Below are 57,671 nucleotides of genomic sequence, written 5' to 3' on the forward strand. Positions count from 1 at the left end.
TTTTAGAGCTTTCAATTTTATTGTTTTTTTCAGCTTCTTTTATAATTTCAAGAGCTTGATTTTTACTTTTAGGAGCTTTAATGGCAACTCTAAATTGTCCGTTTTCATTTTTGCCTTTAAATGTAAGCTCATCGCTTTTCTTATCTAAAAAAACAGTTTTAATATCACTGTACTTAAAGGGCAGATAACCTATTACAATTCCTTCTTCATAGCTTCCTATGACTATTCGCCACATATCCCTTCCGTATCTAAAGGAGTTGTTATTATCCACTGAGTATACATTTGTATTTTCATTTTCCGATTTTGAAGGAAAGGCACCGCACATTAAATTTATAATAAATGTCATTAATATAATACTTAAAGTAAATAAACTGGCAAACTTATTTAAAAAATAATTATCTCTAATATAAAGAGTCTGTATAAAGTAGCAGTTAATAAAAACTAAAAATAAAATATACACTGCAATATTTACTATAAAGGTGGATTTGTTTATATTTAAACCCTTTAGCTTAAACATTTGTCTATAGTTGCTCCAAATTTCCATAATAGTGGAAATAAAGAGATAGTTACTTAAAATCCATAAAAAAGTATACATATATGTATTTTCCAATACTGCCGATTCACCTAGAACAAATTGAAACCACAGTGGAATCAATGCTGAAATAAGTACTGTAAATGCAAATTTAATGTTATTTTTACCCATACTAATACCTCCTATGAGATTATAGCACATATTTTATATTTGAAATAGTTTAGAAATTTTTTTGGAGGGTATTATAATAATAGAACTTGTGAATGTGAGATTAATTGTAGACAAAGACAAAAAGAATTAAAGGTGATTCCAATGAAAATGGTATTTAGGCTGTAACTTCTGTTATAAAGGAAAGGTGATACCGTTGAAAATTGAAATGAGCTGTAACACTGTAGAGTAAAGTTAAGGTGATTCCGATGAAAATACAGAATTTTGGCCTCTTAGATAAAGAGGCACAGGTTAAGAAATCATAGGAAAATTAGATTGTGAAGAGTAGTTAAATGCTAAAGGTTAAAACGCTTATGTTTTATAGTTTGAATATGATTTAATTACAATTAAATATAAATTAATCATAGACTAACTTTTAAAGTTAGTCTTTTTGATTGCAAAACATTAGAGTTTAAAGCTTGATTTATATTAAAGGCATAAATTAGATTTAAAAATAAAAGCACTGTAAGATTGCAATGTTTTTATGTAATATAAACTTAATATTAAAAATTAAAATAATTATTGACAGCACTATGACAATATTTTAAACTGTATATATAGCGTATGTACACTTTAAAATGGGATGAAAAGCCTAATTAAAGATGATATAATGTTAAAGTAATCGTTAAATTAAGGAGGTTATTATGAAAAAAAGATTATTAGCCGTGATTATGGCTGCTGCTATGATGTTTTCATTAGTGGGATGTACTCCTAATATGAAAGCTTATATGGCAGAAACAGAAAAAGTGGCTGAGTGGAAAGGCTCAGAGTTCACTGGTAAGATGAGTATGGAAATGGAAGTTGCAATTGACGAAGAAGGAAATACTGAGAAAATTGCTATTCCTATGGAAATGAAGGGTAAAGCTGAAGGACAAGATAAAGTTGAAATGGACATGGTAATGGACATGAAGGCTATTAAGGCAATGGTTCCTGCAGAGGAAGCAGAAGCTGCTAATACTATTCCTGATACTATAAACTTTAAAATGTTTGCTGATGCAGATGGAAAAGCTTACTTAAAGAAAGATACTTTTGTTAACTTACTAGGTGAAGCTGCTCCGGAAGAATTAAAAAATATTAAAGAAGAGTATATAGCTCTTGATGCTATGTCAACAATGAACTTTAATATAGCTGGAGAAGAAAACGAAGCAATTGCAAATTTATTCTCTAAAGAAACTATGGATTACTTAAACAGCGAAGAAGCTGATGCTGAAGCTGAAAAAATTATGGAAGCTATGTTTAAAGACTTTAAGCCAACTGTTGATATGAAAGTTGATGGAAGAACTTACAGTTATGAAATCAACTCTGATCAAATGGTTACAGAATTTAAGGGTGTAATGGCTGCTTTAAAAGCAAACTGGGCTAATACATCAACTCTAATGGCTCCTATGTTAGAAAAAATGGGAATGGAAATTGATAAAGCTGAATTAGATAATGCCTTTGCTGAATTTGATCAAGCTGAATTTGATGCAAGTCTTGATGAAGTAAAAGAAGCTATTAAAGGTTCAAAATTCGGTTTCACTTCTACTTTTGAAGATGATAAAGTAGTTGAAAAAGTAGATATGGTATTGAATTTCGCAGACATGTTTAAAATTACTATGAACGTGGAATCAACTACTGATAAAGATGAAACTATAAAGATTACTATGCCTACATCTGTTAAGACTGTTACTATGGAAGAGTGGATGAATATGTTCATGACTGTAGATACAGAAGTTACTCCAGGTGAAACTGTAGTATTAATCAGATACAATGGTGAATTTATGGAATTTGAAGATCAACAACCGGTTGTAAAAGAAAACAGAACTTTAGTACCATTTAGAGGTCTTTTAGAAAAAATGGGCGCTGAAGTAGAGTGGGATGCTGTAAACAGAACTGTTAGAGCTAACAAAGACGGTGTTGGAATGGTATTTGAAGTTGGTAACAAAACTGCTCTAGTTGGAGAAAACAGAGTGGACATGGATGTACCTGCTCAAATTATCAACAACAGAACTATGATTCCTATTAGATTTGTATCTGAAAACTTAGGATTTAAAGTTGAATTTGACAATTCTGTTCCGGGAGTTTATTTAATAGATATTTATAATATCACTGAAGCAGAACTTGAAGCAAAAATAAACGAAGAAGTTGAAGTAGAGGCAGAAGTTGAAGCTGAAACAAAAGTAGAAACTGAAGCTCAGACAGAGACAGAAGTAAAAGTTGAAACAGAAGATAAGACTGATGCAGAAGTAAAAACTACTACAGAAACTGAAAAAGCTGCTTAAATTAAAAGCTATAGTGAAACTGAAAAAGTTTTACTATAGCCTTTTTTTAGTTTTTATTAAAAAAGTTTATAATTTCTTCAATATATTCCTCAAAAATGTCTGTCATAAGGGAATGTCCCGCATTTTTAAAAATTTTTAAAGAGGTGTTATCGCCCAATTCTTTAGCTGATTTTTCAATTATATAGGGTTTGACTATTAAGTCCTTAAGACCGTGGAGCATTAAAATGGGTGTTTTGATTTCCTTGATTTTACCATTACTTACAATGTCAAAATTTTTTATAGCCTGTCCTATTTCTTTTAAATTTCTCTGTTTTAATGCAGCCTCTATATTTCGATTGAATTCTTCTTCATCTACTTCCTTTACATTGTATACGAACTGTCTATAGAGCTTTTCAAGGGAATTTTTTCTCCCTTCAAAAGTGTCAAAGCTAAAAAGTTTAGTATAGAGCCCGTTCATATTGTCCAAGGCAAAGACCATATTTTCATGTAATACGTTGTTTAGTCCCTTAAAATAGGATCTATTTAAATTCCACAAATTATATTCCGTATAGTTTATGGGATTTATTCCTCTTATACCTATGGAACTTAGTAGAATAACAGCTTTTATTTTAGATTTTACTTTTGGATTTGCCATTAATTCAAGAGCAACTCCTCCTCCTGCCGACCATCCTACAATATTGAGATCTTTTAGCTCCATTTCATTTATAAAAGCTTCCACATCTAAGGAAAGCTCATAAAAGGAATTTATTTTATTGTTGTAGCTTGAATCTCCAAAGCCCCTTAAATCTAAAGCATAGACTTCAAAGTACTTAGATAGTTCTTCAATTGTTTTATAGTAAAATACGGAGCTGGACATATTTCCGTGAATTAATAAAATTTTATTTCCAGAGCCTTCTTTTAAATAGGCGATTTCCTCTCCCGTTGAAACTTTTATTTTTTTAACTTTAAATACTTTCATCTTACATTCCTTCTTTAATTAAGAACCTAATTTTTATTTATAATGTTTTTAAATTTATCGCTGGTTATTCTATAAATAGTCCAGTCCTCCATAGGTATTGCGCCCATTGATTTATAGAATTCAATACTAGGACTATTCCAATCTAAACAAGTAAGCTCCAATCTTCCGCAATTTCTTTCCATTGCAATTTTTGCTAGATGTTTAAAAATTTCTTTACCATATCCGTTTCCTCTATATTCAGGTTTTATATAAATATCTTCCAGATAAAGTCCGGCTTTTCCAACAAAGGTTGAAAAATTGTGGAAAAATAGTACAAAGCCAATTTCCTTTTTATTTAGAACAGGGAAAAATATTTCAGCTCTTTTCTTTTCAAATAGCCATTCTTTTAATAATTCCTCTGTTGCCACAACGTCATCAAGAAGTTTTTCATATTCAGCCAGTTCTTTAATAAAATTTAAAATTAATGGAACATCCTCCACTGTTGCATCTCTAAAATCTAATTTAGAATTGTTCATTTTAAAGCACCTCTCACATAAAAAAATTATTTGTTCCATTTTAACACGTATAAAAAATAAAGTCATATTAATCGAATTTCCATTATGATAAAAATACTCCACAAAAAAATGTGTTCTAAAAGTTGTGGATAATGTTAATAACTTTGGGGATAAAGTAAAATAGCAGACTTTGTTAATTATTTATTGGGGATAAGGCAAAAAGCTATACAAAGGCTATTTCAAGCCGTTATCAATTAGACTATCAACAATTTATGCTATATCTTTGTAAATACAGGCTGTTGAGAATGTGGATAAGTTTGTTGATAATCCTTAATATCAATAAAAGAGAAAATTGATAATCAATCTTCTCTTTCCAGCCATTGTTCATAAAGTTTTTCAAGTTCAAGGGATGTCTGTTCTCTTTTTAAAGATAGTTTATTTACTTTATCTAGATCTTCATAGATATTGGGATCAGATAATTGATTATCTATTTTGGATATTTCTCCCTCTAAATTTCCAATTGCATCTTCCAATTTTTGATTTTCAAGTTTAAGTTCTCTGGTCTGTCTTCTCTCTTCTCTTTCTTTTTTCTTAATGTTGTCTAATTGAGTTTTAGATATATAGGAGTCTTCCAAGTCAGGTGTTACTGAGGTTTTTTCCAAGTAGTAATCATAGTTTCCCAAATATTCATTAAGGGAGGTTTTGCTCATTTCCAAAATTTTGTTACAGGTATTGTTTAAAAAGTATCTGTCGTGGGAGATTGACAGTACAGTTCCGTCATATAATTTTAGAGCTTCTTCTAAAATTTCTTTTGAATCAATGTCCAAGTGGTTTGTAGGCTCATCTAAAAGGAGCAGGTTTGCTCCCTTTAACATAATTTTTAAAAGAGAAACTCTTCCCTTTTCACCTCCGGACAGATCTTCTATAAGTTTAAAAATATCATCGCCAATAAAGAGAAATTTAGCAAGATAACTTCTAATTTCATAGTGTGTTAATTTAGGAAATTCATCCCAAATTTCATCTATTACAGTTTTGGAAGAAGTTAGGGATTCCATTTCTTGGTCAAAGTAGGCAATATTTACATTTGAACCGAAAGTGACAGTTCCTGATGATGGTGTCAGTTCATTTGTAAGTATTTTAAATAAAGTGCTTTTTCCCACGCCGTTGGGCCCAATTAATCCCACTTTATCCAGTTTATAAATATTAAAGGAGATATTTTCAAAAATCACATCAGTATTAAAAGATTTGCTTAAGTCCGAGACCTTTAAGACTTCAAGGCCTGATTCAAAATTGGGAGTAAAACGAATTTGCGCTGTTTTTATGTCCTTTGGTGGTGGCATTCTCTTCATTTTATCCAATAATTTCTGACGGGATTTCCCCTGTCTTATAAATCTTTCGCGTCCAAGTCCAAGATATCTTTCAATAATCTGTTCCTGTCTTTTAATTTCCTTTTGTTGGTCTTCGTATTGTTTTTTTAAAATTTCCAGTTGTTTTTTTCGCTGCTTGGAATATTCACTATAATCACCTTTAAAAACAGTAAGTTGATGGTGTTCTAAAAGAGCGATTTTATTTACCACATTATTTAAAAAATACCTATCATGGGAAATTATAATAATAGCACCTTTAAAATCCTTTAAATACTTTTCAAGCCAAGTTATAGCTTCAATATCCAGGTGGTTTGTCGGTTCGTCTAAAAGGAGTAAGTCAGGATCGGTTAGGAGTAATTTGGCCAGAGCAAGTCTTGATTTTTGACCTCCGGAGAGCTCAAAGACCTTTTTCTCAAAATCAGTACTGCTAAATCCAAGCCCGATTAAAGTTCCCTTAATTCTTGAGGGATACTGGTATCCATTTAATTCGTGAAATTTTTCCTGAATCCTTCCATATCTGTTCATAGCATTATTAAATTGAGGGTTGTCAGGATTGGAAATTTCAATTTCCAAAGTTCTTATTTCCTCTTCCATTTTAATAAGGTCTGAAAAAATCTCCTCACATTCCTCATATACTGTCTTTTCGCTATTACTATGAAGTTGTTGTTTTAAATAGCCTATTCTTAAATCCTTGGGTTTGAAAATAGTTCCGGAATCTTTTGAAATTTCTTCTGTAATAATGTTAAATAAAGTGGTTTTCCCACTTCCGTTAACTCCTATTAAACCTATTTTATCTCCATTTTCAACTATTAGGCTCACATCTTCCAATATGGTATCTGTGATATAAGTTTTGTTAATATTTGATATGCTTAGTAACATAATCCACCTCGAAAACTCATTGTATCAAATTTTACAAATGATTAAAAGACTGATATAATATCTACAGAAAAATGGGGGTGTGGAATGTCAAGCAAAGTTAATAAAGTATCTGAAGCGGTTATTAAAAGGCTACCAATATACCACAGATCTTTAACTGATGTCATTGAGAATGGAGTGGAGAGGATATCTTCTTCTGAGCTCAGTGAATTAACTGGTTTTACTGCTTCGCAAATAAGGCAGGATTTAAATAACTTTGGAGGATTTGGACAACAGGGATATGGCTATAAGGCTGTGGATTTAAGGGCTCAAATAGATAAGATTCTGGGAATGGACCATACATACAACACAATTATAATCGGAGCCGGAAGATTGGGGTCTGCCATTGCAAATTATAGCGAATTTAGAGAGAATGGATTTAATATCCAAGCTCTGTTCGATGTGGATCCTGAAAAAATAGGAAAGGAAATAGATAGTTTTCCCGTTATTTCAGGAGATAGATTAGAGGAGTACATTGAAACTTTTAATATTGACGTTGCTATAGTAACAGTTCCAAGGGAATATGCAACGGATGTGATAGATAGACTTATAAAATGTAATATTAAGGGAATTTGGAATTTTGCCCCTATAGTAATAAGTGCTCCGGAAAATGTAGTGATTGAAAATATAAGATTAAATGATTCATTATTGAGTTTGTCTTATCATTTAAAGGAAAAGTTTTTTAAAGAAGTAGAGTAAGGTACAGAGGTCTGTACCTTTTTTAATAATTGTTTTAGAGGTAATTATGAAAGTAATAGCTAAAGAAAATAAAATTGTATTGGAAGATTTGGATTATTTTAATCCCGAACATATTTTTAAGTGTGGTCAGGCCTTTAGATGGAAAGAGGAAGAGGACGGTTCCTATACTAATGTTGCCTATAACAAAATAATAAATGTAAAGGGAACGGGAGATGTAACTATTAATAGCTCTCTTGATGATTTTGAAAATATATGGAGAGATTATTTTGATTTAAACAGAGATTATAAATCTATAAGAAAGGAACTTTCCTTTGATGAAACCTTGAGAAAGGCCTTGGACTATGGAAAAGGTATTAGAATTTTAAATCAGGAGCCCTTTGAAACTATTATTACCTTTATAATTTCAGCTAATAATCAAATTCCAAGAATTAAGAAGTCAATTGAATTGATTTCTAAAATGTACGGCTCAAGCTTGGGAAGTTATATGGGCGAAGAATATTATAGTTTCCCCGGAAGCGAAGAGCTGTCCAAGGCAAAGGCGGAAGACCTTAGAGAATTTGCGCGTGTGGGTTTTAGAGATAAAAGGATAGTGGAAACGTCAAAATTAATAAGTGAAGGTTTTATAGATATTGACTCCCTCTATGAGATTCCCATAGAAGATGCCAGAAAGGAACTTATGAAATTACCCGGAGTAGGACCAAAGGTGGCAGACTGTGTGTTGTTATTTGCCTTTAAACGTTCAGAGTCCTTTCCCGTAGATGTTTGGATTAAAAGGGTAATGGAGGAACTTTATCTAAAAGAGGAGACTAAAAAGGATTTAATAGGTAGCGAAGGTAGAAGAATATTCGGAAAAAATGCAGGATTTGCACAACAATATTTATTTTACTATGGTCGTGAAAATAAGTTAGGGAGGTAGTGTATGAGAGCTGTTTTAGTTAATGCAATTGGCATAATTATAGGTTCTGCAATGGGATTGCTCTTTGGAAACACACTGAATAAAAAGTATCAGGATATTATAATGACTGTAATAGGTCTTTGTATCCTTTACATAGGTATGGACTCCGCCTTTCAGACAGATAATATGTTGATATTGATAATTTCCTCAATTATTGGAACTATTGTGGGAACTTGGTTAAATATAGATGCAAAATTAAATAATTTGGGAAATATTTTGAAAAAGCCCTTTAAAAAATTGAACAATGAAAACTTTGTAGACGGTTTTATAACTTCCACTTTAATATTTGCAGTAGGGGCGATGACTATTATAGGCTCAATTGAAGCGGGACTTTTAAAAAAATATGACGTACTATATACTAAGTCCATTATTGACTTTATAACGTCCATAGTACTGGCTTCAAGTTTGGGAGTTGGGGTGTTTTTTTCAGCGCTGAGCGTTTCAGTAATAGAGGGTTCGGTGGTATTAGTGGCAATGATTTCCAAAGATCTATTTTCAGATGTTTTAATATCAAATATTTCAGGAGTGGGAGGAATTTTAATAATTGCCTTGGGGTTGAAGATTTTAAATATTAAAGATATACCGGTGGCAAATATGTTGCCGGCAGTAATTATACCTATATTTTTTGAAGTTGCCGCCAATTTAATTTTATAATTGGCGGTTTTTTAAATTAAAGGTAAAAAAAGGTAAAAAATATTAAAATGCTATTGCAATATTTATTTTTTTGTATTACTATAATACTATACTTAGCACTTAAGAATGAAGAGTGCTAAAATATTTTGATATTGAGTAAATTTAATATAGGAGGTTCAAAATGAATTTAAAACCATTAGAAGACAAGCTTGTAATTAAGAAAGTTGAAAAGGAAGAAACTACAAAATCCGGAATAGTACTTCCAAGTTCAGCTAAGGAAGAATCAAATATTGCGGAAATAATAGCAATAGGTAAGGGCATCTTAGATGATGAAAAGAGAAAAGATGAAGTCCAAGTTGGAGATAAAATCGTATTCTCTAAATATTCTGGTTCAGAACTTGAAATAGAAGATGAAAAATTTACTATAATTAAATATTCAGACATACTGGCTGTTATTAAGTAATAAGGAGAGATGAAAAAATGGCAAAGGAAATTAAATTTTCAGATGATGCAAGAAAAGGACTAATAGATGGTATTAATACTTTGGCAAATACTGTTAAAGTAACACTTGGACCTAAGGGAAGAAATGTAATTTTAGATAAGGAATACGGCTCACCGCTAATTACAAATGACGGTGTTACAATTGCAAGAGAAATTGAATGTGAAGATAAATTTGAAAATATGGGAGCTCAACTTTTAAAGGAAGTTGCAACTAAGACTAATGACGTGGCGGGAGATGGAACTACTACAGCTACTCTTTTAGCTCAGTCAATAATTTTAGAAGGTATGAAGAACTTAGCTGCAGGGGCTAATCCTATGATATTACAAAAGGGAATTAAAAAAGCCGTAGATGAAACTGTTGAAGAGATTAAAAACTTTTCAAAACCTGTAGAAACTAAGGAATCCATTGCACAAGTTGCTGCTATTTCAGCTTCTGATGATGAAATAGGAAAGTTAATTGCAGAAGCTATGGAAAAAGTTGGAAAAGACGGTGTAATAACTGTTGAAGAATCTAAATCTATGGGAACCAGTCTTGATGTAGTGGAAGGTATGCAATTTGACAGAGGATACTTATCTCCATACATGGTAACTGATAATGAAAAAATGGTTGCAGAATTGGAAAATCCATATATTTTAATTACTGATAAGAAGATTACAAATATTCAAGACCTGCTACCTCTATTGGAACAAGTACTTCAAGCTTCAAGACCTCTTTTAGTAATTGCTGAGGATATTGAAGGCGAAGCTTTGGCAACATTGGTTTTAAATAAGTTAAGAGGAACTATAAATGTAGTTGGAATTAAAGCACCTGGCTATGGAGACAGAAGAAAGGAAATGCTTGAAGATATTGCTATTTTAACAGGCGGTCAAGTAATTTCATCTGATTTAGGACAGGAAATTAAAGATGCAACTGTTGAAATGTTAGGTTCAGCTTCAAAGGTAAGAGTGGAAAAAGAACTTACTGTAATAGTAAACGGTGCAGGAAGTAAAGAAGATTTAGAAGCTAGAGTGGCTCAAATTAAAATGCAAGTGGAAGAAACAGATTCCGAATTTGATAGAGAAAAATTACAGGAGAGACTTGCTAAATTAGTAGGCGGTGTAGCTGTAATTCAAGTAGGAGCGGCTACAGAAGTTGAATTGAAAGAGAGAAAACTTAGAATTGAAGATGCTCTTTCAGCTACTAGAGCAGCAGTAGAAGAAGGAATAGTTCCGGGAGGAGGAACTGTTTTAGTAGATTGTATAAAGGCTATTGAAAAACTTTCCGAAAAATTTGAAGGCGATGAAAAGACAGGAGTTAACATAATATTAAAGGCATTGGAAGCTCCGTTACGTCAAATTGCTGAAAATGCGGGAATGGAAGGTTCCGTAATAGTTGAACAAGTTAAGGGCTTAAAGGCGGGAGAAGGCTTTGATGCACTTAATGGAGATTACAAGGATATGATTGATGCAGGAATTGTGGACCCTACAAAGGTTACAAGATCAGCACTTCAAAATGCATCAAGTGTTGCGGCAATGGTTCTTACTACAGAAGCGGCAGTTGCTGTAATACCTGAAGAAACACCTCAAATGCCTATGAATCCTGGAATGGGCATGATGTAATAAATAAAAATAAAAGTGTAGGTTTTTTAAAATCTACACTTTTTTTAGTTTACAACTTTAATTTTTAAACAAACATCTTTTAAAATTTTAAAAGGTGTTTATATTTTAAAAGTCTTTTACTTCCAAGTAGTTAAGGGCAATAGTTGAAAGAGCCATCATTCCATAGTAAAGGACTTTTTCATCAGGATTGAATTTTGCATTATGAAGACCGTACTGAGTACTTGGATCGTCGTTGGAGCAACCCACTACTAAAAATGTAGAAGGAACAAGTTCCGAATAGCGTGAAAAATCTTCGCCGGCAAGTTTAAAAGTTTCGCTTTGAACCAGACCTTTATCAAAAATATCACTAACCCAATTGGCCGCAAGTAAGGTATGTTTTTCATCGTTTAAAACAGGTATGGAAATTCCCCAATAATCTATTTCATATTGGACATTAAAAAGCTTTGCAATAGTTTCGGTCATTTCATAAAGCCTTTTTTTAATCAATTCCTTATCCTCTTTATAATGAGTTCTAATAGTTCCCATTATTTCACATTCGTCGGGAATAATGGCCGGTGCCTCACCTGCATTAAAGGCGCAAATTTGAAGTACATTTGGATTTATGGGAGATATTTCCTTGGTAATTGAATTAAGGGCTTCATAAAGTCTGACTCCTGCAACTATTGGGTCAATGGACTTATAGGGTACGCTTCCATGTCCGCCATTTCCAATAAGTTTAATTTTAAAGAAACGAGGATAAGATGTGATTGGACCGGTTTCTATAGAGGCAGTCCCTATTTTTAAAGAAGGCTCTATATGCATTCCAATGGCATAATCCACCTTTGGATCTTCAAGTACGCCATCATTTATCATGGAAAGGGCGCCACCGGAACCCTCTTCAGCCGGTTGAAAACAAAGTTTTACATTTCCGTGCATTTCATCTTTAAATTCATTTAGAGCTGTGGCAACTGCTATTAAATTTGCAGTATGTATGTCGTGGCCACAAGCGTGCATTACGTTATGAACTTTTGAGGCAAAACTTAAATTAGTAAGTTCCTCAACAGGAAGGGCATCCATATCTCCCCTTATCATAATAGTAGGTCCCTCATATGCACCTTCAATTAATCCTACTACTCCGTAGCCGCCAACCTTGGATTTATAGTTAATACCTAAATTATCCAGTTTTTTCATAACAAATTCCGAAGTGTTTTTTTCTTTTTTTGAAAGCTCCGGATTTGCATGGAGGTACCTTCTGTTTTTTATAGTTTCTTCCATTATACTTTCAGCAATACTTTTTAATTTTTTATTTTCCACTTTATCACATCCTTTTTAGATATTATAACTAAATGAGAGGATATTTCAACACTTTAATTAATTAAAAAAAACTTTAATGGGTATTTATAATTTATATTTATGTAAAGGAGGAAGAGTATGACAAAAGAAACAAAAAAGAATGTAGACAGTATGGGTGGCTTTTTAGGCTGGATTGAGAGAGTTGGAAATAAAATTCCCCATCCCTTTATACTATTTTTATTTTTATTAATAGTAATAGCAGTGGTATCCTTCCTAGTTAAAGGAGCTACTACAATTAACCCGGCAACAGGAGAAGAGGTAGTTATTAAAAACATCCTATCAGGCGAGGGAATTTCCTATGCGCTAAAGAGCATGGTTACAAATTTCACATCCTTTGCACCATTGGGACTGGTACTTTCAATGACTTTAGGAATAGGTCTGGCTGAGGAAGTGGGACTTATGAGTGCATTTATGAGAAAGACAATTTTAGGTGTAAATGAAAAATTTGTAGTTCCTGTAATAATGATTATAGGTATTTGCGGAAACCTTGCTTCCGATGCGGCAATTATAATAGTTCCAACATTAGCTGCTATAATATTCCTATACATAGGAAAGAATCCTTTGGCGGGTATTGCCTTGGGTTATGCTGCCACAACTGCCGGATTTTCAGCAAATCTTGTAGTAGCGGGTACTGATGCGCTCTTACAGGGAATTACCAATGAGGCATCATCAATAGTAAATGGGCCTCAAATAGAAGTTACAGCAAACTGGTATATTATGATAGCCTCTACTTTTGTATTGGCAGTTGTTGGTACAATAGTAAACAACAAAATAATAGAACCCAGACTTGGAAAGTATGAGGGAGAAGCAATTGTAGAGAAGAATGAAATAACTTCAGAGGAAAATAAGGGCTTAAAAGCAGCGGGTATTTCACTGCTTTTATATGTGGCAATAATAGTAGCAGTTTGTATTCCTGAAAATTCCTTTATGAGAAATCCTGAAACGGGTTCTCTTACTTCAGGTTCAACGTTAATGGCCGGAATTATACCTTTAATTTTATTCCTATTTTTAATAATCTCCATAGCTTATGGGAAAGCTTCAGGAGTTATAAAAGACGCCTTTAGAGAAGTTCCGAAAATAATGGAAACTTCAATAGCAAAAATGAGTGCCTTTATAGTATTGGCCTTTGTAATTGGACAATTTATAGCTTGGTTTAATTGGACCAGCATTGGAGAATTTATAGCTATTGAATTGGCTAACTTCCTTGAAGAGGGAGGTTTTACAGGCGGACCTTTATTTGTATTTTATATTTTAATTGTGGCATTTATAAATTTATTTATTGGTTCAGGTTCAGCAAAATGGGCGCTTTTAGCACCTATATTTGTACCTATGATGACCTTGCTGGGATATCATCCTGCTTGGACGCAGTTTTTATATAGGGTTGGAGATTCGGCAACTAATATAATCTCTCCACTGTTCCCATATTTCCCAATAATCTTAAGTTTTATGAAGGAATATGATGAAGAGGCGGGAGCGGGTACGTTGATTTCCACTATGATTCCCTATTCAATATCAATGTTAATTGTCTGGATAATATTTGCGCTTATTTGGTATTACTTCATACCTATACCAATAGGTGTGGGCGGACAAATTATGCTTTAAAAAAATCCCCTTAAAGGGGATTTTTTAATACCAAATGCCCGGAATAGGTATATCTTCTTTTTCTTCCTGAATTAAATCTTCCATCCAGTATGGAATTCCCTTTTCAGGTTCTTCCTTAACTTGAAGTTGCCATTTTTCATCTGTAAGACGTTCATCGGATAGGAATTCGCGATAGGAGAAAATTCCTCCTCTTCCAAGATAAAGCTTACCGTCAATTGGGTAGACTACGTATATTTCATAGGCAGGTCCCACACCAACAGATAGGAAAGTATTTGGAGGAACATCTGCTTCATTTTGAGGCACCTTCATTAAGTCGGAAACTATGGCCATACTTCTATCGGTTTCATCTAACAGGTCCCAGTAAGTAGACTGGTCATTTACAAAACGTAGTGAAATTCCCTCCATTGCTCCTCCAATATAGTGCAACATTGAATTTTCTTCTTCAGTAAGAGCTTCATTGTTTAACTCTTTTTCAGAAATTGCAATTAAAGGATCAATAATGTAAACTTTAAAGTCGCTTAAATAATTTTTAGTAGTTTCATCTAACATTTCTCTGGCTTCTAAATTTTCAATTGTATATTCTACAAGCCAAGATAATTTTTCATAGATGGCAATGTTGGGTTCAACGTAGGATTTAGGAATTTCTTCTACATAGCCTCCGCCCATTTCAGCCATGGTTTGCTTTCCGTAAAGTACGGTATCATGTTTTAATTCCGCCCAAGAGCCAAGAGCTGAGTTTAGGTCTTTTTTCTCCCAAGCTTCATTTTGCATAAACATTGGATAGCCCTTTCCGAATTCTCTAGCATATTCCTTTAAAGTCCAAAGCCATCCTCTGTAAAGGTTGCTCTTCCAATCTTCATCTTTCATATTCGCTACAATGGCCTGATTTTCCTTTAGTTTCTCCTCATAGGAAGGCCAAATCTTGTTGTAAGGATCCTCCCATTGCATTTTAATGGCGGTATCGTCACCAAAAGTAGCCATAATATCCAGACCTGAATAAATAGGTCGTCTTGATGCTTGAGTTTCCGTAGTAACTTCTATAAGTCTTTGCATAAGAGCACTATCAAGTACTGCTCTTTGAGGCATAAATCTATAGGAGTAACCCTTTGAATCGGCAATTGAAGGTTTCGGGAACATCTCCAGATTTCCATATACTCTTTGAATTTTTTCACTGTCCAGTATGGTATTTAAATCCGGAGTTTTGCCATAGACGCCGTAAAGTAAAACGCCATACTCTTTTATTCCAAGGTCATCGGCAGATTCTACAAGGAAATTAACAGGCTCATAGACGTCACTCCAAAGCTCGTAGTTTTCTTTACTTTTATATACTGTATCTGTCATCAGTAAAGCCATGCCGATTAAATCATCTCTAACACCCTTTTCATCTTCAACAAAGAAACCGGCTTGTCCGTAGTACATAACGGTTTTAAAATATTTTTTCAAGGAGTCGCTTTTAGTATAGTGTCCCCTTGGAGTAAATTGGCTGTAGTCTATTTCCGTATTTAAGATGTCAGAACTTATTCCATTGGCTTTCATAATCTTGTTATATTCTTCAAGGGCCATCTTCTCAGCCTCCGGAGGAATAACAGGTAGGGACTTATCTAAAATTTTCATAGCAGTGGCAAAATAAGCCACGTTTCTCAGGGACAACTCCTTAACTTCTTTGTCGGAAAGGGAATTATATTGGTATAATGAGTCCTCCAGCATTTGAGCCGTTAAACTTTCCAACTTTGGAAGTAAAGTGCTTTCTTCCAGACGCTTTAAAAAATTATCGTAAAACAAATGGTACATATGCATTATTGAATCTGAAGTTATAAAGCTGGGCAGATTTTTATATTCATTGTCCTCATAAATTCTAAAAATTTGTTCCTTAAGTTCATTTTCGCCCAGTTCCGGATTTGTATCTCCTATTGGAGCAATAAAAAATCCGTAGTTTGAAAGCGCCTCTTTTTGGCTAGCGGTAAAATTACCGAAACTTGCAAGATTTTCCACATTTGAAAGATCTTTATTAACCTCATATTCAGGTACTTTAGGTTCAACACTTTTAGGATTATAGGGAATGTCAACAACTTCTGTATATTCCTCTAAAAATGCCAGCTCCTCAGTACTAATAGGCTCTTCATTTTTTTCAATTTCTTTTTTATTACAACTTATTAAAAGCAAAGAAACCAGTATTAAACTTAAGAGCAAGTATACTTTTTTCATAATCAACCTCCTATTTTTAAAATTCCTTCTTCTAAAAAAACTTCTTTTTCACCGGTACAGAGCTTGGAGTTAATAATTTGAAAATTATCCAAGTTCTTATATTCCCTTGAAGAGTATTCTACCTTAAAACCAAATCCCGACCACTTATAAGCGCTTAAAACTTTTCCCCTTTGTGTATATTCTATACTCATAACCTCACAAGTGCCGTCTTTATCTATATCATAGAGTATATAGTCCTCAAGGGGCCTTGCAAAACGAGAGGCACGATACCTGGGTATTAATTTGCCGCTGTCAAAATCCAAATTATAAAAGAAACATCTCTTTGCCATAATATTATGGTGGGGCGAAGTTTTTTCCACCCCAATAGCCAGCTCCATTACACCGTCGCCTGTTACGTCACCCAGTGAAACTTTCCAAGGCTTAATCTGCGAAAGGTCCCTTTTAAAAAGGGTATGGGAATTTTTTAAAGGGCTTAAAATTTCCAAAGTACTTCCCCTATTGCTAAAAAATTTTTTATTTATTAGGGCTATATCTAAAAAGCCATCTCCATTAATATCTCCCGCCGCTCCTGTTAAAAATTGTCCTTTCCTATAAATAGGGGTTTTATCTTTAATGGTTATGGAGTACTTTCCCGGATACTGAATTATCTTTACATCATCAAAAATAACTGTCTTGGGAATTAAAAAATATAACAGTAAAATTAAAGGTAGTGTAAAGATAAGAATATATTTTTTAATAATATCACCGCTTATTTTAAAGAAGTATTTCAATAGTATTTATAAAGGCATTAAGTCCAAAGAACAAGACATCTTCATCGTAGTCAAAAGCTACGTTGTGGTGAGGGGCCTTTAAATTTGTTCCCAAGAGAAAATGAATGGAGCGACCACCCTGTGTTTCAGTTTTCTTAAGCATATAGCTTACATCTTCAGAGCCGCCTAAATTCGGTCTTAGATCAATTTTAAAACCTCTTTTTTCAAGTTCTCTTCCCATAAAATCCACAAAGTCGGGATGAATAGTTTCAAAATTTATGGCTTCACCAACTTTATTAAGCTCATAGTCCACTTCAAAGGTTTCTGCAGTTCCTTTTGCAACGCTTGGCACTCTCTTGGAAAGGTCTTGTAAAATTTCCTCACTGCTTCCTCTGGTTTCAATTTGCATATAGCTTTCACCGGGAACTATGTTTCTGCTACTTCCCGCCTTTAAGATACCTACATTTACCCTTGAAGTGCCCTTTCCGTACTGGGGAAGTGAATGGAGCGAAAGTGTGGCGGAGGCTGCAGCCAATAGAGCATTTCGACCGTCTTCCGGATTGGCACCCGCATGGGCGGTAATGCCCTTATAGGTTAAATCAAATTTGGAAGTGGCTAAAAAGCCTTGGGTTCCTACACCTAGGGTTTTGCTTTCTTCATTCATTCCTATATGGGAAGCTACCATGTAATCCAAACCCTTAGTAGCACCCGCTTCAGTCATGGATTTCCCGCCTCTTACTCCCTCTTCGGCAGGTTGAAATATTATTCTAAAGCTACCTGATAGATTTTCCAAGTTGTCCACTATCCAATGACATAGGACAAGACCCATGGCAATGTGTCCGTCATGGCCACAGGCGTGAGCAGTGGAATCATCTTGAGAGCGAAAGCCCAGTTTGTTGGGCAGGTGTTCCGGATTGTCGGTTTCGTGAAGTCCCAAAGCGTCAATGTCAAATCTAAAGCCCATGTGTTTGCCGGGTTTTGAACTTTTAATATCTACAATACATCCCGTATAGCCTTGGAGTATTTCAGAAGTATCAAAGTTTAAATTATCTGTATTTATCTTTTCAGCATGTTCTTTAATAATTTCTTCTGAAGGTAGTCCCATTCTGTTTTCAGAGTGAATTTCCCTACCGTAGCGTGGATTTAAGCCGAGCATTTTTAAATATTTAATTATGTTAATAGTGGTTTGCATTTCCAGCCAACCCACCTCGGCAATTTGTCTGAAATTTCTGCGCAAGGCAATTAATTCATTTTTGTATTTTTCCATATTTCACCTCAAATAAAAAGAGAGAGTTGCCCCTCTCTTTAAAATTATTTTTCTACTGAAGCTTTATAAATTCCCTCTATGGATTCATCTAACATCTTGTTAAATTCCTCTTCACTTTGGTTGGCATTTAAACCTTCAGTTAAAGCTCTGGAGAAACTTGCAATTAAGTTTTCATTTTGAGCAAGTAATTCATTTGATTTTTCTCTTGTATAACCACCTGAAAGGGCAACGATTCTTATAACTTGTGGAAATTCAAAGAGGTCTGAATATAAATTTGCCTTTGTAGGAATTGTAAATTTAAACATTACATAGCAATCCTTAGGAAGTTTTTCCAGCTGTTTTACAACTTCTCTTTTAACTATGTCTTCAATTTCCGCCTTGTTTTCAGCGTTAATATCCACTTCAGGTTCAATTATAGGAACGAATCCCGCCTCTGCAATTTTTTTACCGTATTCAAATTGTTGCTCTATAATTTCAACAATGCCTTCTTCATTTAATTCTTTTATAACTGATCTCATTTTAGTTCCGAAGATATTTCGCTCTTTGGCATTTTTTAAAAGTTCATCTAATTCCTTCATAGGTTTCATAAGTTGAACGCCTTTGTTAAGTTCAGCTAACCCCTCATCAACTTTTACAAAGGGAACTATACCTTTTTTCTCCCACAGGTAATCGGCCGTATACATATCATCAATTTTTGAGTTCATTGTAACTTTAAACAGAATTGCTCCGAGAATTCTATCATCTGTAAAAGCAGGGCTTTTTATAATTCTCTTTCTCATTTCATGTACAAGGTTAAACATCTCTTCGTCGTTTTTATAGCTGTCTTCAGAAATTCCGTAAAGTTTTAAGGCCTTTGGAGTTGAACCGCCGCTTTGATCAAGAGCAGCTATAAATCCCTTTGCGTTTTTAATTCTTTCAAATTGTTTAGTATTCATTTAATACCTCCATTATAATACGATATCTTCCCATTTAGTATATCATAAAAGAGTTATTACTAATAGTGTAATTAAGTAGTTAACGGTAGCTATATTATGAAGTATAATAGTATTAATCTTAAGAATTTAAAGGAGTATATATGAATTATTACGCAGTTAAAAAGGGAAAGGCACCGGGCATATATAACACATGGGATGAATGTAAGGAACAGGTAAGCGGTTATAGCGGCGCCATATATAAGAAGTTTTCCGATTTAGATGAAGCTAAGGCTTTTATAGAAGAAAGTATAGATAGGGCAGAAGAAGAGCGAAGAAGGTGCGGAGATGATGAAATTATAGCCTATGTAGACGGGTCTTATGACGATTCAAATAAAAGTTTTTCCTATGGAGCTATTTTATTTGACGGAGGAGAAATTTATGAAACTCATTCAAAGAGGTTTTATAATAATGAGGATGCAACTATGAGAAATGTCTCCGGCGAAATAGAAGGTGCAATGTATGCTATGAAAAGAGCCGTTGAATTGGGTAAAAAGGTGCTGTATCTTCATTATGACTATTTTGGAATTGAAAATTGGGCTTTGGGAAATTGGAAGGCAAATAAAGAGGGTACTATTAAATATAGAGATTTTTATAGGGAGATATCCAAAAATTTAAAAGTGATATTTATAAAAGTAAAGGCTCACAGCGGAGTTGAATATAATGAAGTAGTAGATAAATTGGCAAAGGAGGCAAAGTAATAGATGGCGAGAAAATCTTGGAATGAATACTTTATGGAAATTACGGAGATGGTGGCTACAAGGTCTACCTGTGACAGGGCTTTCGTTGGATGTGTATTGGTAAATAAGGACCATAGAATAGTTTCAACAGGATATAACGGTTCAATAGCGGGAAATCCACAGTGTGATGAAATAGGACACGCAATGAGAGACGGACATTGTATTGCTACTATTCATGCGGAGATGAATGCCTTGTTGTACTGTGCAAAGGAAGGCATATCCGTTAAAGGATGTAGCGCCTATGTAACTCATTTTCCCTGTTTAAATTGTACTAAGGCCCTTATCCAAGCGGGAATAGTTGCAATTTATTATAAAGATTCCTATAGAGTGGATGAATATGCCCTTGAATTACTTGAAAGAAATAATATAACAGTGAAACAACTTAAATTTTAGGAGGCAGATGTGAAAAAGTTTTTATCGGAATTTAAGGATTTTATATCAAAGGGAAATGTAATTGATATGGCTGTCGGTGTAATTATCGGTGGCGCTTTTGGAACTATTGTAAGTTCTCTTGTTGATGATATAATTATGCCTATTATAGGGAAAATTATAGGCGGTATTGATTTTAAATCGATTTTTATTTCTCTTGATGGCAACAGTTATGCAAGTTTAAGTGAAGCAGAGGCGGCGGGAGCTGCTATAATAAGAATAGGTTCTTTTATTCAAAATATAGTTAACTTTTTAATTATAGCCTTTGTAATATTTATTGTAATTAAGCAAATGGCTCTTTTAAAAGAAAAGTTTACAAAAGCTGAAGAGGAAAATCCGACAACGAAGATTTGTCCTTATTGTAAGACGGAAATCAACTTGGAAGCTACAAGATGTCCAAATTGTACAAGTCAGTTAGAATAGAGTGATAAAATGTATGGATTGGTATTAGAAGGTGGAGGGGCAAAGGGAGCTTATCAAATAGGCGCCTACTTTGCACTAAAGGAATTGGGCTATGAGTTTGAAGCTGTGGTTGGAACATCCATAGGCTCTATTAACGGAGCCTTAATAGTTATGGGAGAAGCGGACAAGGCCTTAAAGCTTTGGAAACTCTAAGTCTAGATAATTTTATAGATGAAGAAACTGAAGAGGGAAAGGAATTAGCTGAAATTATAAGTGAGGTGTTAAGTGAAAAAGATGATATCTTTGAAGCTATTAAAAACGCCTTTATAAATATTATAAATTCCAAAGGTATTTCCCTAAAGCCCCTGGAAGAATTGGTAAATGAGAATATAGATGAAGAAAAGGTTAGAAAGTCCAAAGTTAAATTCGGATTAGTAACAGTAAATGTAACTGATATGAAGGCGGAGGAATTGTTTATATCTGAAATACCAAGGGGCGAATTAAATAAATATATTATTGCAAGTTGTTACTTGCCTGTTTTTAAATTGGAACCCTTAGATGGAAAGTACTATCTTGACGGAGGTTTCTATAATAAGATACCTTTTAATATGGTGGAAGAATTAGGTCTTAAACCTATAATTGTAAGGACAAATCCTCCGGGAATCAGAAATTTAAACTTCCCGAAAGATGCCATAGTAATTGAACCGTCAAAAACCTATACTACAGCTATGGAGTTTGACCCTGTAAAGGCAGATGAATTAATTAGAATAGGTTATTTTGACACCTATAAAAAGTTAAAAGCCCTAAGAGGTAGAAAGTACTATATAGAGGATTTTTCGGAAGATAAGGCCTTTGAAATAATTCAGAGAGTTTTTTTTGAAGAACTTGATAATTTAGATGAAAATGGCGTTTTTAAACTAAGGTCTAAGTATAGAAGGCTTTTTGAGGAGATAATTCCCAAGTTAGCTGCTGAGTTAAATTTAAAAGGGAACTTTACCTATGCAGATTTGGTAACGGAACTTTTGGAAAGAGAAGCGGAGAAACGAAACATTGAATATTTAAAAATTTATAAATTGGAAGAGCTTTTAAAAGAGCTAAAAGAAACAGGTGGAATTACCTTAAAGGAATATAGAGAAAATAAATTAAGCGAATTGGTAAAAAGGATAATTAATTAATGGAGGTGAAGGGTTTATGGGAATAGATGAGATAAGGGAAAAGTTGGAGAGAAATGTTCCAAAGCCCATTGACGTTAAAAATAAATATTCAGTTTTCATACCCTTTATAGAAATAGATGGTAATTACCACATACTTTATGAAGTAAGAGCAAAGACTTTAAATACTCAACCGGGAGAAATCAGTTTTCCGGGAGGAAAAATCGAAAAGGGAGAAAACTGTGTAAAAGCTGCTGTAAGAGAAACCAGCGAAGAACTTTTGCTTCCTGAAAATAAAATAGAAGTTTTTTCCAGAGGAGACTTTATTGTAAATCCCTATAATTCAGTTTTATATTCCGTAGTGGGCAGATTAAATGTGGATTATAATAAAATAGTTCCCAGCAAGGATGAAGTGGATACTATATTTACAGTTCCCTTGGAGTACTTGTTAAATACGGAACCGAAGTCTTATACTTTAGATTTGGAAGTTAAGCATACAAAACACTTTCCCTATGAATTAATTCCTAGAGGCAGAAATTATAAATTTAGAAGGGGAAGAGACAATGTGCTTTTCTATAGGTATGACGATAAAATTATATGGGGCTTTACTGCAACTATGACCTATAACTTAATAAAGAAAATAAGAAGAACTTAAAATAATTCATCGATAGTGGATTTACCTACTCATTATCGATGAAATTTTCTTTTAAAATTTAAATTATTTAATAAAGCTTAAAAACAAATATTTATTAAAGACAGTAAATAGAATAGGTAGAGAGATTTTTCAAATAATTACAAAAATGTTAAAATTGTAATAAAATTGTAATAATTGAAAATTAAATGGCTTATTTACAGTCTTACAGCATCAGCTATAAAATTATTGTCTTTCAGCTAAAACAGTGTTACAATTACAAATGTCTATTTTTACAGCTTTGACAAATAGTTACAAGAAAAGTTACAAAGAGGTAACAAAAATTTGACTTTTTTAAAAATAACCTTTATACTATCAGAAACAGATAAAAGTTACAAAAAAGTAACAGAAATTACAAAATTGTAATTTTTAATTTATGGAGGTTATTTTAATTTATGGATATTTCACAAGGGAGATTTAAAAGAAAACTTGCGAGAATATTAGTAGTAGGAACATTGCTGTCCTCAGTAGTTACCATGGGTTTTAACACCGTACTGGGAAAAGACGTAAACTTAATAATAGATGGAGATACTAAAGAGATAATTACTTATTCTTCAACAGTGGATGACTTCTTAAAGTCAGAGGGAATAGAGTTAAAAGAAGGTGAAGTAGTAACACCTTCATTGGAAACACCTATTACAGCTGATATGGATATTATGATTTCAGAACCTCAAGAGTACGTAGTTCGTGAAGATTTAAACTACACAATTGTGAACTCAACAGGAAGAACAGTTGAAGAAGTTTTGGAAGAGGCAAAGATACCTTTTAATGAAGAGGATATACTTACACCGGCTGTTGGAGTTGAACTTGAACCAAGTCAAACTATTTCAATAGACAGAGTAGAAAAGGAAAGCTTCACACAAGAAGAAGCAATACCTTTTAAGACAGTTCAAAAAGAAAATTCCGAATTATATAAAGGCGATACAAAAGTAATTACAAAGGGTGTTGAAGGTAGAAAACTAAATACAGTTCAAAATACCTTTGTAAACGGAGAATTAGTTTCAATTGATGTACTAAGTTCAGAAGTGGTAAGTGAACCGGTAGATCAGGTAGAGGAAATAGGAACTAAGGAAGCGCCTTCAATAAAGGGACTTGAAGGAAAGAAAGTTAAAAAAGTAATAACAATGGAAGCAACAGCTTACGACCCGACTGCAGGAGATAAGACAGCGCTGGGAACTAAGGCAAGAGTGGGAGCAGTTGCAGTTGACCCTAAAGTAATTCCGCTGGGAACAAAATTATACGTTGAGTCACTTGACGGATATTCATCTTATGGATACTGTGTGGCAGAGGATACAGGCGGAGCTATAAAGGGAAATAAAATAGATTTATTCTACAATACACATGAAAAAGCACTTGACTTCGGAAGAAGAAATGTAAGAGTATATGTATTAGAAGATTAATAGAAGGAGCTAAAAAAGCTCCTTTTTTGTTTATTTTATAAAAAATTTGTTATAATCATATTGGTGGTGCAATATGAAAAAAGCGGAGCTTATAGATAGATACATAAGAGAACTTACTAAGTATATGACTTATGACAACGCAAAAAGGGCTGAAAAGGACGTAAGAGAGCTTATAGCGGAGGAGTTGTCTGAGGATTATAGCTATGAGGAATTGGAAAAAGTTCTTTTGAAATTTGGAAGTCCCTATAATTTGGCTTCAAAATATGAAAGCAAGTCCAATATTCTTATAAGCGGAAAAAATTATACTATATATATTAAACTTTTAAAGACTCTATCCCTTAATATGGTTTTAGCTACAGTGATATATTTTTTAATAAATAAAAGTAAATTCAGTATTTTAAATACTTTAAATATTTTTAAAACGGAAATGGTTAGTATCTTTTTCTGTGTAACCCTTTCACTTTGGATTGCGGAAGAGGTAAAGTCTAAAAAAATTATGGGTAAATTAATAAAGAGCTTTGAAATAGAAGATCTTTACATAGTGAAACCTAAGATAAATAAACCTATGGCAGTGCCTCTAGTTCTTTCATCTATTTTTATATTCTTACTTATGATTGAGGAGTTGTTAAAGGGAGATGAAGGAGCATTAAAAACAGTTCAGGGAATATTTTTTCTCTTGGTACTAAGAGATTCCAATAAACTTTCCGAAGACGGCTATGGAAGATACGTTACATTTCTGTCCATAGCTTGTGATATCCTGTCTTTAGTTTTAATGTATTTTCTATATGAACAGATTTATAAAGTTATATATATTAAAATTTTTCTTTATGTAATCATATTTTTTATTATTTTTGATTTGTGGTTTGCAATAATTCAGATAGTAAGGATATATAAGAATGGTAAAAACAAGGCTTAGGGCTTTGTTTTTTTATTTTGAAAAAGATTTACTAAACTCTTGACATTCTTTGACCAAAGATATATACTATAGATAGTGATTAGCACTTAATGAATGAGAGTGCTAAAATATTAATTAGGAGATGTTAATATGACAAATTTAAGACCTTTTAGAAGAAATAGTTTAGTAGGTTTTGATAGGGATTTTGAAGATTTCTACAACATGATTGACAACTTCTTTAACGATGACTTTATACCGGAACGTGCTATGAAATCTGGATCTTTTAAAGTGGATATTTCAGAGGACGAGAAAGAATACAAAATTGAAGCTGAACTTCCAGGATTTGAAAAGGGAGATATTGAAGTAACTTTAGATGATGGCAGACTTACAATAGTAGCAGAAAAAACTGAAGAAAAAGACGAATCTGATGAGGCTAAAAATTACATTCACAAAGAGAGAAGATCTACTAAGATGCAGAGAATGATGTACTTTAAAGATATTGACGAAGAAGGACTAAAAGCAAATCTTGATAAAGGACTTTTAGTAGTTACCGTACCTAAGAAAACCGAAGTTATTACTAAAAAGAAAATTGAAATTGAATAAGAAGAGTAAGGAAGAGGAGAGTGAAAGCTCTCCTTTTTTGGTTTAGAAAAGTATACTAGGTGCGAAGTTTTATAATGGGGGAGCAAGTATTTAATAAAAAAATCTTTTAAGAAAAACTTTAGTTACTATGTAAAAGTTGAAAATTGCATCTTAAAACTTAATCAAAAAGAAAGAAGTATTACATATAAATAAAACTTATAAGTTGGAACAACCTAAGCGTTTAAGGGTGTAAGGGGAGGGAGTGTGAGGGAGGGCATGAGGGACAATCGCAAGTCCCTTGGCCCTCCCTCAAAATAAACAAAGTAAACATTAAAAACAATTAGAAACTAAAAATAACCTATTAATATAAAAAAATCCTTGATGTTTAATATAATAAAATATTGAACTTAGCCTAAGTCAAAACCATTACAAATTGTTACAAACATATTAAATAATCTAAATTTTAGTAATCGCCTTGAATATGGTCATATTAAGAGGGTATAATTATTACAACAGGATTTACTTAATTTGTATAAAGGAGGAATAGTAAATGAAAAATAATAAAAGATGGCTATCCCTGTTACTAGTATTCGTAATGATGCTAAGTGTTATGCCATTAAATGTATTTGCAGCAAATGAAACAGAAGCAACTAATAATACACAAACACCTGTGACAAACAGTGAAGCTGAAGCGGGTAAAACAGATGCAACAGACAATACACAAAAACCTGTATTACCACCAGCACCACCACAAGAGCCAGTTGTTATTAAGAGTGTAACAGTTACTCCTAAAATAGCAAATGTTGATATCGGAAAAAGTACTACGTTTACAGCAACAGTAGATGGAGATGATACTAATTCAGTAACGTGGGATGTAGATGGAAGTACGTCAAATCTTACTACAATTACTAATGGTGTATTAAAAGTAGGAGAAAATGAAACAGGTAAAACTTTAACAGTGACAGCTACATCAGTAAAGGATTCAACAAAATCTGATACAGCTACAGTAACAGTTACAAAACCAATTGTTATTAATAGTGTAACCATAAGTCCTAAAACAACAAGTGTTGTTAAAGGTGGTAGTACAACATTCACTGTAACAGTAGATGGAGATGATACTAATTCAGTAACGTGGGATGTAGATGGAAGTACGTCAAAACTTACTACAATTACTAATGGTGTATTAAAAGTAGGAGAAAATGAAACAGGTAAAACTTTAACAGTGACAGCTACATCAGCAAAGGATTCAACAAAATCTGATACAGCTACAGTAACTGTAAGGGATATAGTTGTAACTGTCAGTCCGGCAACTGCAACTATGAAACCAAATGAAAGCAAAGCTTTCACAGCAAAAATAAATGGAGTCATATCGAACGAAGTGGAATGGAGTGTAGTAGGAGGAACTTCAAATCTTACAAAATATGCTAATGGTAAATTAACTATAGGAAATAATGAAACTGCAAAAATAATAAGACTAATAGCTACTTCTACTGAAAATCCTCTAGATAAAGGAGAGGCTGTAATTACTGTACAAACAGAACCAACAGGAGAGGCTCCAAGTATATCTAAAACATCTTATACTTTTGATAAAGCCGATAAGTCTAATGTAAATATTACTACAAAATTAGGAAGTGGAGATTTAGCTGCTAAGGAAATTACTAAAGTTACTAAAGATGGCAACACATTATCTTCAAGTAAAGTCACTATAGATGGTAGATATGTTACTCTTAAATCAAGTTATTTAGAAGATTTATCTAACGGAACTCATTATTTTAAAATTCACTTTGATGACAAAGCTAAAACTGCAATTGAAATAAGTGTATATGTTAAAAATGATGTGAAAGATACTTTAAAAATCACTGATGCTTATAGAAGTGGTGACTATATTAAAGGGAAAGTAAACGTTGGTGGAGCTACTGTAAGATTCTATAGAGATGGTTCAAGTAGTTCATATGCATCTGACGTTGCTGATTCAAGAGGATACTTTGAAATTCGTATTGGAAGTATAAGTACTTCTAGAAACGACTATGTAAGAGCTACAAAGTACGGATATTCTGATTCAGATAAGTACTATCTATCCAGTTCTTCAGGAAATGGAAGTACAGATGATAAGAGAGTATATCCGGAAAAAATAAGAGTAACTGATGGTGGTTATAGAGTAGAAGGACGTCTACCTAATTATAAGAACACAAGAGTATATGTAGAGTATGATGGAAGATCAGTTGGAGACGGAATGACTGATAGTAGCGGATACTTTGACATTAAAACCGACAGTAGAGTTTATGATGACAGTGGACTTAAGTTCTATGTAAGATCCTCCTCATCCAGTTCAAGCGACAAGAGAGTATATCCAACAGGAATAGATGTATATGATGGCGGATATAGAGTAAAAGGTCGTCTATCTGATTATAAGAATACAAGAGTATATGTAGAGTATGACGGAAGATCAGTTGGAAACGGTATGACTGACAGCAGCGGATACTTTGACATTAAAACAAGCAGTAGAGTATATGATGACAGTGGACTTAAGTTCTATGTAAGAACATCAGATAAGACAAAGGCAGCTACAATTACAAGTGCAAAGGCCGGAGAATATAAAATCGAAGGTACTGCAGCGGATTATGCAAAGGTAACTATTAAGGACAGCAACAACGTAACTATCGGTTCAGCAACAGCTGATAAAAACGGTAAGTTTACAGTTTACGCAAATAGAACTCTTAAGGCGGGAGAAAAACTTACTATTACAACAAGTGAGTCCGGCAAGAGTGATAATACAATAACTTATACAGTTACAGGCGTAAAAGAAGGCGACTTAAAGAGAATTGCATATATTAAGGGTTATCCAAATGGAAACTTTAAACCACACGGGGATATGACTAGAGCTGAAGCGGCAACTATGTTTGCAAGACTTCTAAACAACTCTGATAACTTCGGAACAACTAAGACAACTAAGTTTACAGACGCAAGTAACCAATGGTATTCAGAAGCTATTAACTATGTGGTAAACAAGGGATTAATTTCCGGTTATCCAGATGGAACATTTAAACCTAATAATAAGATTACAAGAGCTGAATTTGCTCAAATGATTTCCGGTTATATTACAGTTGGCGGAAGTGCAACAAACTTCAATGACGTAAAAGACCACTGGGCAAAAGAAGCAATTGAAAAACTTTACGGAAACCAATCTATTAAGGGTTATCCGGATGGAACATTTAAACCAAATGATTTAATTACAAGGGCAGAAGCGGTTACAATTCTAAACTCTGTATTTGGTAGAGTATCTGATACTCAATCATTTGAAAATGTTAAGAGCAGCTTGAAGTCATTTAACGACGTTAAGTCATCAGACTGGTTCTATGCAAACGTAATGGATGCTTCAAATGCACACGAATCTTATAGAAAATCTACAACAGATGATACAGAAATCTGGACAAAGATAAACTAATAGAGACTTTAAAAGGAGAGCTTAGGCTCTCTTTTTTTGTGTGTTTGGTAAAATCATATAAGTTGCAACATACTTTATTTAATTATATAATTGATAAAAGTGAGGTGGTACAAATGAAAACCGATGTACATGATAAAAACAACTACACTCTTCTCTGCGATTTTTATGAGTTTGCTATGAGTAACGGTTTCTTTAAATCCGGTTTCAAAGATAAGATTGTAGTATTTGATATGTTTTTCAGATCTGTTCCCGATGATGGTTCCTATGCAATAAGTGCGGGATTGGAGCAGGTTATTGAATATTTGGAAAATTTAAAATTTGATGAAAGTGACATAGATTTTTTAAGAAGTAAGGGAATTTTTGATGAGGCTTACTTGGATTACTTAAGAAACTTTAAATTTGAATGTGATGTTTGGGCAGTACCTGAGGGAACTGTAGTATTCCCCCATGAACCGCTGTTAACTGTAAGAGGGCCTATTATCCAAGCGCAAATACTTGAGACTATGGTGCTTTTAACTATTAACCATCAATCTATGATTGCAACTAAGGCAAATAGAATAGTTTCAGCTGCCAAGGGAAGACCTGTAATTGAATTTGGTTCAAGAAGGGCACAGGGATATTCGGGAGCAAATCTTGGAGCAAGGGCGGCTTATATTGGTGGCTGTAAGGGAACTGCCAATACTTTGGCGGAAAAAATATTTGGAATACCTGCGCTGGGAACAATGGCGCATTCGTGGGTACAACTTTTTGAAACTGAGTATGAGGCTTTTAAAACCTATGCGGAAATATATCCCGACAATTGTCTCTTATTAGTAGATACCTATGATACTTTAAAAGAGGGAGTTCCCAATGCCATTAAAGTTTTTAATGAGGTAGTGGTGCCGAAGGGCTTTAGGCCTAAGGGAATTAGAATAGATTCGGGAGATATTGCCTATCTTTCTAAGAAAGCAAGGAAGATGTTAGATGAGGCTGGCTTTGAAGACGTTCAGATTATGGCTTCAAATTCATTAGATGAGTTTACTATTCAAAATGTCTTAATACAGGGAGCTAAGTTGGATTCCTTCGGAGTTGGAGAGAGGCTTATAACTTCAAAAAGTTCTCCTGTTTTCGGTGGCGTTTATAAGTTGACGGCCTTTGAAGATGAAAAGACCAAAGAGTTGGTTCCGACTATTAAAATTTCCGAAAATGTTACTAAGATAACAAATCCGGGTTTTAAGGAAATTTACAGATTATATGACAATGTAAGTGGGAAGGCTCTTGCGGATGTAATAACGTTACATGATGAAAAAATAGATGATTCTCAGGATTATGAAATCTTCCATCCTATATATACTTGGAAGAGAAGAAATATCTATAACTTTACTGCAAAGCCTCTTCTTGTTCAAATTTATGAAAAGGGTAAGTTAATTTATGATATGCCTACTTTGGAAGAAATTAGACAACATGCCAAAGAAGAATTGGATACCCTTTGGGAGGAAGTTAAAAGGCTTGACAATCCTCAGGAGTACATGGTTGATTTATCCTATGATTTATGGAAAATCAAAGATGACTTACTTGAAAGACACGGAAAAAATTACAAAAGAAGATAGATTAGAAAGAGTGTGAAAGATATGAAGTATTATGGAAATGTATTTAGACCTCCAAGTGAGGCCAGATCTTTAATTATTCAAGCGACTATTGGCTGCGCTCACAATGATTGTACTTTCTGTTATATGTACAAAGATGAGCCCTTTATAGTTAGAAAGTTTGAAGACATAGTGGCTGATTTAGAGGAAATTAGAGAATATTTTCCAAGGTTTGAGAGAATATTTATAGCTGATGGAGATGCTTTAGTTTTAAAGACTGAAGATTTATTGAAATTGCTTCAGTATATTAAAGATAATTTTCCAAATGTAAAAAGAGTTTCCGCCTATGCTACAGCGGGAGATATTAACCGAAAATCAATAGAAGAGTTAAAACAACTTTATGATATGGGCTTGGAAATGCTTTATATCGGATTTGAAAGCGGCGATGATGAGATTCTCAAAGAGATTAAAAAAGGCCTTACAGTTGATGATTACACTAAGGCTATGGATAAATGTAAAGATGTTGGTTTTAAAACCTCCATTACTATAATTGTGGGACTTGGAGGCAGGGAAAAATGGGAGCAGAATGCTATAAATACTGCTAAGCTAATAACAGCAACAAAACCCGACTACGTTTCCTACTTAACTATGAGGCTTTACCAGAATACTCCTTTGTATAGAGATTATAAAGAGGGTAAGTTTGAAATGCCAAATGCTGAAGAATTGTTAGTTGAAATGAGATTGTTTTTAGAAAATGTAGATTCTGAAGGAACTATTTTCAGATCCAACCACGCTTCCAATTACGTTTCTTTGGGAGGAACTTTAAATAAAGATAGAGAGATGTTAATTCGTCAAATAGACGAAACACTGAAAAATAAAAACTTTAGACCGGAAGTGCTAAGAGGTTTTTAGTAGTTAGAGGTGGACTATGTTATATAGGCTTAATTTACTTGAAAAGGAAAGTTATGAAACGCTTTTTGAAAGAGAAATTTTAATTGTAAATTATAAGGCCAAAAGTGGAAGTTCCGTTAAAATTAGAGATGATATTGTAATTGAAGAAGATATAAATCAATTTATCAATTTAATTTTAAATATTGGTATAGATGACTATATTTGGATAAGCTACAGGGAGAAATATTCTCTTGCAAAGGTAACTGACAGGACTTATTTTGATAAGGATAGATTTTTAGGTTTAATTAAAGTTGAGGTTTTTAGATACTATGGTCCATTGCCTAAGAAAATATTAGAAGGTATCGATAAAATTCAAATTGAAAAAATCATTGACGGAGATTTACTTTTAAAGTCCATGGACATTTTTAAAGCCTTAAAGAGTTTAAATGAAAAGTCCTTTGATATTTCCGAGGAAGAAGACAGTGAAGTTCTGCAGTTGGAATTTGTCAAAAAAGAAAATGCGCTAGTTGAAATAAAAAACAGCTATGGAATAATACCTTATAAGAAAAAGCGGAAAATCAAAAGAAAGGACGAAACCAATAATTTTGGAGAGATGGTAATAGAGCTTCATCCTCCAGAAGAAAAAATCGAAAGGGAAGTCAAGTTACCTCTTCCGACAAGAAAAGCAACACCTGCTTTAAAAAGCGGAATAGATTTTTATTTGTATTTAATTAAAAATAAAATGGACTATTATTCCAGATTAAAGGAAAAAGAAAGCGAAAATATAAACAGCTACAATATGGATAGATATATATGGGGAAGATTTTTTAAAGATAAAAAATGAGCATAATAATTAATTTGAGGTGGATATGATATTTTTATTTGATTTAGACGGCACTATTGTAGATTCGGCGCAGGGAATAATAAACGGCTTATTATATGCCTTTAATAAAAGCGGCGATGAAATTCCTGAAAAAGGGGACTTGAAAAAATTCATAGGACCTCCCTTTATGGATACATTTACTAAGGAGTTTGGATTTTCAAAAGATAAGTCAAAATATCTTATAGAATTGTTCAGGGAGTATTACTTTGAGGAAGGTCAATTGGAAAGCGAACCCTATGAGGGTATGAAAGAACTTTTGGAAATTGTAAGTTCAAAGTATAAATTGGCAGTTGCAACGTCAAAACCTGAAGTACAAGCTGTGGAAATATTAAAAAATCACGGATTAGATGAATATTTTCACTTTATAGGGGGAGCTACTTTAGATAATAGCCGAATAAAAAAACATGACGTTATTGAATATGTATTGGATAATTTAGATGTAAACAGCAGAGAAAATACTTTTATGATAGGAGATAGGTATCCCGACATTGTAGGGGCAAGTATGTCCGGTTTACGCTCCATTGGAGTTTTATGGGGCTATGGAACCTTTGAAGAATTGCAATTTCACAAGGCGGATTATATTGAAGAAAGTGTAGACGGATTAAAGGACAGAATACTGTCTTTTTAACAGGTGGATAGATGTTAGTTTACAGTAAAATAGGAATTATTTTAGAGATAATAGGTACTTTGGCCTTTGCATCTTCAGGCGCACTGGTAGCTATAAGGAAGAAAATGGACGTATTTGGAACTGTGGTTTTGGGAGTTGTAACGGCTCTTGGCGGAGGTTGTATAAGAGACATTATTTTGGGAATAAATCCTCCCAATATGTTTAGAAATTCCTCCTATGCACTTCAGGCAGTTGCCGCCTCTGTTATTCTCTTTATAGTATTCTACTACAAAAGCGACTATTTAAAATCTGACGTACTTAAAAGCTATGAAAATGTTATGATTATTTTAGATGCCATAGGTCTGGGTGCCTTTACAGTTACGGGAATAAATACGGCTGTGGAATTGGGGTATACTGATGAAAAATTTCTTTTGATTTTTGTGGGTATGGTTACGGGAATCGGAGGGGGAATTATTAGGGATTTATTTTCCAATGAAGTTCCCTTTGTATTTAAAGAGCAGATATACGCCGTTTCTTCTTTTATAGGAGCTTGTTTCTTTTTATTATTTAGAAATATAATGGGTTATGACACTTTGTTAATAGGAAGTGCCCTAGTAGTAGTTATTACTCGAATTATTGCAGTAAGGAAAAATTTAAATTTGCCGAAAATTGATTATGAAGATTAAGGAACCATAGATTTTATTCTATGGTTTTCATTTTGTAAAAATAGGTTTACAAACTAGGACTTAATTCTAACGTGTAAAAGTGTTATTATAGTAATGTAGTATGAAAAATGTTATAATGGATAGTATGAAATGGATTTCATAAAAAAATAAGGAGGTATATTATGACTTTTTATGTTGATTTAAACAGCGACATAGGAGAGGGTTTCGGAGCTTATACCATGGGTATGGATGAAGAAATCATTAAACACGTTACAAGTATTAACCTTGCTTGTGGTTGGCATGCAGGAGATCCCTTAATAATGGACAAGACAGTAAAGATGGCAAAGGAGTACGGTGTAATGGTTGGAGCCCATCCCGGATATCCGGATTTAATGGGATTCGGAAGAAGAAACTTGGATATTACTCCAGACGAAGCAAGATGTTATATGTTGTATCAAACGGGAGCTTTAATGGCCTTTACCAAAGCACATGGAATAAAGCTTCAACATATGAAGATGCATGGCGGATTTTATAATAAGGCCTGTGTAGATGAAAAGTTGGCTAATGCGGTACTTGATGGAATGGAAGCTTTGGATAAAGATGTTATCCTAATGGTTTTAAGTGGAAGTTACATAGCTAAAGAAGGAAAGAGAAGAGGGCTTAGAATTTCCGAGGAGGTATTTGCAGATAGGGGATATAATCCTGACGGTACTTTAGTAAATCGTTCTCTTCCGGGAGCTTTTGTAAAAGATCCAAAGGAAGCCATACCTAGAGTTATAAAAATGATTAAAGAGGGTAAGGTAGTAGCTGCAAATGGAGAGGAAATGGATATAAAAGCGGATTCTATCTGTGTTCATGGGGACAATCCAAAGGCAATAGAATTTGTAAAGGAAATAAAAGAAGGTCTATTGGAAGCTGGAATTGAAATAGCTCCTATTGATAAATTTATATAAGAGGTGACAAAATGAGCGAAAAGAAAAAAAGTAATCTATCGGTCCTGTTAGGAGCAGCCTTTCTAATGGCAACTTCGGCTATAGGGCCCGGTTTTATGACACAGACGGCAAACTTTACTCAGGAACTGGGCGCGGATTTTGCCTTTGTAATTATAATAACTTTAATTATGAGTTTAGTAACTCAGCTTAACGTTTGGAGAGTTATTGGAATATCCGGACTTAGAGGTCAGGATATAGCCAATAGAGTACTTCCGGGACTTGGATATGTAATTGCATTTTTAGTAGCGGCAGGAGGACTTGCCTTTAATATTGGTAACGTAGGCGGAACAGGTATTGGATTTAACGTAGTATTCGGTTTGGATATAAGAATAGGATCTGTACTTGGAGGACTTATAGGTATTGCCATATTCTCTTCAAAATCTGCGGGAAGTGCTATGGATAAACTTACACAGATTCTTGGAGCTGCAATGATAATTTTAATAGGTTTTGTATGTATAAAGACACAACCTCCAGTTGCTGAAGCTGCTTTAAGAGCAGTTGCTCCTAAGGATATTATGGCAACTCGTAACGGAATCCTTACACTTCTTGGAGGAACAGTGGGAGGCTATATAGTTTTCTCAGGTGGACATAGACTTATAGATGCCGGAATTACAGGTAAGGACAGTTTAAATCAGGTAAACCAATCTGCAATGATGGGAATCGGAGTTACTGCAATAGTAAGAGTATTACTATTCCTAGCTGTTCTTGGAGTTATTACTGCAGGCGGAGTTTTGGACCCCGACAACTTAATAGCATCTGCTTTTAGAATAGGTGCAGGTGAAGTGGGATATAAGATATTCGGTTTGGTAATGCTTGCAGCTGCAGCAACGTCTGTAGTGGGAGCGGCTTATACTTCCGTATCTTTCCTAAAGACTTTATTCAGACCTATAGAGCAAAATGAAAACTTAGTAACTATTATTTTTATAGTTATATCCACAGTGGTTTCAATAGTAGTTGGAAGTCCTCAAACAGTACTTGTTGTAGTAGGAGCAGTTAACGGCTTAATACTTCCGATAACTCTTGCTGTAATGTTAATTGCAAGTAAAAAACAAAGTATAATTGGAGATTATAAACATTCAAATGTACTGTTCTGGTTGGGATGGATAGTTGTTATAATTTCTGCATATGTGGGAGTAACTTCATTTGGAGCTAGTATGTCCAAATTATTTTAGGAGGTAACAAATGTATAAAGATGTGAAATACTTAGTTGCCGGTGATAGCGCAATTATTATGGAATTTGGAAATGAAATTTCAGAGGAAATAAATGCGAGAATTAGAAGTACAATTGATAAAATTGATGCTGCAAAAATTGACGGAATTGTGGAGTTGGTACCTACCTATAGGTCCATAACTATAAATTACAATCCAATAAAAATTAAGTATGATGAGCTAATTAAAAAATTAAAGACCTTTGAAGAATTTGACAGCGATGCAACAGAGGGGAAAGTAAAAATTATAGAAATTCCAACTATATATGGAGGAGAGTATGGACCGGACATAGAATTTGTGGCGGAAAACGCCGGACTTTCTCAAGAGGAAGTTATAAAAATTCATACAGGAACAGACTACTTAGTATATATGCTTGGGTTTGCGCCGGGATTTACCTATCTTGGAGGAATGGACGAGAGAATAGCTACTCCAAGATTAAAGACTCCTAGGCTAAAAATTCCCGGAGGTTCCGTAGGAATAGCAGGAGCTCAAACGGGAATGTATCCTTCAGAATCACCGGGGGGATGGCAGCTTATTGGTAGGACGCCTTTAAAGCTTTATGATGAAAAAAATGATCCGCCTGTATTTATAAATGCCGGAGATTATATTAGATACGTTCAAATAGACGAAAAGGAATTTAATAGAATTAAAAGCTTAGTTGACCAAGGCGGGTACAAAGTAAGTATTAAAGAGGTAGATAGGGGTGAACTCAATGGCTAATGTGAAAGTTATAATTCCGGGTATTTATACTACAGTACAAGATTACGGTAGAATAGGATATCAAAAGTTTGGAATAGCTGTGGCAGGCGTTATGGATGAATACTCCTATGAAATGGCAAATGCCTTGGTGGGAAATAAAAGAGGAGAAGCAGTTCTTGAACTGACATATTTCGGTCCAACTTTAAAATTTGAAGATGATATTGTAATAGCAGTCACAGGAGCTGATATGAGCCCTAAAATAGACAACAAGCCTGTTAATATGTATGAAAGTCATCTGGTAAAAGCGGGAAGCACTCTTTCCTTTGGAAAACTTAAAAATGGAGTTAGGGCTTATCTTGCCTTTGGCGGCGAAATTGACGTACCTGTAGTAAATGAAAGTAAGTCCACTTTTGTAAAGAGTAAGATGGGCGGATATGAGGGAAGACCTTTAAAATCAAAGGACGAATTAAATATTATAGTGAATAAAGAAGCAACTGCGGGAAAAGTTTTAGATCCTATCTTCCACGCTATAATTGATAAGTTTAACGTTCTTAAAGTAGTACTTGGACCTCAAGACGATTACTTTACAGATAGGGGAATTAATAAGCTGTTCAGATCAGGAGGCTATACGATTTCCAAAAGTATGGACAGAATGGGAATAAGGCTTGAAGGAGTATCTTTGGAATCAAAGGGCGGAGCGGACATCGTATCTGACGGAACGGTAATGGGTGCAGTGCAAGTACCTTCAGATGGACTTCCCATTATTTTAATGGCCGACAGACAGACTACGGGAGGCTATACGAAAATAGGTACTATAATAAAGGAAGATATTTGCAAGGTAGCTCAAATGGGGGCTTTAAATAAAATATGTTTTGAAAGAATAGAACTTAAGGATGCACAGGATTTATATGTGAAGTATGAAAATAAAATCCTTGCAGCTATTGACTCATTAAAGTAGGTGATTAAAATTAAGGACTTATCAAAATTGACGCCGCAGGAAGCTAGACTTTTAATTAGAGAAAATAAACTAATTGTTCCAACTTCAGGAATAAGCAAGGGACATATTCAAGGTAATCTTGCAATTTTACCAAAGGATGTGGCTTTTGAATTTTTAATATTTGCTCAAAGGAATCCTAAGCCTTGTCCGATTTTAGACGTTACAGACATTGGTGACCCTGAGCCGAAGTTAATGGCCAAGGGAGGAGACTTAAGGTATGACATTCCAAAGTACAGAGTATATAAAAAGGGAGAACTTGTAGAAGAAGTTACAGATATTGAAAAATACTGGACAGATGATATGGTAGGCTTTGTAATAGGCTGCTCATTTTCCTTTGAATCTGCAATGCTAAATGCAGGAATACCTGTTAGACATATTGAAGACAATCACAATGTACCAATGTATCTTACAAATATTGAAACAACTCCTGCGGGAATGTTCCATGGGAAAATGGTAGTTTCTATGAGGCCTGTACCTTATGATCAGGTTGTAAGGGCGGTAACTGTTACTTCCAGATTCCCTTCAGTACATGGCGCTCCAGTTCATGTGGGAGATCCGTCTTTAATCGGTATTAAAGATGTTGATAAACCGGATTTTGGAGAAGCTTCAGAAATTAAAGAGGGAGAAATTCCGGTATTTTGGGCATGCGGAGTGACACCTCAATCTATTGCTATGACATCTAAGCCTGAAATTATGATTACTCACTCACCAGGATATATGTTGATTTGCGATCCTGTTGATGAAGATTTTTCAGTTTTATAAATTTTTAAAAGTAGAAGTTTAAACAGCTTCTACTTTTTATTATGTAAGGAGCTAAAAAGTAAAGTTAATTTATTTTACATATGAAATTCGGATTATTAAACTTTTGAAAAAAAATATGAAAATATTGGGAAAGATTAGAATATTTTTTAAATTTTAAAAGTTTTAGATATATATTAGACTTTTACGTTATATAATGCTAAAAAATGATACATATGAGGAGGAAAAAATGTATTCGGGAATAGTATCAAAATTGGCAAATTTATCAGTTGCTAAGAGAACCCTGTATGAAGATTCAAAATTTAAGTACTTAGTTTCTTCTATGTTGGCGGGTTTTCACGTTGGAGTGGGGCTTTTGACCATGTGTCTTTCCATTGCTATTTTTGCAGATGTTAGTTTTCCAATAGTTAAACTTGTAAATGGCTTTTTATTTAGTTTGGCTTTATCTTTAGTCCTAGCTGCAGGTGGAGATTTATTTACAGGAAATGTACTTGTACTTTCCACAGGTGCCATGAATAAGAAAGTAACTACAGGTGATGCAGTGAAAATCTGTACTTTTTCATATTTTGGAAATTTTTTAGGTGCAATCCTTTTAAGTTTAGTCTACTATGCCACTGATATACCTACTGACGGAATGACTGATGCAATAATAAATTTAGCCATATCCAAGGCAAGTTACGGTGCATCGGCTTTGTTTTTCAAGGGGATACTTTGTAATATTTTAGTGTGCCTTGGAGTGTTGGTATACAATAAATTGGAAAATGAAGCTGCAAAATTAATTATGATTTTCTGGTGTATTTTGCCCTTTGTAGCTTTGGGATTTGAACACAGTGTTGCTAATATGACTTGTTTTACTTTGGCAAAGATGTTAACTCCTGACTTTACTTTTGCAATGATGATTAAAAACCTAATTCCTGTTACCTTGGGAAATATAGTGGGTGGCTTTGTACTGGCTGGTACCTATCAGATTATGGGTACGAAGAGCGAGAAAGTAAAAAACTAAAGTAACAATAATGAGAAAGATTTAGATTGTATTAGTAAAAGTGCTGTTTTAAAGGACAGTTTAATTTTAAGCTGTCTTTTAAAAATTTTAAAGTTCATGGGAAAGATAAAATAGCTAGAAGCTTTAAATTTCAAGGGGAAACTAAATATTTATAAATATTAAAAAAATTACAAAAATTAAGTAAGTACATGTGTAATTTCAAATAGAGGAATCTTAGATTTAAATAATTTGTTTTAAATTTGGAACCGATTTTTTAAAGTGGAAAACGGTTGAATTAATTATATTCCTTTGTTATAATTAGCTTGTATTAAGCGTTGTTATTTCCTAGATGTGGAATGATGATGTGATAGGAAAATAGTTACATAGGTAAGTGTGAATTTACCTTTAAAAAGTTAAAAAAGGAGTGTTTATTATGACAGATACTTTAAACCCATTAGTAGCTGCACAAGAAAAAGTTAGAATAGCATGTGAAAAATTAGGCGCTGACCCAGCGGTATACGAACTTTTAAAAGAGCCAAAGAGAGTTATTGAAGTTACAATTCCTGTTAAAATGGATGATGGAACAGTAAAAACTTTCAAAGGTTGGAGAAGTGTTCACTCTGACGCTGTTGGACCTGGAAAAGGTGGAGTTCGTTTCCATCCAGATGTAAATATGGATGAAGTAAAAGCTCTTTCACTTTGGATGACCTTTAAAGGCGGAGCACTTGGTCTTCCATATGGTGGCGGCAAGGGTGGAATCAGTGTTGATCCTTCAGAACTTTCAGATAGAGAATTAGAACAACTTGCAAGAGGCTATGTAAGAGCAATTCATAAATATCTTGGCGAAAGAATAGATATTCCTGCACCGGACGTTGGAACTAACGGACAAGTGATGAGCTGGTTCATGGATGAATATGCTGCACTTACTGGTGACAATATGAATATGGGTACTTTCACTGGTAAACCAGTTGCTTTTGGTGGTTCAGAAGGTAGAAACGAAGCTACAGGATTTGGTGTGGCTGTAGTTACAAGAGAAGCTGCTAAGAGATTTGGAATAGATATTAAGACTGCTAAAATTGCTGTACAAGGTTTCGGAAATGTTGGTTCTTTCACAGTTAAAAACATTGAAAGACAAGGCGGAAAAGTATGTGCAATAGCTGAATGGGATAAAAACGAAGGTAATTATGCGCTTTACAATGAAAAGGGAATAGATTTTGCTGAACTACTTGCTTATAAGGAAGAAAACAAAACTATTCTTGGATTCCCGGGAGCTACTAAAATAACTGCAGATGAGTTCTGGACAAATGAATATGATATTTTAATTCCAGCTGCTCTTGAAAATGCTGTAACAGGAGAAGTTGCTAAGAAGTTAAATGTTAAACTTGTATGTGAAGCAGCTAACGGTCCTGTAACTCCAGAAGGAGATGCTGTTCTAGAAGAAAGAGGAATTAACTTAACTCCTGATATTTTAACTAACTCAGGCGGTGTAGTAGTATCTTACTACGAATGGGTACAAAATCAATATGGATACTACTGGTCAGTAGAAGAAGTTGAAGAAAAACAAGAAGCAGATATGATGAAGGCTATTGAAGGAGTATTTGGCGTAGCAGATGAATTTAACGTAACTCCAAGAGAAGCAGTTTACATGTATGCAATAAAATCAATTGATGAAGCTATGAAATTAAGAGGATGGTATTAATTTTATAAATTTTAAAAAACTGGTACTTTAAGTGCCAGTTTTTTAATGCTAAAAATTAGAAACAGCTAAATGGCAACCTTAAAGCACTATAGATAAAAACTATAGTTTCTATTTAAAAAATAAATTATTAAGATTAAGTTACAATTTCTTAGCAATTCCTTTGACACTTATAAGTAATTGTGATATTATTTCTTCAATATCAATTTAAAGTAGTAGCAATAATATTTAGTGAGGTGTACTATGAAAAAACTTAAAAGAATACTTTCGTTAACACTTATTTTAGCAATGATGTTTACCCTTGCGGCATGTGGTAAAACAGACGAGCCTGCAAATAGTGGAAATGAAGCTGCTAAAACAGAGGGAGAGGCAGAATATCACATAGGTATAGTTACAGGAACTGTATCTCAAAGTGAAGATGAATTAAGAGCGGCAGAAAAATTACAAGAAATTTATGGTGATGCTGCTGAGGGTGGAATGATTGCTCATGACACTTATCCAGATAACTTTATGGCTGAGCAGGAAACTACAATTTCCAAAATAACTGCTATGGCGGAAGATCCGTTAATGAAGGCTATTATAGTTAACCAATCTGTACCTGGAACGACTGCAGCTTTTGAACAAATAAGAGCTAACTATCCGGATATTAAGTTAATAGCTCTTATTCCTCAGGAAGATCCTGCAATGGTTGGAGATGTAGCTGATATAGCAATTGATGCTGATAACGTATCAAGAGGATATAGAATTATAGCTGCGGCTAAGGAAATGGGAGCAACTAAATTTGTTCATATTTCTTTCCCAAGACATATGAGTATTGAACTTCTAGCACTTAGACGTGCAATAATGGAAGAAGCTTGTAAGGAACTTGGAGTTGAATTTATAGCTGAAACTGCACCGGATCCAACAAGTGACGTTGGTATACCAGGAGCACAACAGTTTATAGCTGAAAACGTACCGAACTGGATTTCAAAATATGGTAAGGATACTGCATTCTTCTGTACAAATGATGCGCATACTGAACCTCTTTTAAGAGAAGTGGCAGCAGGCGGGGCAATATTTGTAGAGCAAGATTTACCTTCACCAATAATGGGATATCCGGGAGCTTTCTCTATAGATCTTAAGGAAGAAGCGGGAGATTGGCCTGCAATAAATGCAAAGGTTGAAGAAGCTGTTATAGAAGCCGGCGGAAATGAAAGAATGGGTTCTTGGGCTTATTCACTAGGTTATTCAATTACTTTAGGTGCTGTTGATTTAGCTATAGATGCTATAGAAAATGGAACAGATTTAGCTGACAGAGACCTTGTAGTAGAAAGTATTGCAAAGAATACTGAAGGTGCAAATTGGATGGCAACTAACTATGTAGACAGAGGAACCGGTGAGGAAAAACCTAATTATTTCTTAGTTTCTCAAGACACATATGTATATGGTAAAGGATACTTGGGAATGGATAAAGTTGAAGTTCCTGAAAAATATATGAACTTAAACGTAGATCTTGACGCACTTCTAGAAGCTGAAGGCGAATAGATACAGATATTTAAAAAAACCAGTGGTCAAATCTGGCCATTGGTTTCTTTTTAATTAAAGAGGTGAGATTATTTGCAAGATATTTTATTAGAAGCTAAAAATGTAGGAAAAAGCTTTGATGGAAATACGGTTTTAAAAGACGTGAATTTTAAATTGGGCAAGGGAAAGATTTTAGGACTGGTTGGAGAAAACGGAGCCGGAAAATCTACATTAATGAATATAATCTTTGGAATGAGCGTAATAGATGAAACCGGCGGATATGACGGTGAAATTATTTTAGATGGGGAAAAAATCAATTTCAAAAACCCCATTGATGCTTTAAATGCCGGAGTGGGTATGGTTCATCAGGAGTTTAATTTAATTCCGGGTTTTACAGTTGCTGAAAATATTACACTTAATATGGAAGAAACAAAGAAGAATGTAATCTCTCAAGTCTTGGGGAAAAAATATGAAATAATTGATGAAAAGGCAAATATTACAATTTCAGGAAACTCTCTTGATACTTTGGGAGTGGATATAGATTCCAATGAATATGTAAGTGAAATGCCTGTTGGTCATAAGCAATTTATTGAAATTGCTAGAGAGATAACAAGAAAAGATGTAAAGCTAATTATTATGGATGAACCCACTGCCGTGCTTACGGAAACTGAAGCTGATATTTTAATCAGTGCGCTAAGAAAATTGGCTTCCATGGGAATTTCCATTATTTTTATTTCTCATAGACTAAGAGAAATTTTAAATGTATGTGATGATATAATTGTACTAAGAGATGGAGTAGTTGTTGAAAATAAGCCGTCAAAGGAAATGGACTTAGATGAAGTGGCAAGATTGATGGTTGGACGTGACAATGAAGAGAGAAAAAAGGAAGTTCACGAAGAGAAAGTCATTGATAGCAATGATATTATTATTGATGTAGAAAATCTTTGGGTTGATATGCCCGGAGAGCAAGTGGTTGATGTGAGCTTTAAAGTTGCCAAAGGTGAAATCTTCGGTATAGCTGGTCTTGCAGGTCAAGGGAAGCTGGGAATTCCAAATGGAATTTTAGGAACTTATCCTGTGGGTGGTAAAGTTACTTTTAAAGGTGAAGATTTAAAACTTGGAGATACTTTAAAGATTTTAGAAAAGGGAATAGCCTTTGTATCTGAGGACAGACGAGGGGTAGGTTTATTGTTAGAAGAGCCTATCTATTGGAATATAGCCTTTAATGCTATGCAGGTACAGAATAAGTATTTAAAGAAAATATTGGGCATAAATTTTAGAGATGAAGGGAAAATGCGCGAAGTAGCCGATGAGTATATTGAAAGTTTAGCTATAAAAACTACAGGTTCAGATCAAAAAGCTCAAAACCTTTCAGGTGGAAATCAACAGAAAGTATGTTTAGCTAAGGCCTTTGCCATGGATCCGGAACTTTTATTTGTATCGGAGCCTACAAGAGGAATTGACGTTGGAGCTAAGGAACTGGTCTTAAATTCACTAAAGAAGACCAATAGAGAAGACGATACTACTATTGTTATGGTTTCTTCAGAATTGGAGGAGTTAAGATCTATTTGTGATAGAATTGCAGTAATCTGCGAAGGTAAAATTGCGGGAATACTTTCTCCAAAGGATTCGCCTGAAAAATTCGGACTGCTAATGAGTGGAGAATCTATAGAAGGAGGATATAACTAATGTATAAAAAACAAAATTTCATTAAAAAGTTCGGTTGGCCAAGAATTATCATAGGTTTGTTTTTAATTGGACTTTTTATTATATCTCCTTTTGTGGGAATTAGGGTAGATCAATCTTTAAATGACGTAATCGGAAGATTTGGAATGTTTTCAGTATTGGTTCTTTCTATGGTTCCTATGATTCAATCGGGATGCGGTTTAAACTTCGGTTTACCTGTGGGAGTAATTTCCGGAATACTTGGCGGAGTGACAAGTATTGAATTTGGATTTACAGGTTTTATGGGTATTTTTATGGCCATAGTACTGGGAAGCTTATTTGCAATTTTATTTGGAGGACTTTACGGAATTTTACTAAACCAAATTAAAGGTGATGAGATGTTAATTGCCACTTATGTGGGTTATTCCTTTGCAGCTTTAATGAGTATTATGTGGGTGGTACTTCCCTATAAAAACCCTGTAAGTGTAATGAGTTATGGGGGAAGCGGACTTCGTCAACAAATTCCCGTTTCAGATTATTGGATGAATAAAACCGTTTTTGAAGATGGTACCAGTAAGACTGTGGGTATACTATCCGAGTTTTTAAATATAAAAATAAATGAGAATTTAATGATACCTACGGGAATGATTTTATTTTTTGCGTTAATGGCTTTTATAGTGTGGGCTTTCTTTAAAACTAAGCTTGGAACAAGTATTACAGCAGTAGGTTCAAATCCGGAATATGCTAAGTCAGCAGGTATTAATATAAATAAGATGAGATTAATATCCGTAATATTTTCAACAGTTATTGCTGCTATTGGAATTATAGTTTATCAGCAAAGTTATGGTTATATTCAGTTATATACTTCACCACTGGCCTTTACCTTTCAATCGGTAGCGGCGATATTAATAGGCGGTGCAAGTTTAAATAAAGCTTCAATAGTAAACGTAATAGTAGGGACAATACTATTTCAAGGTATACTTACTATGACTCCTATAGTAATTAACGGAGCTTTAAATATAGACGTTTCGGAAGTACTTCGTCTTATAGTAACTAACGGAATGATACTTTATGCATTGACAAGGAGGAACGATTAAATGAATAAGGATTTAAAGCGAATATTAAGTAAATATATGGTTCCCATCCTATTTATAATAATTTGTGGAGTCGGTATAGCCATAGCGAAACCTCCGCTTTCTTATTTAACAGGTGAACTTGCAAGAAGAATGGCGAGAAATACCTTTCTTGTACTATCTTTAATTGTTCCTATTCTTGCGGGAATGGGCATTAACTTTGGTATTCCTCTTGGAGCAATGGCTGGTCAAATAGGACTTGTATTTGTAACGGACTGGGGGATTACAGGAATTCCCGGAATTTTAGTAGCGGCATTAGTGGGAACGCCGATAGCAATCTTACTTGGAAATTTTTCCGGTAGAGTTATGAATAAAGCTCGTGGTAGAGAGATGATTACTTCTATGATGTTATCCTATTTTATCATGGGGGTTTATATGCTCTTCTTACTTTATTTTTTCGGTTCAATAATACCATTTTCCAATAAGAAGATACTTTTATCTCAAGGGTATGGAATAAAGAATGCTATTAAATTAGATGTGGCGAAGGGATTGGACAACCTTTTAAATATAAAAGTTGACTTTGGACTTATGGGTCAAAAGGTGGCCTTTGAAATACCTGTCTTTACAATACTGGTAATAGCTGTACTTTGTGTATTTATTGTATGGTTTAAGAAAACAAAAATAGGTCACGATATGAGAGCTGTAGGACAGGACCAAAAGGTTTCTTCCAATGCGGGACTTATAACAGATAAGATTAGAATTCAATCAATAGTTATTTCAACAGTACTTGCTTGTTATGGTCAAATTATCTATCTTCAAAACATTGGTACATTAAACACCTATGCAGGTCAGGATCAAGCAGCGCTTTATGCGGCAGCATCACTCTTAGTAGGTGGAGCAAGTGTATCAAAGGCATCTATTCCAAATGCCATACTAGGTACAGCTCTTTTCCACTTGATGTTTATAGTAATGCCTCAGGCTGGAAAGGCTTTAACGGGAGATGCTATGATAGGAGAGTATTTCAGAACCTTCCTAAGCTACGGAGTAGTAACTGTGGCACTTATAATGCACGCTTATGAAAGACAGAAGGAAATGGCTGAAAACAGAGTTAAAGCAAGACAAAAAATGAACGGACAGAAAGTGAAATTAAAAGCTTAGAATAGAGGTAGAGCGGAAATGAATTAAACCTCTAAATCACAAAAAGGATTTGGGGGTTTTTTAAATGTCAAAATATAGTTTAGAATTTAAGATAAAATTAATTAGTATTATAGCTGTGATTTTGGTGGAATAAAATCAAAAGTATGTATCTCTAATAATACTCTTGAAAATTGGATTAATTGGTATGTAGTTGAAGGGACAGAAGGGTTGAATAAAAGCTTTTAAAAACCAATTTACTTATTTACCATATTAATATATAATTTTTATAGGTGAATACAATGCAGAATTTAACCATTGGTTTAGATATTATTTTTCCTGTGTTTTTAGTTATATTGACAGGATATTTTTTAAAACTGAAGAATTTAATAGATGACAATTTTGTTGCGAGAAGTACTACACTTGTGTTTTATGTAGCTCTTCCGGCGAAGTTGTTTTTTGATATTAAAAATTCTCAAATTGAAAAGCTGGACATAAGATATACTCTTTACCTACTTTTGGGAACATTGGCAATTTTTAGTCTTTCTTGGATAATAGGCAGATTATTTATAAAAGAGGATAGAAAACTTTCCGCCTTTGTACATTGCGCCTACAGGTCTAATTTTATTTACATAGGTATTCCCATACTTGAGATGATTTATAGTGGCGATTCAATGGATTCAGTTCTTGTAGTTATAATCTTCGGTCTTACCTTTTACAATATGCTTTCCATAGTGCTGCTTACCTACTATGGTGGCGGTAAACTCAGCGCGAAAAGTTTTTTACTTAAAATTATAAAAAATCCCATGATAGTTTCAGTTTGTCTGGGGCTGTTTGCCAAACTTATAAATCTTCCCATATATGAGGGAATAGAAGAGGGAGCTTCATTAATAGCAAGACTCACAACACCTCTTTCTCTCATTTTAATAGGAGGTTCTTTGGATTTTAAAAAGAGCAAGTCTGATAATTTAATTATTTTTTCCAGTGCACTTATAAAAAATGCTTTAGGTGCAGCTGTACTTGTACCTCTCGGTTATTTTATGGGATTTAGCAACTCTCAATTAATTGTGGCTTATTTATTTTTTGCCACGCCTTGTGCCGTAAATTGTTTTATTATGGGCAAGCAAATGGGTTCGGATGCACTTCTTACTTCAAAGATAATAACAGCTTCTTTTGCAATGTCAATTGTAACTTATTCTGTAGGGATTGCCCTGCTTAATTATTTCGGGATTATTTAGTTTACTTTGGTTTTTTTTAGTGATATACTGTACACACAATTTAAGAATAAACCTTATTAAGAGTGGTGGAGTGAATGGGCACGATGAAACCCGGCAACCTTTTATGTGGTGCCAAATCCCACAGAGTAATCTGGAAGATGAGGTTCTTTACTACCTTTTCCTCTGGATAGGGTTTTTTTATTTAGGAGGCTAAGATGAAAAAATGGTTATTTACTTCTGAATCGGTAACTGAGGGACATCCTGATAAAGTATGTGATCAAATCTCAGATGCTGTTTTAGATGCAATACTAGAAAAAGACAAAAATGCAAGAGTTGCTTGTGAAACCATAGCAACTACCGGACTTGTACTTATTACAGGTGAGATTACTACAAAAACCTATGTGGATTTTACTTCAGTAGTTAGGAAGACATTAGATGAAATAGGTTATAATAGGGCTAAAATAGGTTTTGACAGTGAGACCTGTTCCGTACTAAGTGCAATTAATGAGCAAAGCCCGGACATAGCTATGGGCGTAGACAGATTTAAAGAAGATGAGGGCGTAGATGAATTTGATGCAGTGGGAGCGGGAGACCAGGGAATGATGTTTGGTTATGCCTGCAACGAAACTGAAGAGTATATGCCTCTGCCGATTTCCCTTGCACATAAAATGGCTAGAAAACTCACTGAAGTGAGGAAGAACAACGTATTGGATTATTTAAGACCTGATGGGAAAACTCAGGTTACAGTGGAGTATGAAGATGGAAAACCCATTAGAATTGAAAATATAGTGGTATCAACTCAGCACAATCCCGACGTTGAACTGGATACTATAAGGGAAGATATTTTAAGAGAAGTTGTATTTAAAGTGGTACCTGAAAATATGGTAGATAAAAATACAAAGTATCATATAAACCCGACGGGAAGATTTGTAATGGGAGGACCTATTGCAGATGCGGGACTTACGGGAAGAAAGATAATAGTTGATACTTATGGTGGCTATGCAAGACATGGAGGTGGAGCTTTTTCCGGCAAGGATCCTACAAAGGTAGATAGGTCAGCTACCTACTATGCAAGATATATTGCCAAAAACATAGTTGCGGCAGGAATTGCTGATAAGTGTGAAATAGGACTTGCCTATGCTATAGGAATTGCAAGACCTACTTCAATTTATGTGGAGACCTTTGGAACAGGAAAACTTTGTGACAATGAAATTGAAAAAATTGTAAATGAAATTTTTGATGCAAGGCCGGCAGCAATAATAAAGAACTTGGATTTACTAAGACCTATTTACAAACAAGTTGCAGTTTACGGACACTTTGGCAGAAATGATTTGGATTTACCTTGGGAAAAACTGGATAAGGTGGAAGAATTAAAGAAATATTTATAATGAAGATACTAAGTGAAAAGCTTAGTATTTTTTATAAAGTATTATAATCTCCTTTTATTATCCATTTCTTTATAATACAATTATTTTAGGAGATGGCTATGATTGAAATTAATGGTGTAGTGGAAAAAATAATATATAGAAATGAAGACAATGGATATACTGTTGCCTTGTTTAACTCTGAAGATGAAAGTTTAACAGTAGTGGGAAATTGTATTGAGCTTAAAACTTCAATGGAATATGAGTTAAAGGGAGATTTTATTCATCACAACAAGTATGGGGAACAGTTTCAATTTAAAGAAGTAATAGAAATACTGCCCCAGTCGGAAAAGGGGATAATAAAGTATCTTTCCAGTGGAATAATTCCCTATATAGGAGAAAAAACAGCCGAGAAAATAGTCGATAGTTTTAAAGAAGATACTTTGAAAATTATTGAGGAAAATCCTGAGAGATTATTGGAGATAGAAGGTATTGGTCCTCAGAAATTTGAAAAGATAAAAGCTGCTCTAAGTGAAAATAAAGAGTTAAGAGAAATTATGATTTTTTTAAATGGCTATGATTTGGGAACTAATCTTGCCATTAAAATATATAAGCAATATGATGCAATGGCAATAGATGTCATAAAGGAAAATCCCTACAGGCTTGCTGAGGATATAAAGGGCATAGGATTTAAAAAAGCAGATTCCATAGCAAGGGCTATGGGTTTTGATGAAAACTCTAAAGAGCGAAGAAGAGCTGCGTTAAAGTATAGTCTTTCCATGGCGGCAGGAGAGGGGCACAGTTTTTTGCCGGAGGAAGTTCTTATAAAGAGGACTTTGAAACTTATAAACTCCACTGAAAGAGAACTTAAAGAAGAAATAACTCAGCTTGCATTAGACGATAGATTTATTTTGGAGAGGGATGAGGAGCAAATTAACTGTTATTATGCTCCATACCTTAGAGCGGAAAATTATATTGCAGGAAAGATAAGGGAAATAGTGGATTATAAATTTGCAGTTCCCTTTGATATTGGCGAGGCTTTAAGTAAAATTGAAGCAAAGCAAAATTTTAAATTTGCCAGGAATCAAGTTGAAGCTGTAATAGAAGCTGTAAAAAACGGAATACTTATAATTACAGGAGGTCCCGGTACAGGTAAGACTACTACTTTAAAGGCCATTATAGAAATATTTGAACTTATGGAAAAAAAGGTATTTCTAGCCGCCCCTACAGGACGTGCAGCTAAGAGGATGAAAGAAGCTACTTCCAGAGAGGCTTCAACAATACACAAACTTTTAGATATAGGATTTTCAAATGATGAAAGTATAAATTATGGCTACGAAGAGGACAATTTTATAGACTGTGACGTTTTAATAGTAGATGAAGTAAGTATGGTTGACTTAATGCTTATGAGTACGCTTTTAAGATCGCTTAAGGCAGGAACAAGATTGATTTTAGTGGGAGATAAGGACCAGCTGCCCTCTGTGGGTGCGGGTAACGTACTGGCAGATTTAATAGAAAGTGAAAAAATTCAGGTGGTAAACTTAAATGAGGTCTTTAGACAGTCGGAGAAGTCTATGATAATTGAAAATGCCCATTTAATAAATAGAGGTTTACCTCCGAAGATTACGAATAACAGAGAGTTCTTTTTAATTAATGAAAGTGATGAGAGAAAGACTTTGGAAACTATTACGGAATTAGTAAAGGACAGGCTTCCCAATTACTATGGTATCAGTAGCGGTGAAATTCAAGTGCTTTCTCCTATGCGAAAGGGCATAGTGGGAGTTAATAATTTAAATAGGACGCTTCAAAGAGTTTTAAATGCTAGGGGTAAAGAGATTGTATCCGGAGAGGATGTCTTAAGAGTTGGCGACAAGGTAATGCAGACTAAGAATAACTACAACCTCGAGTACAGTATTGAGTCCGACTTTTACGCAGAAGACGGCAAGGGTGTTTTTAACGGCGATATTGGATATATTAGTGAAATAGATGAAGATGATAAAACTGTTACAGTTTTATACGATGAAATAAAAAAAGTTAAGTATGAATACGCAGATATAGATGATTTGGCTTTGGCCTATGCGTCTACAATTCATAAATCTCAAGGGTCTGAGTTTCCCGTTGTAATAATTCCGCTTCACTATGGACCCTATATTTTACTTACGAGAAATTTAATCTATACGGCAATTACCAGAGCGAAACTAGCTGTAGTATTAGTGGGCGAGTACAAGTACTTGGAAGTTATGATAAAGAACAATAGAATATCAAAGCGATATTCAAATCTTCGAAAAAAGTTGGTAGAAAATGTTAAATAATGTTTTCCCCTTTGAAAAATCCTGTGCATTTTGTAATTCCAAAAAAATTTATAAGTATGGAATCTGTGAAGAGTGTTATGACAATTTAAATATGGATATAAGTTTTCATAAAAATTTAAACTATGTAGATGAAATAATTATAGGGTGCGAGTACAATGATTTTTTAAAGGATAAAATAAGGAGATTTAAATTTAAAGATGAAACCCATCTCTATAAATTTTTCGGTGAGATGCTAATTGATTTAATATTTAAAAATGACATTCACAGAAATTACAAAGTAGTGACTTCAGTTCCCATGCATAAAAAATCCCTTAAAAAAAGAGGATATAATCAAAGTGAATTAATGGCAAAATATATTTCGGAAAATACTTTAATACCATACTGTGATCTTTTAGAAAAAGTTTTGGAAACAAAGGATCAGGTGGGTTTAGATTTTTTGGAGAGGGGAGAAAATTTAAAGGGAGCCTTTAGATGTGCGGGGAATTTAAGAGATAAAAGGATAATAATCGTAGATGATATTATTACCACGGGCTCAACTGTTGATGAACTTGGCAAGCTTTTAAAGGAAAAAGGAGCAAAAAAAGTAGCTGCATTAATAGTAGCTACTCGTCAGTTTCTATAATAAAATTTTTAAGTACGGATTCTTTTCTTTGAATAAGGTCCGTATTTTTATCTACATACATGCTGAAAAGCACTGCGTTTATTTCCGCTCCTAAGAGAATTATCATATTCATAAGCCATATCCAAATCAAAAGCACTATTATACTTCCTAAAGAACCGTAAGTAATGGAATAGTTGCTAAAGTGAATTACATAGTACCCGAAGAACTTAGTAACAAGTATGGCGCTAAATGTGGCAATAATTGCACCGGGTATTGCAATTTTAAACCTTAGATGACTTCTCAGTTTAGGGTCCAAGCTAAATCTATAGAGTAAAAATAAAATAATAATAATATAGATTATTGGAATAAATAAACTTAAACTGTTCCAAAGAGATATTACTTCGTTATTTAAGTCGAAAAAAGACACTGCCTTTGTAACAATTAAGTCTCCAAAGACTTGAGTAAGTAAGAGTAGCATTATCATAACTATTAAAGCCAATGTAAAAAAAACAGCTATGGCCTTTGCTTTAATGTAATTTCGCTTATCCTTTGAACCGTAGGCCAAATTTATATTTTTCATAATTTGTTTAATTACAGTTGAAGAAGTCCAAAGTCCGGCAATTACCGAGATGGAAAATAGACCTCCGGAACTTTTAGTGCTGATTTCATTTAAAAAGGAAATTATTATGTCTTTTGCATACTGCGGCAGGTATTCCAAGTATTCCAAAAGAGCCTCTGAACTTAAAATATTTGTAAAGTTAATGGCGTTTAAGAGAGCTATTAAGAAAGGAAACATTGAAAGAATAGTGAAATAAACTAAACTTCCACTTATTTCAAAAATCCTGTGTTCAAAAAATCTATATATCAGTTTATCAAAAAAAATAAATATACTATTATTTTGATGTTTTTCTATAAATTTATTAATAAATTTAAGCATTGTAACACCTCATAATTTTAAATTATATCATAAATGTTAATAAAATAAACATATTGTGATAAAATGATAAAAAAGGAGGGATGTTGTGAATTATAATATTCTCGTATGCGATGATGAAAAGGATATAGTCTTGGCCTTGGAAATATATTTAAAGGCTGAAGGATATGAGGTATTTAAAGCCTATGACGGATATGAGGCTCTTGAAATACTGGAAAAAGAGCAGATTCACTTGGTGTTAATGGATCTTATGATGCCGGGCTTAGATGGAATATCTACAATATTAAAAATCAGAGAAGAGAAAAATATTCCAATTATAATATTATCTGCAAAATCAGAAATTACAGATAAAATAATAGGCTTAAATGTAGGGGCTGATGACTATATAGTAAAACCTTTTAATGCCATAGAATTAGTGGCTAGAGTTAACTCAGTACTTAGAAGGTTTACTACTTTGGGAAGTGCGGAAATAGATAAGGACGTCTATTCAGTGGGAAGAGTTACTTTAAATGACAGCTCCAAGGAAGTCTTAGTTGATAACGTACCTGTGAGCTTAACTCCCTATGAATATAAAATATTGTTACTGCTAATGAAGAACAAGTCAAAGGTTTTTAATTCCGATGAGATATATAAAGAGGTGTGGGAGGAAGAAGCCCACGATGTGAAGAAGGTAATTTCCGTTCATATTTCTCATTTAAGGGATAAGATAGAAATAAATCCAAGGAAGCCTGACTTAATAAAGAGCGTCTATGGAATGGGTTATAAAATAGAGGATAAATAATGGTAGCGACTAAAGATGTGAAATTTGAATTTAAACGGCTTTACAAGTACATTAGAGATGATGTGGACTTGGAGTGGGTTTTGTTAAATTGTTTAATAGCAGGTTCTTTAATATATGGCAAGTTGGGATACTATGCCGGAGTTATAATATTTTCAGCTGTGGTGCTTATTAAAATCTTTGCTAAAAATTTAATTAATTCAATTTTCACTTTAAAGTTGGCCCTTGAAACTGAGGGAAATAAAATTTATCTTTCCTTCGTATTTTTAAATTTATTTATGGCGATGCTGCTGGTTCAAATTGACTATTCAGGATTTGCCAGCTTTATGGTTCTAGTAGTAATTAGAACGGTTTTAGGAATTGAAAATATGTATGTTCAGAATTTAATTTTAACTGATTTAATTGAAGGACTGTATAATTGGGGGGAGACGGGAGATGTATCATCTCTGGCTTCAAAGAAAACTTTAGAGAGTGCAAAGTTTTTAAATTCAATAAAGGAACAGATAAGTGAATCAGTAGATAAAAAAATGGAATCGGAGTATTTAAAAACCGAGTTGATTACCAATATCTCTCATGACTTAAAAACTCCTTTGACCTCTATAGTAAATTATACAGACATACTGGGAAAGAAAGATGTTATGGACGATGAGGCAAGAGAATATATTAAGGTACTTGGACGTAATTCAGAGCGTTTAAAAAATTTAGTAGTAGATTTAATTTATGCCTCTAAGACCGGTTCGGGAGACGTTAAAGTTGAAAAGAGTTTTATAGATTTTAATGAATTGGTCTCTCAAATATACGGAGACTATGACGAGGTTTTAAAACGAAAAAATGTAGAATTTGTTTATAATTATGGGAGCGAGGAAATTCCTCTTTACACTGATGGAAATATACTTTCTAGAATAATTCAAAATTTAATTTCCAACGCCTATAAGTATTCAAAGTCCGGAACTAAAATAGTTGCAAATACAAAGTACAGTGAGGACTATGTATTTTTTTCCATAGAGAACGTTTCAGATCAAAAAATTGAATTTACGGAAAAGGAGCTTTTTAATGAATTAGTAAAATCTGAAAAATCAAGGACCACTGAAGGTTCCGGACTAGGACTTTACATTGCCAAAAATTTGGCGGAAATTCTTGGAGGAAGCTTGTCCTTAAAAATGGAAAATGATATTTTTAAAGTTATATTGGAATTTAAAAAAGATTTATCCTAAATTATATTTTGATATTTAAAACCCCTAAATCCGGACAAGGATTTAGGGGTTCAGTTTAAAATCTGATTTTGATTTATTTTTAAATTGTAAGTTCAATAACCTTAGCCTTTTTTGAACTTTTAATGTAATAGTCAATAAGTGTATCGCTTAGAAAGGTCTTTTTAATAATATTGTTTTCAAAGTTAATTATATTTAAATTTGAAATTAACTCTATAATATAAAGATTGTCCTTGTTAAAATTTATTTCATCTAAGATAATAAACGTGTTTTTTTCCTTTAATAGCTGGGCGATGCTTTGAATAGTATATCCTAATTTTTTCACAGTGCTTGGTTTTAAAAAGCTTAAAAGGAAGTTTTCATTAAAAATACTGTGAATAAATATGGCATATTGCTCTGAGGGTTCAAAGGATAAAAAGTGGTTAATTCTTTCAGTTAAATCAGCCGCATTTGAATCTTCCTTAATTTGTATAATATTCTTAGCAAGAGAAAAATTAAAGAATAAATCTATAAGGGGATAGTGGATCTGTCTTTTGGTCTTAACTTCTTTAATGGGCTTTAAGTTTAATTCATCTGCGATTAAATTTATAAAGTAGGGAGTTATCTCCTTTGAATTTTTAGAAACTTTAACATTGTATAAAGTGAAGAATTCCAAAAAATTATCATAGTAATCTAAAAGTTCAATTAACATATCATCAGGTATGTTATCCGATATATCTTCATCAAAGTAGAAGTTATTAAGGGAATTTTCCATGATGTCATTATAATAAAAGAAACTATTTAAACATTGAGTAAGTTCATCTGCCGCCTTTTTATACTTTTCATCATACCTTAAAGCATATTCGTAAAAATATTTTAAGTGAGAAATAGTTCTGTAAAGCTCCACCTTTGTATATACAAAGCCATCTCTAGCTGCATTTTCCAAAACTTTACCAAATTCATAATCAGAGAAGGTGGAATAACTTGCCTCAGTATCTTCAAATTGACTCCTATATAGGGCGGAAATGTAGTAGAAAAACTCTTCCGCATCAATATTGTATTTAACTCTTGCGTACTGTAGGAATTTATCTACGATCATTCTATCTTTTTCATGAAACATTTTTCTTAAAAGTGCTTCTCTATTTTTATTTAAAACTTCAATATCTTCAAGTTCAATAAACTCCTTATAGGAAATTGAAAATAAAAAGAATATATCAATTAAACTGTTCTTTAATAAGGGTATTAGATTTTTTATATTTTTATTTTGCTTTACAATAATTCCCTTGTTTTTAAAGAATTTATCCACTTTTTCCAGAAATAAAGTTTCAATTTCTTCGTTTATAGTTTCAATAATACTTAGCACAAAAGTATGGCCGTTGATTTCAATAAGTCTCACAAAAAGAATATCCCCTATATTAATTTCAGCTTCATAGAGTTGAGAATTTTCAAGGTTCAATTTTTTATTGAGAAATTTATCAACGGCACAAATGGAATTTTCATCTAAGGAATTAACTTCAATTATAGTACAGTAGCTGCCAAGTAATGAGTTAACAGTAGATTGGACTACTTCCTCCTGGTATCCATAATCTAAATTGGAAAAAGACCTTATAATTAAAGTTAAATCCACATTGCTATTGGGATCATCAAGCAGGGAGTAAGCCTTAATTTCATTAATATCTATGGTAAGTTTTAAAAAGTTGTAAAGTTCGCTGTCATCTCCCATAAACTTTACAATGTTATTTATTTGTCTATAAAAATTTAAAGCAAAAAGATATTTTTGCTGTGTTACTAAAAGATCATTCTGTTTCATTATTTTCTCCAACAAGCTTTTCTAAAATCAGTATATTTTCTAAAATCCTATGCATATGGTAATTAAATACCGAATTTAACTCTCCCTCTAAATCACCGTCAATAACCAGAGTTAAAGAAAAAACTTCATTGATTAACTGCTTATTGGCTTTAGAAACGTAGGGAGATTTATCAAAGGAATTTAACAGATTAAACCTCAGGTGTATGTCTTGAAGTAAATCTGTAATTCGTTTAGCTCTATCCATGTCAAAATCAACATGAAGAGGCGTATTTTTTTCAGATAATAAAAGTTCATATTGTTTAATAGTATTATTGTAAGAATCTTCAAAGTCGTCTATGTTGTGCTCTCTTTTGGAGATTAGCTCCATTATAAACTGTCTTGTATTCTCCAAAGTGTTTTTTGCCTCTGAAATAAAGTCGACATATACGTTTGGTGAAGAGATTAGATAATTTACTGCAATACCTATTATTATTCCCAAAAAAGTTCCCAAAATTCTGTTAAATCCATATATAAATTTATCTGTCTTTGAAGTAAAACCTGCTATAAATACAAGACATGATAACAGCACCATCTGTTTCATATTAAAGACCTGTAAAATATAGATTATAATAATTATACCCAAACCGCCAAGAAGAGGTCTAATATAATCCCCGGCAGGTATGTAGGAAAAAGCAACACCTAAAATAACTCCAAAGATGGCTGAAAACATTCTTTTTTTCACATCGTTATAACTTTCTGATAAAGATGATTTCATAGAAGTGATAGCCGGAATACACATAAATATTGGAGAGTCCAGATTAAATATTAAGGAAATATAAAGACATAGAGTTACTGCAATAGCAGTCTTAATCACTCTCATACCTATTTTAATTTTAAAATTTATTTTTTTGCTCATAATTATCACCGATTAGAATTATTATATCAGAGTGTATAAAAAAAAGCATCCACAGAGAATCAACAGCAGACAATTAGGCACCAACAGTTTTACACAGACTTATCCACATTATCCACAGATTTTAATGGTGAATATAATCGCAATAATAGGGTAAATGATATATAAGAAACTTGAGAGGAGTGTATAAATATGTTACTTAAATTAGTTGGAAAAAACATGGATCTTACTGAAAGCTTAAAAGCACAGGCGGAAAAGAAATTTTCAAAGC

52 protein-coding genes and 1 riboswitch (2 of these 53 running past the window's edge) are annotated in these 57,671 nt (G+C 33.6%); of the genes, 40 read left to right on the forward strand and 12 right to left on the reverse strand.

All coding sequences use genetic code 11. The annotated features are described in order from the left end of the window. Window positions 1-703, reverse strand: partial view of a hypothetical protein gene (locus tag EF514_RS02160; RefSeq protein WP_127723358.1) — the 5' portion only. Its footprint begins 11 nt before the window's first position; the window shows 703 of its 714 coding nt (coding positions 1-703); it begins with the start codon at window positions 701-703; its stop codon lies off the left edge, out of view. Between the two features lie 680 nt (window positions 704-1,383). Between EF514_RS02160 and EF514_RS02165 the strand changes: the two genes are divergently transcribed. Then, window positions 1,384-3,000, forward strand: coding sequence for a copper amine oxidase N-terminal domain-containing protein (locus EF514_RS02165; protein WP_127723360.1), 1,617 nt, complete (start codon window positions 1,384-1,386; stop codon window positions 2,998-3,000). Window positions 3,001-3,046: 46 nt separating this feature from the next. Here the strand turns inward: EF514_RS02165 and EF514_RS02170 are convergent, their stop codons facing one another. The 3 genes from EF514_RS02170 to EF514_RS02180 form a co-directional block, all read right to left on the reverse strand. Continuing rightward, window positions 3,047-3,958, reverse strand: coding sequence for an alpha/beta fold hydrolase (locus EF514_RS02170; protein ID WP_127723362.1), 912 nt, complete (start codon window positions 3,956-3,958; stop codon window positions 3,047-3,049). Between the two features lie 26 nt (window positions 3,959-3,984). Beyond that, window positions 3,985-4,473 (reverse strand): GNAT family N-acetyltransferase, encoded by a 489-nt coding sequence (locus tag EF514_RS02175; RefSeq protein WP_127723364.1) that lies wholly within the window; start codon window positions 4,471-4,473, stop codon window positions 3,985-3,987. A gap of 338 nt (window positions 4,474-4,811) precedes the next feature. Further along, a complete protein-coding gene (locus EF514_RS02180) occupies window positions 4,812-6,698 on the reverse strand; it encodes an ABC-F family ATP-binding cassette domain-containing protein (RefSeq protein ID WP_240648985.1) in 1,887 nt (628 codons plus the stop codon). Window positions 6,699-6,782: 84 nt separating this feature from the next. Between EF514_RS02180 and EF514_RS02185 the strand changes: the two genes are divergently transcribed. From EF514_RS02185 to groL, 5 genes are all read left to right on the forward strand, one after another. Beyond that, a complete protein-coding gene (locus EF514_RS02185) occupies window positions 6,783-7,433 on the forward strand; it encodes a redox-sensing transcriptional repressor Rex (RefSeq protein WP_127723368.1) in 651 nt (216 codons plus the stop codon). A 46-nt stretch (window positions 7,434-7,479) separates the two neighbouring features. Continuing rightward, window positions 7,480-8,349, forward strand: a complete 870-nt coding sequence (locus EF514_RS02190) for a DNA-3-methyladenine glycosylase family protein (RefSeq protein WP_127723370.1) — start codon at window positions 7,480-7,482, stop codon at window positions 8,347-8,349. A gap of 3 nt (window positions 8,350-8,352) precedes the next feature. Further along, window positions 8,353-9,042, forward strand: coding sequence for a DUF554 domain-containing protein (locus tag EF514_RS02195; RefSeq protein WP_127723372.1), 690 nt, complete (start codon window positions 8,353-8,355; stop codon window positions 9,040-9,042). Window positions 9,043-9,202: 160 nt separating this feature from the next. Next, on the forward strand, window positions 9,203-9,484 hold the full coding sequence (locus EF514_RS02200; RefSeq protein WP_127723374.1) for a co-chaperone GroES: 282 nt from the start codon (window positions 9,203-9,205) through the stop codon (window positions 9,482-9,484). Window positions 9,485-9,501: 17 nt separating this feature from the next. After that, complete coding sequence (gene groL, locus EF514_RS02205; RefSeq protein ID WP_127723376.1) at window positions 9,502-11,121, forward strand: chaperonin GroEL; 1,620 nt, start codon at window positions 9,502-9,504, stop codon at window positions 11,119-11,121. Window positions 11,122-11,226: 105 nt separating this feature from the next. Here groL and EF514_RS02210 read toward each other — a convergent pair whose 3' ends face one another. Beyond that, window positions 11,227-12,414: a M20 metallopeptidase family protein gene (locus tag EF514_RS02210; RefSeq protein ID WP_205666358.1), complete on the reverse strand. Its 1,188-nt coding sequence runs from the start codon at window positions 12,412-12,414 to the stop codon at window positions 11,227-11,229. Window positions 12,415-12,531: 117 nt separating this feature from the next. Here EF514_RS02210 and EF514_RS02215 point away from each other — a divergent pair, with 117 nt between their 5' ends. After that, window positions 12,532-14,055: an AbgT family transporter gene (locus tag EF514_RS02215; RefSeq protein WP_127723378.1), complete on the forward strand. Its 1,524-nt coding sequence runs from the start codon at window positions 12,532-12,534 to the stop codon at window positions 14,053-14,055. Window positions 14,056-14,079: 24 nt separating this feature from the next. Here EF514_RS02215 and EF514_RS02220 read toward each other — a convergent pair whose 3' ends face one another. Genes EF514_RS02220 through EF514_RS02235 form a run of 4 tightly spaced genes read right to left on the reverse strand, consistent with a single transcriptional unit; the run spans window position 14,080 to window position 19,211 of the window. Next, window positions 14,080-16,260: a DUF3160 domain-containing protein gene (locus EF514_RS02220; protein WP_127723380.1), complete on the reverse strand. Its 2,181-nt coding sequence runs from the start codon at window positions 16,258-16,260 to the stop codon at window positions 14,080-14,082. Between the two features lie 2 nt (window positions 16,261-16,262). Further along, complete coding sequence (locus tag EF514_RS02225) at window positions 16,263-17,030, reverse strand: FG-GAP repeat domain-containing protein (protein ID WP_164845526.1); 768 nt, start codon at window positions 17,028-17,030, stop codon at window positions 16,263-16,265. After that, a complete protein-coding gene (locus EF514_RS02230; protein ID WP_127723384.1) occupies window positions 17,014-18,276 on the reverse strand; it encodes an amidohydrolase in 1,263 nt (420 codons plus the stop codon). Before EF514_RS02230 ends, EF514_RS02225 begins: the two co-directional genes overlap by 17 nt. A 44-nt stretch (window positions 18,277-18,320) precedes the next feature. Further along, complete coding sequence (locus EF514_RS02235) at window positions 18,321-19,211, reverse strand: fructose bisphosphate aldolase (protein ID WP_127723386.1); 891 nt, start codon at window positions 19,209-19,211, stop codon at window positions 18,321-18,323. A gap of 140 nt (window positions 19,212-19,351) precedes the next feature. Between EF514_RS02235 and EF514_RS02240 the strand changes: the two genes are divergently transcribed. From EF514_RS02240 to EF514_RS02385, 30 genes are all read left to right on the forward strand, one after another. Continuing rightward, the gene (locus tag EF514_RS02240; protein ID WP_127723388.1) at window positions 19,352-19,948 is read left to right on the forward strand and encodes a ribonuclease H1 domain-containing protein; all 597 of its coding nucleotides are present in this window, start codon (window positions 19,352-19,354) and stop codon (window positions 19,946-19,948) included. Window positions 19,949-19,951: 3 nt separating this feature from the next. Further along, the gene (locus tag EF514_RS02245) at window positions 19,952-20,380 is read left to right on the forward strand and encodes a deoxycytidylate deaminase (protein WP_127723390.1); all 429 of its coding nucleotides are present in this window, start codon (window positions 19,952-19,954) and stop codon (window positions 20,378-20,380) included. Between the two features lie 9 nt (window positions 20,381-20,389). Further along, window positions 20,390-20,839, forward strand: coding sequence for a large conductance mechanosensitive channel protein MscL (mscL, locus tag EF514_RS02250; protein ID WP_127723392.1), 450 nt, complete (start codon window positions 20,390-20,392; stop codon window positions 20,837-20,839). 9 nt (window positions 20,840-20,848) lie between these two features. Further along, window positions 20,849-21,031 (forward strand): patatin-like phospholipase family protein, encoded by a 183-nt coding sequence (locus EF514_RS02255; protein ID WP_127723394.1) that lies wholly within the window; start codon window positions 20,849-20,851, stop codon window positions 21,029-21,031. Then, window positions 21,019-21,993, forward strand: a complete 975-nt coding sequence (locus tag EF514_RS02260; protein WP_127723396.1) for a patatin-like phospholipase family protein — start codon at window positions 21,019-21,021, stop codon at window positions 21,991-21,993. Before EF514_RS02255 ends, EF514_RS02260 begins: the two co-directional genes overlap by 13 nt. Window positions 21,994-22,009: 16 nt before the next feature. Beyond that, on the forward strand, window positions 22,010-22,624 hold the full coding sequence (locus EF514_RS02265) for an NUDIX hydrolase (protein WP_127723398.1): 615 nt from the start codon (window positions 22,010-22,012) through the stop codon (window positions 22,622-22,624). A gap of 431 nt (window positions 22,625-23,055) precedes the next feature. Next, window positions 23,056-24,060 carry a 3D domain-containing protein gene (locus EF514_RS02270; protein WP_127723400.1) on the forward strand — a complete coding sequence of 335 codons (1,005 nt, stop codon included), beginning with the start codon at window positions 23,056-23,058 and terminating at the stop codon, window positions 24,058-24,060. A gap of 73 nt (window positions 24,061-24,133) precedes the next feature. Then, complete coding sequence (locus EF514_RS02275; RefSeq protein ID WP_127723402.1) at window positions 24,134-24,976, forward strand: hypothetical protein; 843 nt, start codon at window positions 24,134-24,136, stop codon at window positions 24,974-24,976. 129 nt (window positions 24,977-25,105) lie between these two features. Then, window positions 25,106-25,558 carry an Hsp20/alpha crystallin family protein gene (locus tag EF514_RS02280; RefSeq protein WP_127723404.1) on the forward strand — a complete coding sequence of 151 codons (453 nt, stop codon included), beginning with the start codon at window positions 25,106-25,108 and terminating at the stop codon, window positions 25,556-25,558. Between the two features lie 529 nt (window positions 25,559-26,087). After that, a complete protein-coding gene (locus EF514_RS02285) occupies window positions 26,088-28,982 on the forward strand; it encodes an S-layer homology domain-containing protein (protein ID WP_127723406.1) in 2,895 nt (964 codons plus the stop codon). Between the two features lie 113 nt (window positions 28,983-29,095). Beyond that, window positions 29,096-30,571 (forward strand): nicotinate phosphoribosyltransferase, encoded by a 1,476-nt coding sequence (locus tag EF514_RS02290; RefSeq protein ID WP_127723408.1) that lies wholly within the window; start codon window positions 29,096-29,098, stop codon window positions 30,569-30,571. Window positions 30,572-30,592: 21 nt separating this feature from the next. Further along, entirely contained in the window at window positions 30,593-31,459 is an 867-nt protein-coding gene (locus EF514_RS02295; protein WP_127723410.1) for a B12-binding domain-containing radical SAM protein, read from the forward strand. A gap of 16 nt (window positions 31,460-31,475) precedes the next feature. Beyond that, a complete protein-coding gene (locus EF514_RS02300) occupies window positions 31,476-32,282 on the forward strand; it encodes a hypothetical protein (protein ID WP_127723412.1) in 807 nt (268 codons plus the stop codon). A 25-nt stretch (window positions 32,283-32,307) separates the two neighbouring features. Beyond that, a complete protein-coding gene (locus tag EF514_RS02305) occupies window positions 32,308-32,949 on the forward strand; it encodes an HAD hydrolase-like protein (protein ID WP_127723414.1) in 642 nt (213 codons plus the stop codon). 11 nt (window positions 32,950-32,960) lie between these two features. Continuing rightward, window positions 32,961-33,614: a trimeric intracellular cation channel family protein gene (locus EF514_RS02310; protein WP_127723416.1), complete on the forward strand. Its 654-nt coding sequence runs from the start codon at window positions 32,961-32,963 to the stop codon at window positions 33,612-33,614. Window positions 33,615-33,775: 161 nt separating this feature from the next. Beyond that, window positions 33,776-34,546, forward strand: coding sequence for a LamB/YcsF family protein (locus EF514_RS02315; RefSeq protein ID WP_127723418.1), 771 nt, complete (start codon window positions 33,776-33,778; stop codon window positions 34,544-34,546). A gap of 11 nt (window positions 34,547-34,557) precedes the next feature. Next, window positions 34,558-35,757: an NRAMP family divalent metal transporter gene (locus EF514_RS02320; RefSeq protein ID WP_127723420.1), complete on the forward strand. Its 1,200-nt coding sequence runs from the start codon at window positions 34,558-34,560 to the stop codon at window positions 35,755-35,757. A gap of 10 nt (window positions 35,758-35,767) precedes the next feature. Further along, entirely contained in the window at window positions 35,768-36,514 is a 747-nt protein-coding gene (gene pxpB, locus EF514_RS02325; RefSeq protein ID WP_127723422.1) for a 5-oxoprolinase subunit PxpB, read from the forward strand. Then, complete coding sequence (locus EF514_RS02330) at window positions 36,507-37,451, forward strand: 5-oxoprolinase subunit C family protein (protein ID WP_127723424.1); 945 nt, start codon at window positions 36,507-36,509, stop codon at window positions 37,449-37,451. The genes pxpB and EF514_RS02330 overlap by 8 nt, the downstream gene beginning before the upstream one ends. Then, window positions 37,452-38,252: a putative hydro-lyase gene (locus EF514_RS02335; protein WP_240648986.1), complete on the forward strand. Its 801-nt coding sequence runs from the start codon at window positions 37,452-37,454 to the stop codon at window positions 38,250-38,252. A 226-nt stretch (window positions 38,253-38,478) separates the two neighbouring features. Further along, window positions 38,479-39,252, forward strand: a complete 774-nt coding sequence (locus tag EF514_RS02340; RefSeq protein WP_127723426.1) for a formate/nitrite transporter family protein — start codon at window positions 38,479-38,481, stop codon at window positions 39,250-39,252. A 412-nt stretch (window positions 39,253-39,664) separates the two neighbouring features. Next, entirely contained in the window at window positions 39,665-40,930 is a 1,266-nt protein-coding gene (locus EF514_RS02345) for a Glu/Leu/Phe/Val family dehydrogenase (RefSeq protein ID WP_127723428.1), read from the forward strand. A gap of 240 nt (window positions 40,931-41,170) precedes the next feature. Next, a complete protein-coding gene (locus EF514_RS02350) occupies window positions 41,171-42,451 on the forward strand; it encodes a DUF3798 domain-containing protein (RefSeq protein ID WP_127723431.1) in 1,281 nt (426 codons plus the stop codon). Between the two features lie 72 nt (window positions 42,452-42,523). Further along, window positions 42,524-44,119: a sugar ABC transporter ATP-binding protein gene (locus EF514_RS02355; RefSeq protein ID WP_127723433.1), complete on the forward strand. Its 1,596-nt coding sequence runs from the start codon at window positions 42,524-42,526 to the stop codon at window positions 44,117-44,119. Further along, on the forward strand, window positions 44,119-45,192 hold the full coding sequence (locus tag EF514_RS02360; protein ID WP_127723435.1) for an ABC transporter permease subunit: 1,074 nt from the start codon (window positions 44,119-44,121) through the stop codon (window positions 45,190-45,192). Before EF514_RS02355 ends, EF514_RS02360 begins: the two co-directional genes overlap by 1 nt. Next, the gene (locus tag EF514_RS02365; RefSeq protein WP_127723437.1) at window positions 45,193-46,326 is read left to right on the forward strand and encodes an ABC transporter permease subunit; all 1,134 of its coding nucleotides are present in this window, start codon (window positions 45,193-45,195) and stop codon (window positions 46,324-46,326) included. It begins immediately after the preceding gene. A gap of 278 nt (window positions 46,327-46,604) precedes the next feature. Next, window positions 46,605-47,540, forward strand: a complete 936-nt coding sequence (locus EF514_RS02370; RefSeq protein ID WP_127723439.1) for an AEC family transporter — start codon at window positions 46,605-46,607, stop codon at window positions 47,538-47,540. 50 nt (window positions 47,541-47,590) lie between these two features. Further along, window positions 47,591-47,684, forward strand: a riboswitch (SAM riboswitch). A 50-nt stretch (window positions 47,685-47,734) separates the two neighbouring features. Further along, the gene (gene metK / locus EF514_RS02375) at window positions 47,735-48,907 is read left to right on the forward strand and encodes a methionine adenosyltransferase (protein ID WP_127723441.1); all 1,173 of its coding nucleotides are present in this window, start codon (window positions 47,735-47,737) and stop codon (window positions 48,905-48,907) included. Between the two features lie 98 nt (window positions 48,908-49,005). Next, window positions 49,006-51,195, forward strand: a complete 2,190-nt coding sequence (gene recD2 / locus EF514_RS02380; RefSeq protein ID WP_127723443.1) for an SF1B family DNA helicase RecD2 — start codon at window positions 49,006-49,008, stop codon at window positions 51,193-51,195. Further along, on the forward strand, window positions 51,185-51,817 hold the full coding sequence (locus tag EF514_RS02385) for a ComF family protein (RefSeq protein WP_127723445.1): 633 nt from the start codon (window positions 51,185-51,187) through the stop codon (window positions 51,815-51,817). Before recD2 ends, EF514_RS02385 begins: the two co-directional genes overlap by 11 nt. Here EF514_RS02385 and EF514_RS02390 read toward each other — a convergent pair. Continuing rightward, window positions 51,798-52,733, reverse strand: coding sequence for a YihY/virulence factor BrkB family protein (locus EF514_RS02390; protein ID WP_127723447.1), 936 nt, complete (start codon window positions 52,731-52,733; stop codon window positions 51,798-51,800). The two genes, EF514_RS02385 and EF514_RS02390, sit on opposite strands and share 20 nt — an antisense overlap. A gap of 85 nt (window positions 52,734-52,818) precedes the next feature. Here EF514_RS02390 and EF514_RS02395 point away from each other — a divergent pair, with 85 nt between their 5' ends. Continuing rightward, window positions 52,819-53,511, forward strand: coding sequence for a response regulator transcription factor (locus tag EF514_RS02395; RefSeq protein WP_127723449.1), 693 nt, complete (start codon window positions 52,819-52,821; stop codon window positions 53,509-53,511). Next, entirely contained in the window at window positions 53,511-54,722 is a 1,212-nt protein-coding gene (locus tag EF514_RS02400) for a sensor histidine kinase (RefSeq protein ID WP_127723451.1), read from the forward strand. Before EF514_RS02395 ends, EF514_RS02400 begins: the two co-directional genes overlap by 1 nt. 79 nt (window positions 54,723-54,801) lie before the next feature. Here EF514_RS02400 and EF514_RS02405 read toward each other — a convergent pair whose 3' ends face one another. Together EF514_RS02405 and EF514_RS02410 are read right to left on the reverse strand one after the other, a co-directional pair. Continuing rightward, window positions 54,802-56,508, reverse strand: coding sequence for a hypothetical protein (locus tag EF514_RS02405; protein WP_127723453.1), 1,707 nt, complete (start codon window positions 56,506-56,508; stop codon window positions 54,802-54,804). Beyond that, window positions 56,495-57,403 carry an FUSC family protein gene (locus tag EF514_RS02410; protein WP_127723455.1) on the reverse strand — a complete coding sequence of 303 codons (909 nt, stop codon included), beginning with the start codon at window positions 57,401-57,403 and terminating at the stop codon, window positions 56,495-56,497. Before EF514_RS02410 ends, EF514_RS02405 begins: the two co-directional genes overlap by 14 nt. A gap of 189 nt (window positions 57,404-57,592) precedes the next feature. On the opposite strand from EF514_RS02410, the gene hpf reads away from it, so the two are divergent. After that, window positions 57,593-57,671: the 5' portion of a ribosome hibernation-promoting factor, HPF/YfiA family gene (gene hpf, locus EF514_RS02415; RefSeq protein ID WP_127723457.1), read on the forward strand. Its footprint extends 455 nt past the window's final position; the window shows 79 of its 534 coding nt (coding positions 1-79); its start codon is at window positions 57,593-57,595; the stop codon falls past the right edge of the window.

This window comes from Anaerosphaera multitolerans, from assembly GCF_004006535.1.
Taxonomy (GTDB): Bacteria; Bacillota; Clostridia; order Tissierellales; family Peptoniphilaceae; genus Anaerosphaera; species Anaerosphaera multitolerans.

Excerpts from the sequence above, each read along its gene's own strand:
- EF514_RS02300 (WP_127723412.1), top strand. The coding sequence starts at position 31,476 with ATGTTATATAGGCTTAATTTACTTGAAAAGGAAAGTTATGAAACGCTT.
- recD2 (WP_127723443.1), top strand. The coding sequence starts at position 49,006 with ATGATTGAAATTAATGGTGTAGTGGAAAAAATAATATATAGAAATGAA.
- EF514_RS02390 (WP_127723447.1), bottom strand. The coding sequence starts at position 52,733 with ATGCTTAAATTTATTAATAAATTTATAGAAAAACATCAAAATAATAGT.
- metK (WP_127723441.1), top strand. The coding sequence starts at position 47,735 with ATGAAAAAATGGTTATTTACTTCTGAATCGGTAACTGAGGGACATCCT.
- EF514_RS02220 (WP_127723380.1), bottom strand. The coding sequence starts at position 16,260 with ATGAAAAAAGTATACTTGCTCTTAAGTTTAATACTGGTTTCTTTGCTT.
- EF514_RS02360 (WP_127723435.1), top strand. The coding sequence starts at position 44,119 with ATGTATAAAAAACAAAATTTCATTAAAAAGTTCGGTTGGCCAAGAATT.
- EF514_RS02165 (WP_127723360.1), top strand. The coding sequence starts at position 1,384 with ATGAAAAAAAGATTATTAGCCGTGATTATGGCTGCTGCTATGATGTTT.
- EF514_RS02310 (WP_127723416.1), top strand. The coding sequence starts at position 32,961 with ATGTTAGTTTACAGTAAAATAGGAATTATTTTAGAGATAATAGGTACT.
- EF514_RS02320 (WP_127723420.1), top strand. The coding sequence starts at position 34,558 with ATGAGCGAAAAGAAAAAAAGTAATCTATCGGTCCTGTTAGGAGCAGCC.
- EF514_RS02345 (WP_127723428.1), top strand. The coding sequence starts at position 39,665 with ATGACAGATACTTTAAACCCATTAGTAGCTGCACAAGAAAAAGTTAGA.
- EF514_RS02305 (WP_127723414.1), top strand. The coding sequence starts at position 32,308 with ATGATATTTTTATTTGATTTAGACGGCACTATTGTAGATTCGGCGCAG.
- EF514_RS02405 (WP_127723453.1), bottom strand. The coding sequence starts at position 56,508 with ATGAAACAGAATGATCTTTTAGTAACACAGCAAAAATATCTTTTTGCT.
- EF514_RS02180 (WP_240648985.1), bottom strand. The coding sequence starts at position 6,698 with ATGTTACTAAGCATATCAAATATTAACAAAACTTATATCACAGATACC.
- EF514_RS02195 (WP_127723372.1), top strand. The coding sequence starts at position 8,353 with ATGAGAGCTGTTTTAGTTAATGCAATTGGCATAATTATAGGTTCTGCA.
- EF514_RS02280 (WP_127723404.1), top strand. The coding sequence starts at position 25,106 with ATGACAAATTTAAGACCTTTTAGAAGAAATAGTTTAGTAGGTTTTGAT.
- EF514_RS02330 (WP_127723424.1), top strand. The coding sequence starts at position 36,507 with ATGGCTAATGTGAAAGTTATAATTCCGGGTATTTATACTACAGTACAA.
- EF514_RS02215 (WP_127723378.1), top strand. The coding sequence starts at position 12,532 with ATGACAAAAGAAACAAAAAAGAATGTAGACAGTATGGGTGGCTTTTTA.
- EF514_RS02370 (WP_127723439.1), top strand. The coding sequence starts at position 46,605 with ATGCAGAATTTAACCATTGGTTTAGATATTATTTTTCCTGTGTTTTTA.
- EF514_RS02265 (WP_127723398.1), top strand. The coding sequence starts at position 22,010 with ATGGGAATAGATGAGATAAGGGAAAAGTTGGAGAGAAATGTTCCAAAG.
- EF514_RS02340 (WP_127723426.1), top strand. The coding sequence starts at position 38,479 with ATGTATTCGGGAATAGTATCAAAATTGGCAAATTTATCAGTTGCTAAG.
- EF514_RS02170 (WP_127723362.1), bottom strand. The coding sequence starts at position 3,958 with ATGAAAGTATTTAAAGTTAAAAAAATAAAAGTTTCAACGGGAGAGGAA.
- EF514_RS02240 (WP_127723388.1), top strand. The coding sequence starts at position 19,352 with ATGAATTATTACGCAGTTAAAAAGGGAAAGGCACCGGGCATATATAAC.
- EF514_RS02350 (WP_127723431.1), top strand. The coding sequence starts at position 41,171 with ATGAAAAAACTTAAAAGAATACTTTCGTTAACACTTATTTTAGCAATG.
- EF514_RS02190 (WP_127723370.1), top strand. The coding sequence starts at position 7,480 with ATGAAAGTAATAGCTAAAGAAAATAAAATTGTATTGGAAGATTTGGAT.
- EF514_RS02315 (WP_127723418.1), top strand. The coding sequence starts at position 33,776 with ATGACTTTTTATGTTGATTTAAACAGCGACATAGGAGAGGGTTTCGGA.
- EF514_RS02385 (WP_127723445.1), top strand. The coding sequence starts at position 51,185 with ATGTTAAATAATGTTTTCCCCTTTGAAAAATCCTGTGCATTTTGTAAT.
- EF514_RS02245 (WP_127723390.1), top strand. The coding sequence starts at position 19,952 with ATGGCGAGAAAATCTTGGAATGAATACTTTATGGAAATTACGGAGATG.
- EF514_RS02400 (WP_127723451.1), top strand. The coding sequence starts at position 53,511 with ATGGTAGCGACTAAAGATGTGAAATTTGAATTTAAACGGCTTTACAAG.
- EF514_RS02275 (WP_127723402.1), top strand. The coding sequence starts at position 24,134 with ATGAAAAAAGCGGAGCTTATAGATAGATACATAAGAGAACTTACTAAG.
- EF514_RS02290 (WP_127723408.1), top strand. The coding sequence starts at position 29,096 with ATGAAAACCGATGTACATGATAAAAACAACTACACTCTTCTCTGCGAT.
- EF514_RS02255 (WP_127723394.1), top strand. The coding sequence starts at position 20,849 with ATGTATGGATTGGTATTAGAAGGTGGAGGGGCAAAGGGAGCTTATCAA.
- EF514_RS02270 (WP_127723400.1), top strand. The coding sequence starts at position 23,056 with ATGGATATTTCACAAGGGAGATTTAAAAGAAAACTTGCGAGAATATTA.
- EF514_RS02230 (WP_127723384.1), bottom strand. The coding sequence starts at position 18,276 with ATGGAAAAATACAAAAATGAATTAATTGCCTTGCGCAGAAATTTCAGA.
- EF514_RS02235 (WP_127723386.1), bottom strand. The coding sequence starts at position 19,211 with ATGAATACTAAACAATTTGAAAGAATTAAAAACGCAAAGGGATTTATA.
- groL (WP_127723376.1), top strand. The coding sequence starts at position 9,502 with ATGGCAAAGGAAATTAAATTTTCAGATGATGCAAGAAAAGGACTAATA.
- EF514_RS02365 (WP_127723437.1), top strand. The coding sequence starts at position 45,193 with ATGAATAAGGATTTAAAGCGAATATTAAGTAAATATATGGTTCCCATC.
- EF514_RS02285 (WP_127723406.1), top strand. The coding sequence starts at position 26,088 with ATGAAAAATAATAAAAGATGGCTATCCCTGTTACTAGTATTCGTAATG.
- EF514_RS02295 (WP_127723410.1), top strand. The coding sequence starts at position 30,593 with ATGAAGTATTATGGAAATGTATTTAGACCTCCAAGTGAGGCCAGATCT.
- pxpB (WP_127723422.1), top strand. The coding sequence starts at position 35,768 with ATGTATAAAGATGTGAAATACTTAGTTGCCGGTGATAGCGCAATTATT.
- EF514_RS02175 (WP_127723364.1), bottom strand. The coding sequence starts at position 4,473 with ATGAACAATTCTAAATTAGATTTTAGAGATGCAACAGTGGAGGATGTT.
- EF514_RS02410 (WP_127723455.1), bottom strand. The coding sequence starts at position 57,403 with ATGAGCAAAAAAATAAATTTTAAAATTAAAATAGGTATGAGAGTGATT.
- EF514_RS02185 (WP_127723368.1), top strand. The coding sequence starts at position 6,783 with ATGTCAAGCAAAGTTAATAAAGTATCTGAAGCGGTTATTAAAAGGCTA.
- EF514_RS02200 (WP_127723374.1), top strand. The coding sequence starts at position 9,203 with ATGAATTTAAAACCATTAGAAGACAAGCTTGTAATTAAGAAAGTTGAA.